The organism is Azonexus caeni (genome assembly GCF_048146105.1).
Lineage (GTDB): Bacteria > Pseudomonadota > Gammaproteobacteria > Burkholderiales > Rhodocyclaceae > Azonexus > Azonexus aromaticus_B.
Window position 1 is genome coordinate 54,188 of the sequence record NZ_JBKJAD010000015.1, and the last position, 52,038, is coordinate 106,225.

43 protein-coding genes and 1 tRNA gene (1 of these 44 running past the window's edge) are annotated in these 52,038 nt (G+C 66.3%); 20 read left to right on the top strand and 24 right to left on the bottom strand.

What is annotated here, in order from left to right; translation table 11 throughout:
- On the top strand, positions 1–47 hold the end of the coding sequence (gene phaR, locus ACLIIZ_RS14195) for a polyhydroxyalkanoate synthesis repressor PhaR (protein ID WP_416693176.1). The gene continues 505 nt to the left of window position 1, outside the view; 47 of the gene's 552 nt are visible here — the last part of the coding sequence; its start codon lies off the left edge, out of view; it ends in the stop codon at positions 45–47.
- A 75-nt stretch (positions 48–122) separates the two neighbouring features.
- Here the strand turns inward: phaR and ACLIIZ_RS14200 are convergent, their stop codons facing one another.
- The 6 genes from ACLIIZ_RS14200 to ACLIIZ_RS14225 form a co-directional block, all read right to left on the bottom strand.
- A complete protein-coding gene (locus ACLIIZ_RS14200; protein WP_416693178.1) occupies positions 123–638 on the bottom strand; it encodes a Spy/CpxP family protein refolding chaperone in 516 nt (171 codons plus the stop codon).
- A 96-nt stretch (positions 639–734) separates the two neighbouring features.
- On the bottom strand, positions 735–1,874 hold the full coding sequence (locus ACLIIZ_RS14205; protein ID WP_416693180.1) for a pyridoxal-phosphate-dependent aminotransferase family protein: 1,140 nt from the start codon (positions 1,872–1,874) through the stop codon (positions 735–737).
- A 58-nt stretch (positions 1,875–1,932) separates the two neighbouring features.
- Positions 1,933–2,640, bottom strand: coding sequence for an ABC transporter ATP-binding protein (locus ACLIIZ_RS14210; RefSeq protein WP_416693182.1), 708 nt, complete (start codon positions 2,638–2,640; stop codon positions 1,933–1,935).
- Positions 2,633–3,847, bottom strand: coding sequence for an ABC transporter permease (locus tag ACLIIZ_RS14215; RefSeq protein WP_416693184.1), 1,215 nt, complete (start codon positions 3,845–3,847; stop codon positions 2,633–2,635). The genes ACLIIZ_RS14210 and ACLIIZ_RS14215 overlap by 8 nt, the downstream gene beginning before the upstream one ends.
- Positions 3,848–3,850: 3 nt before the next feature.
- Complete coding sequence (locus tag ACLIIZ_RS14220) at positions 3,851–5,074, bottom strand: efflux RND transporter periplasmic adaptor subunit (RefSeq protein ID WP_416693186.1); 1,224 nt, start codon at positions 5,072–5,074, stop codon at positions 3,851–3,853.
- Between the two features lie 54 nt (positions 5,075–5,128).
- Complete coding sequence (locus tag ACLIIZ_RS14225) at positions 5,129–6,043, bottom strand: LysR family transcriptional regulator (RefSeq protein ID WP_416693190.1); 915 nt, start codon at positions 6,041–6,043, stop codon at positions 5,129–5,131.
- Positions 6,044–6,140: 97 nt separating this feature from the next.
- On the opposite strand from ACLIIZ_RS14225, the gene ACLIIZ_RS14230 reads away from it, so the two are divergent.
- From ACLIIZ_RS14230 to ACLIIZ_RS14240, 3 genes are all read left to right on the top strand, one after another.
- Positions 6,141–6,905 carry a sulfite exporter TauE/SafE family protein gene (locus ACLIIZ_RS14230; RefSeq protein WP_416693192.1) on the top strand — a complete coding sequence of 255 codons (765 nt, stop codon included), beginning with the start codon at positions 6,141–6,143 and terminating at the stop codon, positions 6,903–6,905.
- A 154-nt stretch (positions 6,906–7,059) separates the two neighbouring features.
- Positions 7,060–7,344: a type II toxin-antitoxin system HigB family toxin gene (locus ACLIIZ_RS14235; RefSeq protein ID WP_416693194.1), complete on the top strand. Its 285-nt coding sequence runs from the start codon at positions 7,060–7,062 to the stop codon at positions 7,342–7,344.
- Positions 7,341–7,751, top strand: a complete 411-nt coding sequence (locus ACLIIZ_RS14240) for a helix-turn-helix domain-containing protein (RefSeq protein ID WP_416693196.1) — start codon at positions 7,341–7,343, stop codon at positions 7,749–7,751. The genes ACLIIZ_RS14235 and ACLIIZ_RS14240 overlap by 4 nt, the downstream gene beginning before the upstream one ends.
- 19 nt (positions 7,752–7,770) lie before the next feature.
- Here the strand turns inward: ACLIIZ_RS14240 and ACLIIZ_RS14245 are convergent, their stop codons facing one another.
- From ACLIIZ_RS14245 to ACLIIZ_RS14255, 3 genes are read right to left on the bottom strand one after another with little or no spacing between them, the layout of a single operon-like run.
- Positions 7,771–8,529 (bottom strand): fumarate reductase iron-sulfur subunit, encoded by a 759-nt coding sequence (locus ACLIIZ_RS14245; protein ID WP_416693198.1) that lies wholly within the window; start codon positions 8,527–8,529, stop codon positions 7,771–7,773.
- Positions 8,526–10,505 carry a fumarate reductase flavoprotein subunit gene (locus ACLIIZ_RS14250; RefSeq protein ID WP_416693199.1) on the bottom strand — a complete coding sequence of 660 codons (1,980 nt, stop codon included), beginning with the start codon at positions 10,503–10,505 and terminating at the stop codon, positions 8,526–8,528. Before ACLIIZ_RS14250 ends, ACLIIZ_RS14245 begins: the two co-directional genes overlap by 4 nt.
- A gap of 2 nt (positions 10,506–10,507) precedes the next feature.
- Positions 10,508–11,335: a fumarate reductase cytochrome b subunit gene (locus ACLIIZ_RS14255; RefSeq protein WP_416693200.1), complete on the bottom strand. Its 828-nt coding sequence runs from the start codon at positions 11,333–11,335 to the stop codon at positions 10,508–10,510.
- Between the two features lie 248 nt (positions 11,336–11,583).
- Between ACLIIZ_RS14255 and ACLIIZ_RS14260 the strand changes: the two genes are divergently transcribed.
- The 10 genes from ACLIIZ_RS14260 (at position 11,584) to ACLIIZ_RS14305 (ending at position 20,218) form a co-directional block, all read left to right on the top strand.
- Complete coding sequence (locus ACLIIZ_RS14260; protein WP_416693202.1) at positions 11,584–13,509, top strand: ATP-dependent DNA helicase; 1,926 nt, start codon at positions 11,584–11,586, stop codon at positions 13,507–13,509.
- Positions 13,506–14,657 (top strand): ATP-grasp domain-containing protein, encoded by a 1,152-nt coding sequence (locus ACLIIZ_RS14265; RefSeq protein WP_416693203.1) that lies wholly within the window; start codon positions 13,506–13,508, stop codon positions 14,655–14,657. The genes ACLIIZ_RS14260 and ACLIIZ_RS14265 overlap by 4 nt, the downstream gene beginning before the upstream one ends.
- On the top strand, positions 14,650–15,216 hold the full coding sequence (locus ACLIIZ_RS14270) for a GNAT family N-acetyltransferase (RefSeq protein ID WP_416693205.1): 567 nt from the start codon (positions 14,650–14,652) through the stop codon (positions 15,214–15,216). Before ACLIIZ_RS14265 ends, ACLIIZ_RS14270 begins: the two co-directional genes overlap by 8 nt.
- Positions 15,213–15,572, top strand: a complete 360-nt coding sequence (locus tag ACLIIZ_RS14275; RefSeq protein WP_416693207.1) for an antibiotic biosynthesis monooxygenase family protein — start codon at positions 15,213–15,215, stop codon at positions 15,570–15,572. Before ACLIIZ_RS14270 ends, ACLIIZ_RS14275 begins: the two co-directional genes overlap by 4 nt.
- Complete coding sequence (mobB, locus tag ACLIIZ_RS14280) at positions 15,569–16,066, top strand: molybdopterin-guanine dinucleotide biosynthesis protein B (protein WP_416693209.1); 498 nt, start codon at positions 15,569–15,571, stop codon at positions 16,064–16,066. Before ACLIIZ_RS14275 ends, mobB begins: the two co-directional genes overlap by 4 nt.
- Positions 16,067–16,068: 2 nt before the next feature.
- Entirely contained in the window at positions 16,069–17,286 is a 1,218-nt protein-coding gene (locus ACLIIZ_RS14285; RefSeq protein ID WP_416693212.1) for a molybdopterin molybdotransferase MoeA, read from the top strand.
- Entirely contained in the window at positions 17,283–17,531 is a 249-nt protein-coding gene (gene moaD, locus ACLIIZ_RS14290; protein WP_416693214.1) for a molybdopterin converting factor subunit 1, read from the top strand. Before ACLIIZ_RS14285 ends, moaD begins: the two co-directional genes overlap by 4 nt.
- A gap of 12 nt (positions 17,532–17,543) precedes the next feature.
- Positions 17,544–19,115, top strand: coding sequence for an RNA-binding domain-containing protein (locus ACLIIZ_RS14295; RefSeq protein WP_416693216.1), 1,572 nt, complete (start codon positions 17,544–17,546; stop codon positions 19,113–19,115).
- Between the two features lie 30 nt (positions 19,116–19,145).
- Positions 19,146–20,087 (top strand): ribosome biogenesis GTPase YlqF, encoded by a 942-nt coding sequence (ylqF, locus tag ACLIIZ_RS14300; RefSeq protein ID WP_416693217.1) that lies wholly within the window; start codon positions 19,146–19,148, stop codon positions 20,085–20,087.
- A gap of 55 nt (positions 20,088–20,142) precedes the next feature.
- Positions 20,143–20,218 (top strand) — tRNA-Asn (locus tag ACLIIZ_RS14305).
- A 125-nt stretch (positions 20,219–20,343) separates the two neighbouring features.
- Here ACLIIZ_RS14305 and ACLIIZ_RS14310 read toward each other — a convergent pair.
- From ACLIIZ_RS14310 to ACLIIZ_RS14335, 6 genes are all read right to left on the bottom strand, one after another.
- Positions 20,344–20,877, bottom strand: coding sequence for a hypothetical protein (locus ACLIIZ_RS14310; protein ID WP_416693219.1), 534 nt, complete (start codon positions 20,875–20,877; stop codon positions 20,344–20,346).
- Positions 20,878–21,232: 355 nt separating this feature from the next.
- Positions 21,233–21,448 (bottom strand): hypothetical protein, encoded by a 216-nt coding sequence (locus ACLIIZ_RS14315; protein WP_416693221.1) that lies wholly within the window; start codon positions 21,446–21,448, stop codon positions 21,233–21,235.
- A gap of 274 nt (positions 21,449–21,722) precedes the next feature.
- Positions 21,723–22,763, bottom strand: a complete 1,041-nt coding sequence (locus tag ACLIIZ_RS14320; protein WP_416693222.1) for a phytanoyl-CoA dioxygenase family protein — start codon at positions 22,761–22,763, stop codon at positions 21,723–21,725.
- Positions 22,760–22,975 carry a hypothetical protein gene (locus tag ACLIIZ_RS14325; RefSeq protein WP_416693223.1) on the bottom strand — a complete coding sequence of 72 codons (216 nt, stop codon included), beginning with the start codon at positions 22,973–22,975 and terminating at the stop codon, positions 22,760–22,762. Before ACLIIZ_RS14325 ends, ACLIIZ_RS14320 begins: the two co-directional genes overlap by 4 nt.
- A gap of 89 nt (positions 22,976–23,064) precedes the next feature.
- A complete protein-coding gene (locus ACLIIZ_RS14330) occupies positions 23,065–23,991 on the bottom strand; it encodes a response regulator (protein ID WP_416693224.1) in 927 nt (308 codons plus the stop codon).
- Complete coding sequence (locus tag ACLIIZ_RS14335) at positions 23,978–27,355, bottom strand: hybrid sensor histidine kinase/response regulator (protein ID WP_416693226.1); 3,378 nt, start codon at positions 27,353–27,355, stop codon at positions 23,978–23,980. The genes ACLIIZ_RS14330 and ACLIIZ_RS14335 overlap by 14 nt, the downstream gene beginning before the upstream one ends.
- Positions 27,356–27,626: 271 nt before the next feature.
- On the opposite strand from ACLIIZ_RS14335, the gene ACLIIZ_RS14340 reads away from it, so the two are divergent.
- Positions 27,627–30,662 (top strand): CHASE domain-containing protein, encoded by a 3,036-nt coding sequence (locus tag ACLIIZ_RS14340; protein ID WP_416693227.1) that lies wholly within the window; start codon positions 27,627–27,629, stop codon positions 30,660–30,662.
- Positions 30,663–31,285: 623 nt separating this feature from the next.
- On the opposite strand, the gene ACLIIZ_RS14345 is transcribed toward ACLIIZ_RS14340, so the two are convergent.
- The gene (locus ACLIIZ_RS14345) at positions 31,286–31,528 is read right to left on the bottom strand and encodes a hypothetical protein (protein WP_416693228.1); all 243 of its coding nucleotides are present in this window, start codon (positions 31,526–31,528) and stop codon (positions 31,286–31,288) included.
- A gap of 53 nt (positions 31,529–31,581) precedes the next feature.
- On the opposite strand from ACLIIZ_RS14345, the gene ACLIIZ_RS14350 reads away from it, so the two are divergent.
- The 4 genes from ACLIIZ_RS14350 (at position 31,582) to ACLIIZ_RS14365 (ending at position 39,714) form a co-directional block, all read left to right on the top strand.
- The gene (locus ACLIIZ_RS14350) at positions 31,582–34,950 is read left to right on the top strand and encodes a transglutaminase family protein (protein WP_416693229.1); all 3,369 of its coding nucleotides are present in this window, start codon (positions 31,582–31,584) and stop codon (positions 34,948–34,950) included.
- A 72-nt stretch (positions 34,951–35,022) separates the two neighbouring features.
- Positions 35,023–37,545 carry a circularly permuted type 2 ATP-grasp protein gene (locus ACLIIZ_RS14355; RefSeq protein WP_416693231.1) on the top strand — a complete coding sequence of 841 codons (2,523 nt, stop codon included), beginning with the start codon at positions 35,023–35,025 and terminating at the stop codon, positions 37,543–37,545.
- A gap of 1 nt (position 37,546) precedes the next feature.
- A complete protein-coding gene (locus ACLIIZ_RS14360; RefSeq protein ID WP_416693233.1) occupies positions 37,547–38,509 on the top strand; it encodes a transglutaminase family protein in 963 nt (320 codons plus the stop codon).
- The gene (locus ACLIIZ_RS14365) at positions 38,509–39,714 is read left to right on the top strand and encodes a TIGR03862 family flavoprotein (protein WP_416693234.1); all 1,206 of its coding nucleotides are present in this window, start codon (positions 38,509–38,511) and stop codon (positions 39,712–39,714) included. The genes ACLIIZ_RS14360 and ACLIIZ_RS14365 overlap by 1 nt, the downstream gene beginning before the upstream one ends.
- A gap of 1 nt (position 39,715) precedes the next feature.
- Here the strand turns inward: ACLIIZ_RS14365 and ACLIIZ_RS14370 are convergent, their stop codons facing one another.
- Genes ACLIIZ_RS14370 through ACLIIZ_RS14395 form a run of 6 tightly spaced genes read right to left on the bottom strand, consistent with a single transcriptional unit; the run spans position 39,716 to position 49,016 of the window.
- Positions 39,716–43,075, bottom strand: a complete 3,360-nt coding sequence (locus ACLIIZ_RS14370; RefSeq protein WP_416693235.1) for a CBS domain-containing protein — start codon at positions 43,073–43,075, stop codon at positions 39,716–39,718.
- Entirely contained in the window at positions 43,072–45,432 is a 2,361-nt protein-coding gene (locus tag ACLIIZ_RS14375; protein WP_416693236.1) for a response regulator, read from the bottom strand. The genes ACLIIZ_RS14370 and ACLIIZ_RS14375 overlap by 4 nt, the downstream gene beginning before the upstream one ends.
- Before the next feature lie 5 nt (positions 45,433–45,437).
- Positions 45,438–46,538, bottom strand: coding sequence for an HD domain-containing phosphohydrolase (locus ACLIIZ_RS14380; protein ID WP_416693237.1), 1,101 nt, complete (start codon positions 46,536–46,538; stop codon positions 45,438–45,440).
- A gap of 44 nt (positions 46,539–46,582) precedes the next feature.
- Positions 46,583–47,458, bottom strand: a complete 876-nt coding sequence (gene rsgA / locus ACLIIZ_RS14385) for a ribosome small subunit-dependent GTPase A (RefSeq protein WP_416693238.1) — start codon at positions 47,456–47,458, stop codon at positions 46,583–46,585.
- Positions 47,458–47,769, bottom strand: coding sequence for a c-type cytochrome (locus ACLIIZ_RS14390; protein WP_416693239.1), 312 nt, complete (start codon positions 47,767–47,769; stop codon positions 47,458–47,460). The genes rsgA and ACLIIZ_RS14390 overlap by 1 nt, the downstream gene beginning before the upstream one ends.
- Positions 47,766–49,016: a M48 family metallopeptidase gene (locus ACLIIZ_RS14395; protein WP_416693241.1), complete on the bottom strand. Its 1,251-nt coding sequence runs from the start codon at positions 49,014–49,016 to the stop codon at positions 47,766–47,768. The genes ACLIIZ_RS14390 and ACLIIZ_RS14395 overlap by 4 nt, the downstream gene beginning before the upstream one ends.
- Before the next feature lie 56 nt (positions 49,017–49,072).
- Here ACLIIZ_RS14395 and orn point away from each other — a divergent pair, with 56 nt between their 5' ends.
- Positions 49,073–49,627 (top strand): oligoribonuclease, encoded by a 555-nt coding sequence (gene orn, locus ACLIIZ_RS14400; protein WP_416693243.1) that lies wholly within the window; start codon positions 49,073–49,075, stop codon positions 49,625–49,627.
- Between the two features lie 16 nt (positions 49,628–49,643).
- On the opposite strand, the gene ACLIIZ_RS14405 is transcribed toward orn, so the two are convergent.
- Positions 49,644–51,263 carry an ArnT family glycosyltransferase gene (locus ACLIIZ_RS14405; protein WP_416693244.1) on the bottom strand — a complete coding sequence of 540 codons (1,620 nt, stop codon included), beginning with the start codon at positions 51,261–51,263 and terminating at the stop codon, positions 49,644–49,646.
- 60 nt (positions 51,264–51,323) lie between these two features.
- Entirely contained in the window at positions 51,324–51,548 is a 225-nt protein-coding gene (gene rpmE / locus ACLIIZ_RS14410; protein ID WP_416693246.1) for a 50S ribosomal protein L31, read from the bottom strand.
- Between the last annotated feature and the right edge of the window lie 490 nt (positions 51,549–52,038).

Consider the following 52,038-nt stretch of genomic DNA (forward strand, 5'->3'; position numbering starts at 1 on the left):
CGATGTTCGGCGGTCTGGGAACGCCGGACGTGCCGGAAAAGAAATAGCCGGGAAGGTTTTCCCGGCGCCAGAAAAAAAACGGCCGCATTCGCGGCCGTTCTGCTGTCGGGGCTGGCTGACGCTCAGGAACGCGGCCCGCGGTCGTCGCGCTTGCCCGGTCCGCGCTGCTTCATGTCGGCGAGCTGCTTCTGCTGTTCCGGCGTCAGCAGGCCCATGATCTGCCGCTCGGTCTGCAGGCGCGCCATCTCCATGTCGGCGCGCTGGCCGGCGATGCGGTCGACCAACTGCTTGGCCTTGGCTTCGCTGAAGTCGGGGGCGGCCTTGAGGGCGCGCAGCTCGTCTTCCGACTTGCGCAGCGACTTCATCTGCTCGCGCATCTTCGGCGCCTGGGCGTGCATGATCTCGAAGATCTTGTCGTCCTGGGCTTCGCTCAGGTTGAGCCGGTGCAGGCCGCGCATCGCCATCATGCCGCCGCCGTGCATCATCGCTCCCTGTTTCATCGACGCGCCGCGCATGCCGTCGCGGGCATCGCAGCCGCCTTTGCCGCCCTGGAAGGCCATTGCGCTCAACGGAACGGCGAGGGCAAGGGCACTGGCGGCGAGGAAGCGTTTGCTGGTGATGTCGAAAAGGTTCTTCATGATGTTCTCCTGTCGGTGAGCCGGAAACGTTCCGGCGACAGGAGCAGGTTACGGAGATTGGCGTTAGCTGTCGTTTTCCAGATGTAAGGATTCATTTCAGTCGGCGAGCGGCGGGAAGGCATCGAGCGCGCTGGCCAGGCTGGCCACCGTGCGCGTCGGCGCCTGCAGCTTGTCGAGACCGAAGAGGCCGAGGCGAAACGTTCTGAAACCCTCCGGCTCGTCGCACATCAGCGGCACGCCGGTGGCGCTCTGGATGCCCTGGGCGAGGAACTTGCGGCCGTTCTGGATATCCGGGTCGGTGGTGTAGCTGACGACGACGCCCGGTGCCTCGAAGCCCTCGGCGGCGACGCTAGGGAAACCGCGTTCGACGAGCAGGGCGCGCGCCTGGCGGCCGAGTTCCCACTGTTCGGCGCAGACCTGCGCGAAGCCGCGCGCCTCGGTCGCCTGCATCGCCTGGCAGACGGCGGCCAGGGCGTCGGTCGGCATCGTCGCGTGATAGGCGTGGCCGCCGTTCTCGTAGGTTTCCATGATCTGCAGCCATTTCTTCAGGTCGCAGGCGAAGCTGCTGCTGGTCGTCGCGTCGATGCGCGCCCGGGCGCGTTCGCCGAGGGCGATCAGGGCGCAGCACGAGGGGCCGCTCCAGCCCTTCTGCGGGGCGCTGATCAGGACGTCGACGTTGTTCGCCGCAATGTCCACCCAGACCGTGCCGGAGGCAATGCAGTCGAGCACGAACAGGCCGTCGACGGCGCGCACCGCGGCGCCGACGGCGCGCAGGTAATCGTCGGGCAGGATCATGCCCGACGAGGTTTCGACGTGCGGCGCGAACACCACTTCGGGGCGCTCGCGTTCGATGGTGGCGAGAACCTCAGCGAGCGGCGGCGGCGCGAACGGCGCCTGCGCCCCGCTGCCCAGCGGGCGCGCCTTGAGGACGATGCTTTCGGAAGGAATGCGGCCCATGTCGAAGATCTGCGACCAGCGGAAGCTGAAGAAGCCGTTGCGGATCACCAGCACCTTGCGCTGCGTCGCGAACTGGCGGGCCACCGCTTCCATGCCGTAGGTGCCGCCGCCCGGGACGAGGACGCTGGCCTGGGCGTTGTAGGCTTTCTTGAGGATGCGCGAGATTTCCCGCATGACGCCCTGAAAACGCTGCGACATGTGGTTCAGCGCGCGGTCGGTGTAGACCACGGAGTATTCGAGCAGGCCGTCGGGATCGGGCTGGGGGAGCAGGGCGGGCACGGTGTTCTCCTGTAAGCGTTGAGCAGTTGGCGAGGATAACGCCGGCCGGCCGCGCCGGCTAGCCCGGCGTTTCCGCGTGCGGCCGGTCGCTGACGATGCTGCCGTCGACCAGTTCGACGATGCGGTCGCAGCGCGCGGCCAGTCGCGGGTCGTGGGTGACGATCAGGAAGCTGGTGCCTTCGCGCTGGTTCACCTCGCGCAGCAGCGCGAAGATGTCGTCGGCGGTATGCGTGTCGAGGTTGCCGGTCGGCTCGTCGGCGAGCAACAACGCCGGCCGCATGGCCAGCGCGCGGGCGATTGCCACGCGCTGCTGCTGGCCGCCGGAGAGTTTGCTGGCCGGGTGGTTGGCGCGATCGGCGAGGCCGACGCCGGCGAGCAGCGCGGCCGCCCGCTCGCGCATCGCCGCGTCGGGGCGGCCGCGATCGACGAGCAGCGGCATCATCACGTTCTCCAGCGCGGTGAACGCCGGGATCAGCAGGTGGTGCTGGAAGACGAAGCCGATGCGCTGGCCGCGCAGGCGGGTGATCTCGCCTTCGGCGAGGGTGCTGGTTTCGTCGCCGTCGATGAACAGGTGGCCGCCGCTCGGCCGGTCGAGCAGGCCGATCAGGTTGAGCAGGGTGCTCTTGCCGGAACCGGAGGGGCCGATCAGGGCGGCGAATTCGCCGCGCTGCAGCGTGAGGTCGATGCCGTGCAGGACTTCCAGCTCGCTGTCGCCGCTCTGGTAGGACTTGCGGATGCCGCTCAGGCGGAGGACGGGGTCAGCCACGGATCGCCACCACCGGATCGAGCGCGGCGGCGCGCCGCGCCGGCATCAGCGCCGCCAGCACGCCGACCAGCGTGGCGCCGCCGGCGGCGATCAGCACCAGGCTGCCCGGCACCTCGATCATGAACATCGGCGTGCCGTCGGCATTGACCGCCAGCGTCCGCCACAGCGCGAGGAACAGGCTGGCCAGCAGCGAACCGAGCAGCGAGCCGAGCAGGCCGACGATGCCGCCCTGCAGCAGGAAGGTGCGCAGCAACTGGCCGCGCGTCGCGCCCATCGCGCGCAGGATGCCGATCTCGCGGGCGCGCTGGACGACCGAGACGACCAGCACGCTGGCGATGCCGAAAGCGGCCGAGAGGGCGACGAAAAAACGGATCACGTTGCTCGACACGCGCTGCGAGGTGAGCGCGGTGAAGAACTGGGCGTTGGTCTTGATCCAGCTGTCGGCGACCAGCCCGGTCTCGGCGGCGATGCGCTGGGCGAGCGCCTCGGCGCCGTACATGTCGTACACCGCGAGGTCGATGCTGGAAACGCCGCCGACCAGGTCGAGCAGGCTCTGCGCGGTGCGCAGGCCGACATAGACGTTGCGCCCGTTGGCGGTCTTGTTGCCAAGATCGAAGAGGCCGGTGATGGTCAGCGTGTCGCCGGCGCCGCTGGCGGTGCTGATGCGCAGCTTGTCGCCGAGCGTGGCGCCGAGGTCGCGCGCCAGTTCGGTGCCGATCACCGCCTCGCCGGCGCGCACGCGTAAGGCGCCGGCGACGATCTTCTGGTCGAGTTCGATGACGCGGGTGTAATGCTCGGGTTCGATGCCGATCAGCGTGATCGACTTGTTGGCGTCGCCGCGCACGGCGAAGGCCGGGCCGGAGGCGACCGGCGAGACGGCGGCGACTTCCGGCAGCTTTTCCAGGTGGCCGCGCAGCGCCTGCCACTGGTCGATCGAGCGCAGCCGCTGCGCCTGGATCTGCACCAGCGCCTGCGCAGGGTCGCGCTGCGGGCGGGCGACTTCCTCCGCCGGCAGGATCACCAGATGCGCCTGCGAACTCAGCGTGCGCTTGACCAGATTGGCCTGCAGACCGGAGAGCAAGGCCGACATGAAGACGATGACGGCGACGCCGACTCCTACGCCGACGATGATCAGCAGGCTCTGCGTCCGCCCCTCGCGCAGGAAGCGCGTGGCGGCGATCCACTCGAAAGGCAGCCAGGGATGCATCGCTCAGCCCGGCAGTCTGGCCCGCACCCGGTCGCCGGCGGCGACGCGCGGATTGGTTGCCGGCACCACCAGGTCGCCGGCGGCCAGTCCGGACCGCACCTCGACTTCGCCGGCACTGCGCAGACCGGGCTGCAGCGGCTGGCGCACGGCGCGGCCGTCGCGCACGACCAGCGCCCAGGCGTCGCCGGCATTGCCGCGCAGGCCTTCGAGCGGCAGCAGGACGGCCTGCGGGCGGCTGCCGGTGGCGATGTCGATCGATACCGTCATGTCCTGCTTCAGGTAGTCCGGCGGGTTGTCCACGCGCAGCCGGACTTCGACCGAGCCGCGCTGGGCGTCGACCACCGGGCCGATGAACGAGACGCGGGCCGGGAAATTGCGGTCCGGCCAGGCATCGGCGGAAACCGTTGCGGTCTGGTCGAGCGCCAGCAGGCGCAGGTTCTTCTCGTCGATCTGCACGATCAGTTCGGTGGCGCCGGCCGGCGACAGGCTGAGCAGGGTCTTGCCCGGCTGCACGCTGTCGCCCGGTTCGACCTGGCGGGCGAGGATGGTGCCGGCGCGCGGGGCGACGATGCGGCTGTAGGCGAGCTTCGCTTCGGCGACGGCGAGGGCGGCGCGCGCCTGGTCGACGGCGGCTTCGGCGAGCTTGAAGTCGGCGCCGCCGCTGGCGTTGCTCTGCGCCTGCAGGCGGCTCGATTGCGCCTGGCTTTCGGCGACGGCCAGCGCGCGGCGCGCGTCGTCGAGCTGGTTGGGGCTGTAGAAACCCTTGGCGACCAGCGCCTCGACCCGCTCGAACTGGCGTTTCGCCTGGGTCAGGTTGGCTTCCGCCTGGCGGATCGCCTCGCGGGCCAGCGGTTCGCCCAGCAACTGCAACTGGCGCACGCGCAGCTCGGCCTGCGCCAGCTGGGCGCGCGCCTGGGCGGCGGCGGCCTGCAGCTCGCGCTGATCGAGTTCGATCAGCAACTCGCCGGCGGCAACCGGCTGGCCTTCGACGACATGCACGGCACGCACCTGAGCGCTGACCTGGGCGGCCAGTTCGCTGCGCTGCGGCGAACGGACGCGGCCGCTGGCGACCACCGACTGGCGCATCTCGCCCTGGCGGACGACGACGACATCGACCGCGCTGCCGAACAGCGGGCGCAGCAGGAAGACGGCGAGCAGCCCGAACAGCAGCAACAGCGGCACGAGGATCAGCGGGCGGCGCAACGAGGCAAGGGAAAGGCGGGGCATGGCCGGAATCAGTGAAAGCTTATATGGCAGTCGCGCATGGTAACCGCAAACCGCTCACCATGGGCCGGGGTTGTCGTCGCCGTAGCCGGCGAAACGCCGTTCGAGGAAGTCGATGAAGACGCGTACCTTGGCTGAGAGCAGGTGGCGCTGCGGGTAAACGGCGTGGATGTCGGCGGCGCTGCCCGCCCATTCCGGCAGGACGCGCACCAGGCGGCCGCTGCGCAGGTCGGCGGCGATGTCCCATTCCGATCGGAGGACGATGCCGTGCCCGGCCAGCGCCCAGTCGACGGCGATCTCGCCGTGGTTGACGGCAAGCGGGCTGCGCACCTTGACCGTCACCTGCGTGCTGCCGTCGGTCAGCTGCCAGTTGTTGAAGGCGCGCTCGTGTTCGCGGATGACGATGCAGTCGTGTTCGGCCAGTTCGCGCGGGGTCTGCGGCGTGCCGCGGGCGGCGAGATAGGCGGGCGCGGCACAGAGCAGGCGCCGGTTGGCGGCGATGCGGCGGGCCAGGATGCGGGCGTCGGGCGGCGGCCCGAAGCGGATGCCGATGTCGAGCGCGTGCTCGGTCAGGTCGAGGGCGCGGTCGGCGAGATGGAGGATGACCTCGACGTCCGGCCAGTCGCGGACGAAATCGGAGATCGCCGGGCCGAGATGGCGGCGGCCGAAGCCGAAGCCGGCGCCGATCCGTAGCAGGCCCTGCGGCTGTTCGCGGCTGGCCGAGAGCGAGCGTTCGAGGCGTTCGATGTCGCGCAGGATGGCTTCGCCGTCTTCCAGATAGCGTTCGCCTTCCGGCGTCAGGCTCAGGCGCCGCGTCGTCCGGTTGAGCAGGCGCACGCCAAGCCGGCGTTCCAGCGCCGCCAGGCGGCGACTGACCGCCGGCGGCGTCACGCCGAGCGCCTGCGCCGCCGCCGCTAGGCTGGGCTGGCGGGCGAGCAGACTGAAGAAGGCGAGGTCGGGGATGTCGGTCATTCGTTACCTGTGCGCAATAATCAATTGATCGATGCGCCATTGTATCGATGATGTGGATGAATATCATGGGTCGTCCCGTCACCCGCTCCTGCCCCAAATGCACCTGCTACCGTTCGCCGACCTCTTTCTCGCCCTCTGTCTCGGCGCCGCGCTCGGCTTCTTCGGCGGCCTGTTCGGCATCGGCGGCGGCATCGTCGCCATTCCGCTGTTCGTGCTGGCCTTCGCGATGGATCAGGCGACCGCGCAGGGGACGGCGCTGGTGCTGATGGTGCCCAATCTGCTGATCGGCTGGTGGCGTTACAGCCAGAAGCACCCGGTCGGCTGGCGCGCGGCGCTGGCGATCGCCGCACCGGCAACGCTGACCACCTGGGCCTTGGCGCGCTTTGCGACACGTCTCGACGGGCACTTGCTCGGTCAGATGTTCAGTGTCTTCCTCGGCCTGCTTGCGCTGCGCCTGCTGTGGCAGGGGCGGGGTGGCCGCCAGCCGGTCAGCGGGGCGCCGCTGCGGGCAGCCGCGTTGCCGCTGGTCGGCGTTGCCGGTGGCAGCAGCATGGGCCTGCTCGGCATCGGCGGCGGCCTCGTCGCCACGCCGCTGCTTGCCGGCTGGCTCGGCCAGCGCCAGACGGTGGCGCAGAGCCTGGCGCTGGCGCTGGTCGCACCGAGTTCGCTGGTGGCGCTCGGCGCCTACGCCGGCGCCCAGCGCGTGGACTGGAGCCTCGGTCTGCCGATGGCGCTCGGTGGCACGCTCACCGTCGCCGCCGGCGTCGCGCTCGCCCACAAACTGCCGGAACGGCGGATGCGCGCCGCCTTCGCCTGGATGCTGCTGGCCACTGCGCTGTGGTTGGCGCTGGCGCCGCGTTGAGGCAGGCGAGCCTGTCATGGGATGGAAGGGGCTATCATGTTACTGCGCAATGACGAATGGGTTATCGGGGCGGGCGGCAGGTGAGCACTGGCAAGAAGGGCTGAATGTCGGCCATCGCAATTTGCAATAAATCGCAGTTTGCTATAAATTGAGCATGAAGCTGATATCGAACAAGGCACTGCGGGATTTCGCGATCAGGCATCCGGACGCCGATGCCCCGCTGCAGAATTTCCGTGGCTTGGTGGAAAAAGGCCGTTTTGCCAGCTACGCCGAGCTGAAACTGACGTTCGGCAGTGTGGATAAGGTCGGCGAACGTTACGTGTTCAATATCGGTGGCAACAAATATCGCTTGATCGCCGCCATTGCCTTCGCACCGCAACTGTTCTGGATCAAGGCTGTGCTGACCCATGCCGAGTACGACAAAGGAGGCTGGAAATGAGTGTTGATGAGTTGCTGGCCCCCTGGCAGACAGTCAATGCCGCTCTCGGTTTGTCCGGTCCGGTGCGCGACGAAGCGCATCATGCGCAGTTGCTGGCATTTGTGGACGAGGCGTTTGCACGGTTTGGTAATGACGATCAACACCCGATTTTCACGCTGGTTGCCCTGGTTGCCGACCGCATCCGTGAATACGAAGACCGCGTGCATCCTTGGCCGGATAACTCCACACCGGCCAGCCGTCTGGCTTTCCTGATGGAAAGCCATGGGCTGAATCAGAAGGACCTGCCCGAGGTGGCAACGCAGTCGGTGATTTCCGAAATCCTGTCGGGCAAGCGTCGGATCAATCTTCGTCAGGCCGCTGCTTTGGCCAAACGCTTCGGTATTCCGCTCGACCTGTTTGTCGACTGAAAGTCGGTAGGGCTGGCGCTCAGCGCCAGCCTTCAACCGCCATCTTGCGGCGCAGGAAGGCGATCTGCGTCTGCAGCGGCAACTGCTTGGGACAGAAGTCGTGGCAGCCGAGCAGGCTCATGCAGCCGAAGACGCCGTTGTCGTCGCCGATCAACTCGTAGAAATCGGCGTCGCTGCGCGTGTCGCGCGGGTCGAGGCGGAAGCGGGCGATCTTGTTGAGGCCGACGGCGCCGACGAAGTCCTCGCGCATCTGCGCCGTGCCGCAGGCGGCGATGCAGCAGCCGCATTCGATGCAGCGGTCGAGTTCGTAGATCGCCTCGGCAAGCGCCGGTTCCATGCGCGCTTCGAGGGCGTCGAGGTCGACCGGCTGTGTCTGGGCGATCCAGGTCTGCAGACGTTCGGCGGTGCCGCGCATCCACTTGCCGGTGTTTACCGAAAGATCGCCGATCAGTTCGAAAAAGGGCAGCGGCGCCAGCACGATGCGCGGGCCGCAGTCGCGGGTCAGGGTGCGGCAGGCGAGCGCCGGCCGGCCGTCGACCAGCATCGCGCAGCTACCGCAGATGCCGGCGCGGCAGACGAAGTCGAACTGCAGCGAGGGGTCCTGGCTGGCGCGGATTTCGTTGAGCGCGATGAACAGCGTCATGCCGTCGCTTTCGTCGATCGCGAAGTCCTGCAGGTAGGGCGCGATTTCCGGCGTCGCCGGGTTATAGCGCAGGATCTGCAGGGTCAGGCGGCGCGGCCGCGGCGGCCTGACGGACTTGCGCAGCAGCGGGATCATGCGGGGTCTCCGAGGCGGGCGTTGGCGCCGCGCAGGTGTGGCGGCAGCAGGTCGCGGAAGGGCAGCAGGGCATCCTGCACGGTGTGGCGGTCGGCGCCGGCGAGGCGGGCGCGGATGGCCTCGACTTCGGCCTGGCGGACGGCGGTCAGCGGATGCTCGATGGCGTCGCGGGCGCCGTAGCCGCGCCAGCCGGGCGGCAATTCCATGCGCGTGACGTCGAGCGCCTCGTAGGACAGCGTCGGCAGCGTCAGCTCGGGGTCGGGCCAGGTGGCCAGCGTGCGTTTCAGCCAGTCGGCGTCGTTGCGCTGCGGGAAGTCCTCGCGGTAGTGGGCGCCGCGACTTTCGGTGCGCTGCAGCGCGCCCCAGGCGACGCACAGCGCCAGCTTGAGCATCTTCCGCAGGCGCCAGGCCTGCGTCAGTTCCGGATTGGCGCCCGGCCGGCTGCTGCGCAGGCCGAGGTCCAGGCTGCGCCGCAGCAGGCCCTGCAGGGCGTCGACCGCGGTGTGCAGCGTATCGCCGTGACGGACGATGCCGACGCGGGCGGTCATCGTCGCCTGCATCTCGCGCAGCAGCAGGGCGGCGTTTTCCTTGCCGCGGCTTTCGGCGATGCCGGCGAATTCGGCCTGCGCCCGCTCGAAACAGCGGCGGATCAGGGCGGTCGAGACGGTCAGCTCGCCGGCCGGCGTGGCGCAGAAATCGGCGATCGCCTCGCCGACGATCATCCCGGAAACCACCGTTTCGGCGACCGAATTGCCGCCCAGCCGATTGAAGCCGTGCAGGTCCCAGCAGGCCGCCTCGCCGCAGGCGAACAGGCCCTTGAGGCCGCGCGCCGCGCCGTGCGCGTCGGTGCGGATGCCGCCCATCGAGTAATGCTGGGCCGGGCGCACCGGTATCCACTGCTTTGCCGGGTCGATGCCGAGGAAGTACTGGCAGATTTCCTTCACTTCGCGCAGCTTGCGCTCGATGTGGGCAGCGCCGAGCAGCGTGATGTCGAGCCAGAGATGTTCGCCGTACTGGTGGGCGACCCCCTTGCCGGCGCGGATGTGCGCTTCCATGCGCCGCGAGACGACGTCGCGCGACGCCAGCTCCTTCTTTTCCGGCTCGTAGCCGGGCATGAAGCGGTGGCCGTCGACATCGCGCAGCAGTCCGCCGTCGCCGCGACAACCCTCGGTGACCAGGATGCCGGCGGGAAAGATGGCGGTCGGGTGGAACTGCACCGCCTCCATGTTGGCGAGCGGCACGACGCCGGTGTCGAGGGCGATGGCGGCGCCGATCCCTTCGTTGATCACGGCGTTGGTGGTGACCTGGTAGAGACGGCCGAAACCGCCGCTGGCGATGCAGGTGGCGCGGGCGACGTAGGCGCTCAGGCGGCCGTTGCTCAGGTCGCGGACGATGGCGCCGTGGCAGCGCTCGCCGTCGTGGATCAGCGCCACCGCCTCGCGCCGTTCATGGACCGGGATGCCGGCGGCGATGCTCTGATCGCTGACCGTGTACAGCATGGCGTGGCCGGTGCCGTCGGCGACGTAGCAGGTGCGCCACTGGCGGGTACCGCCGAAATCGCGGGCGGTGATCAGGCCGTGGGCGGCGGAGTTTTCCTCGATCACGACCGGCTTGCCGTCGACGATCGCGGTCCGTGCGCCGGCCTCGACGCGGTTCCACGGCACGCCCCAGGCGGCCAGTTCGCGCACCGCCTTGGGCGCGACATGGGCAAACAGGCGCGCCACTTCCTGGTCGCAGCCCCAGTCGCTGCCGCGCACGGTGTCCTCGAAATGCACGTCCTCGTTGTCGCCGGCACCGCGCGCCGCGTTCGCCAGGCTGGCCTGCATGCCGCCCTGGGCAGCGGCCGAGTGCGAGCGCTTGGGCGGCACCAGGCTGAGGACGATCACCTCGCGGCCGCGTTTCCTCGCCGCCAGCGCGGCGCGCAGTCCGGCCAGTCCGCCGCCGATGACGAGGACGTCGCTATGGATGATTTCCATCGTCAGCTCCGCGCCGGCTCGGCGCTGGGCGGCGGCTGGTAGCGTTCGCCGGCGTGCGCGGCGTGGTTGCGGCCGAGGTCGACGTAGGCGAGCAGGGTGACCAGGCCGAGGCTGACGAAAAAGGCGGTGAATGCGTGGCGTACCCGGCGCAGGCGCAGTCGGCCACGGTTCGGCTCGCTGCCGACGAACCAGCCCCATTTCAGCGCCAGCCGGTAGAGGCCGATGCCGCCGTGGACTTCGGCGGTGAACAGCAGGGCCAGGTAGATCGGCCACATGCGCCCGCTCCAGACGCGGTCCGCCGATTCGTAGGGGCCGATCAGCGCCGGCTGGCTGAGCATGTCGTAGAGGTGGATGGTGGTCAGGAAGAAGAGGATGAAACCGCTCACCACCTGCAGCCACCACAGGCTGGTATCGACGTGGCGCAGGCGTCGGCGGTGGGCACTAAAGGCGCTGTGCTGGCGGTAGCTGGCGGGAAACTTGCGCAGCGCCAGCCAGGCGTGGACGATCAGCAAGCCGGTGACGCCGGCGGCGACCAGCGAAACCAGCCACGGATGCGGCGTGCCGAACAGCCATTCGCCTTCGAAGAAGCGGGCGACGCGGTAGAACATTTCCTCGCTGACCAGGATGCTGGCGACGAAAGCCATGTGGGCAACCAGAAAGAGCGCCAGGGCGAGGCCGGAAATCCCCTGCAGCAGGTCGAGCCGGGCCGGCCAGCGGCTGGCGGTCAGAGCTTGGCTCTGGCCCTGGTGTTGCAGCCTGGCGCTGGGCGGGGCGAGGCCGTCCGGTTCGACCGGCAGCGGCGGTAAGGTGGGCTTGGCGTATTGGCGCATGGCTGACTTCCTCTCGTTGGGCTCGCGCTGCTTGTCGTTATGAGCCAAATCTAGCATGAAAAAGCGTGAGTTTCGCCAAAATATTGTGCGCTGCAGCAAGTGCAATAATCTGGATTATCGAATGTTTGCGGATTGTTTCGCGAAACATTGCTGCAATGCACCACAGCGGGGCGAAGTCGCCGGCTGTGGCTTCTGTTAAGATGCCGCGGGCCGCAGCCGCTTCTTTTTTCGTTCGCCCGACCATCGCCTTGTCTACCCTCCAGGAAATCTTCGCCCCCGACGGCCCGTTCGCCCGCGCCATCGACGGTTATCGCGTGCGCCCGCAGCAGGTCGAGATGGCCGAGCGCATCGCGGCGGCGATCAAGGAGAACGCGGTGTTCATCGCCGAGGCCGGCACCGGCACCGGCAAGACCTTCGCCTACCTGGTGCCGGCGCTCAAATCGCACGGCAAGGTGATCGTCTCGACCGGCACCAAGACGCTGCAGGACCAGCTCTACAACAAGGATCTGCCGATGGTGCGCGAGATCCTCAAGGCGCCGGTGCGCACTGCGCTGTTGAAGGGGCGGGCCAACTACGTCTGTCCCTACCACCTCAACCGTTCGCTCGCCGACGGCCGCTTCCTGAGCCGCGAGGACGCCGCCGACGCGCGCCGCATCGCCGCCTTCGCCAAAATCACGCAGACCGGCGACAAGGCCGAATGCAACGAGGTCAACGAGAACTCGCCGGTGTGGAACCACGCCACCTCGACGCGCGACAACTGCCTCGGCCAGGAATGCCCGGACTACAAGACCTGCTTTGTCATGCAGGCGCGCAAGGAGGCGATGGCCGCCGACCTGGTCGTGGTCAATCACCATCTCTTCTTCGCCGACGTGATGCTGCGCGACGAAGGCATGGCCGAACTGCTCCCCGCCTGCAACACGGTGATCTTCGACGAGGCGCACCAGTTGCCGGAAGTGGCGACGCTGTTCTTCGGCGACAGCCTGTCCACCGCGCAGGTGCTCGACCTCTGCCGCGACGCCCGCGCCGAAGGCCTGACCCACGCTCGCGACTGCCTCGACCTGACGCCACTGTCCAAAGCGGTGGAAAAGGCGGCGCGCGACTTGCGGCTGGCGGTCGGCGTCGATGCCGGCCGCTTCGCCGCCGCCCAGTTGCAGGAGAAGGCGGAATTCGCGCCGGCGCTGGCGGCGCTCGAAAGCGAACTCGAAAAATTCGTCGCCCTGCTCGAAACCCAGGCCAGCCGCGCCGAAGGCCTGGAAAAATGCTGGCAGCGGGCGAGCGAGCTGCGCGAGCGGGTCAGCCGCTGGCGCAAGCCGGTCGACGCCGGTTTTGTTTACTGGGCCGAAGCCTTCACCCAGTCGCTGCAACTCAACGCGACGCCGCTTGACGTCGCTGGCATCTTCCGCAAGCAGATGGGCGGCCACCCGCGTGCCTGGATCTTCACCTCGGCAACGCTCGCCGTGCAGGGCAAGTTCCACCATTACTGCGCCGAACTCGGCCTCGGCGAGCCGGAATCCGCCTGCTGGCACAGTCCCTTCGACTACGGCGAGCAGGCGGTGCTTTATGCGCCGCTCGGCATGCCCGACCCGAACGCCTTCCACTACACCGAAACGGTGGTCGACGCCGCTTGGCCGGCGGTCAAGGCCGCCAACGGCGGCGCCTTCTTCCTGTGCACCAGCCTGCGCGCGATGCGCCGCACGCACGAACTGCTCAAGGCGAAGATCGACGACGAGGGCCTCGACCTGCCGCTGCTGGTTCAGGGCGAGGCGAGCAAGAACGAACTGCTGCAGCGCTTTCGCTTCCTCGGCAACGCCATCTTGGTCGGCAGCCAGAGCTTCTGGGAAGGCGTCGACGTGCGCGGCGAGGCCTTGTCGCTGGTCGTCATCGACAAGATTCCCTTCGCGCCGCCCGACGACCCGGTGCTCTCGGCGCGCATCGACGAGATGAAGAAGCAGGGCCGCAACGCCTTCATCGAATACCAGTTGCCGCGCGCCGTGATCAACGTCAAGCAGGGCGCCGGCCGGCTGATCCGCGACGAATCCGACAAGGGCGTGCTGATGATCTGCGATCCACGACTGATATCAAAGCCGTACGGGCGCAAGGTCTGGCAAAGTCTGCCGGCGATGAAGCGGACCCGCGAACTGCAGGTCGTCCTCGATTTTTTCGCCAACCGATGAAAACCACTTTCGACCAGCTCGCGGCGCGCCAGCCGCAACTCTTCTCCGCCGCCGACATCCGTGTCGACAAGGCGCAGCTCGAAGCCATGGCCGAGCTGGTCGGCGCCATCGAAACGGTGCTGGCCTTGCCCGCCTTTCGTGCCGAAGCGCTCGCCAGAGCGCCGGCCAGCGCCCGCCTGCCGACCGCCGCGCGCGGCGTCTTCATGGGCTACGACTTCCACCTGACGGCGGCTGGCCCGAAGCTGATCGAGATCAACACCAACGCCGGCGGCGGTCTGCTCAACGCCTATCTGCTCGCCGCCCACGGCCGCGCCGACGAAGGTGCCGCACTGCTCGCCGCCATCCTCGACATGTTCCTCGCCGAATGGCGGCTGGCCCGGGGCGACGCGCCGCTGCGCCGCATCGCCATCGTCGACGAGGCGCCGGCCGGGCAGTTCCTGGCGCCGGAATTCGAACTCTGCCGCGACCTCTTTGCCGTCAACGGCATCGCCGCCGTCATCGCCGATCCGAACGATTTCCTCTACGCCGACGGCGAACTCCGGCTGGCCGGCGAACCGGTCGACCTGATCTACAACCGGCTGACCGATTTCTACCTCGAAGGCGAGTCCTGCCGCGCCATCCGCGCCGCCTGCCTGGCCGGCGCCGTAGTCCTGACGCCACACCCGGCGGCGCATGCGACGCACGCCGACAAGCGCCACCTGATGACCTTGTCCGACCCGGAAAAACTCGCCGCGCTCAGCGTCGACGCTGAAACGCAGCGCATCCTGCTGGCCGGCGTGCCGCGCACCGTGACGGTCGATCCGGCCGACGCCGATGCCTTGTGGGCCGGGCGCAAGCGCTGGTTCTTCAAGCCGCCGGCCGGTTTCGGCAGCCGCGCCGCCTATCGCGGCGACAAGCTGACCCGCCGCGTCTTCGACGAAATCCTCGCCGGCCACTATCTTGCCCAGGAAATCGCCCCGCCGTCCGAACACGCGGTGATGGTCGACGGTCAGCCGCAGACGATGAAGGCCGATTTCCGCTGCTTCGTGTACGACGGCCATGTCCAGTGCGTCGCGGCCCGCCTCTACCAGGGGCAGACGACCAACTTCCGCACGCCGGGCGGCGGCTTCGCGCCGGTGTTTGCGGCCGCGGCGGCGCTCGATGGCTGAACCGGTGGTCCTCGAAACCGCTCGCCTGCGCCTGCGCCAGTGGCGGGCCGACGACCGCCAGCCGTTCGCCGCCATGTCGGCCGATCCGGCGGTCATGGCATGGTTTCCGGCGCCGCTCTCGGCAGCGGAAAGCGCGCAACTGGCGGAGCGTTGCGCGGCGTTGATCGACGAGCGCGGCTGGGGATTCTGGGCGGTCGAGGACAAGTCAGCTGCAGCGTTCATCGGCTGCGTCGGTCTGCACGTGCCGGCGCCGGAACTGCCGTTCTCGCCCTGCGTCGAGATCGGCTGGCGTCTGGACCGCCCGTACTGGGGGCGCGGCCTTGCCCACGAAGCGGCGCAGGCGGCGCTGGAATTCGGCTTCCAGCGGCTTGGCCTGACCGAGATCGTCGCGTTCACGACGCTCGGCAACCGGCGTTCGCAGTCGCTGATGCAGCGTCTGGGCATGCGTCCGGCGGGCGAGTTCGATCATCCGCAGTTGCCGGCCGGGCACCCGCTGTTGCGGCACTGTCTCTACCGTCTGGCGCGCGCGGATTTCCTGACCCGGGAGAAGTTGGCATGAGCGCCCCGGTTTTTGCCTGCACTCCGGAACCACCGTATCATGCGGTGATTTTCAGTTCCCGGCGCGCCGGGGGCGACGCTGGTTACGCCGCCATGGCCGACCGCATGCTCGAACTGGCGGCGCGTCAGCCCGGCTTTCTCGGCGTCGAGAGCGTGCGCGACGCGGACGGTTTCGGCATCACGGTTTCCTACTGGAGCGACGAGGCGGCGATCGCCGCCTGGCGCGAAAACGTCGACCATCTGGCAGCGCGCCAGGGCGGCCGCGCCGGTTGGTACGAAGCTTTCGCGGTCCGCGTCGCTCGCGTCGAGCGCGCCTATGGCTGGAATAACAAGGACAACAAGGAAATGGCGCGGTGAAGGTTTTTGGCATTGCCGGCTGGTCCGGCTCCGGCAAGACGACGCTGCTGGAAAAGCTGATTCCGGCGCTGCTGGCGCGCGGCCTCAAGGTCTCGGTGATCAAGCACGCGCACCACGGCTTCGATATCGACAAGCCGGGCAAGGACTCGTACCGCCACCGCGCGGCCGGCGCTGCCGAAGTCATGCTGGCCAGCGGTTCGCGCTGGGCATTGATGCACGAATGCCGGGACGAGCCGGAACCGGCGCTGTCTACGCTGCTCGCCCGGTTGACGCCGTGCGACCTGGTGCTGGTCGAGGGCTTCAAGCAGGAACCGGTGCCCAAGCTGGAGGTCCACCGTCCGGCCAACGGCAAGCCGCCGCTCTTTGCCGAGCGCGACGACATCGTCGCCGTCGCCTGCGACGAGGCGATCGCCGCGCCGATACCGGTGCTGCCGCTCAACGACATTGCCACGGTGGCCGATTTCATCATCCGTCACTGCCAACTCAAGGTATGACCATGCTCAGCTACGAACAAGCGCTCGAACAACTGCTCGCCGCCGCCCGGCCGGTCGAGGAAATCCGGCATGTGCCGCTGACTGCCGCGGCCGGCCGCGTGCTGGCAAAGGCGCAGGTGTCCGCGGTCGACGTGCCACCGCTCGACAATTCGGCGATGGACGGCTACGCCGTGCGCGTTGCCGATCTCGCCGGCCTGGGCGAGGAGGGCATCACGCTGCCGGTCAGCCAGCGCATTCCGGCCGGCACGGTCGGCAGCGAACTGCAGCCCGGCAGCGCCGCCCGCATCTTCACCGGCGCCCCGGTGCCGGCCGGCGCCGACGCAGTGATCATGCAGGAGCGCTGCGTTGCCGGCGACGGCGTCGTCACCCTCAACCACCTGCCGCGCCTCGGCGAGAACATCCGCCGGCGCGGCGAGGACATCGCCACCGGCGGTCAGATCCTGGCGGCCGGCGTCCGCCTGCGCGCCCAGGAAATCGGTCTGGCCGCCTCGGCCGGCCTGCCCGAACTGCCGGTGTATCGGCGCGTCCGCGTCGGCATCTTCTTCACCGGCGACGAGCTGGTGCAGCCGGGCGAGCCGCTGCCGCCCGGCGCCATCTACAACTCCAACCGCTATCTGTTGCGCACCCTGCTCGAAGGGCTGGGCTGCGAAGTGCGCGACCTGGGCAGCGTGCCCGACTGCCTCGACGCCACCCGCGACGCGCTGCGCCGCGCCGCCGCCGACAACGACCTGATCGTCACCAGCGGCGGCGTCTCGGTCGGCGAGGAAGATCATGTCAAGCCGGCGGTCGAGGCCGAAGGTCGGCTCGACATGTGGAAGATCGCGATCAAGCCGGGCAAGCCGCTGGCCTTCGGCGAAGTGCGCAAGCCGGAGGGCGGCAGCGCCTGGTTCATCGGCCTGCCGGGCAACCCGGTCGCCGCCTTCGTCACCTGCGCGATGCTGGTGCGCCCCTTCATCCTGCGCCTGCAGGGCGTTGCCGACGTGCTGCCGAAGACCATGCCGCTGACCGCCGATTACACCTGGAGCCGGCCGGACGGTCGCCTCGAATTCCTGCGCGGGCGGATCAACGCCGCCGGCCGCGTCGAGCTTTACCCGAACCAGGGTTCCGCCGTCGTCACCTCGCTGTGCTGGAGCGACGGCCTGGTCCTCAACCCGCCGGGACAGGCGGTTCAAACGGGCGACAGCGTCCGTTTCGTCACTTTTGCGGAGTTGCTGGCATGAGCGTGAACATTCTTTACTTCGCCAGCCTGCGCGAAGCCTTCGGCACTGCCGGCGAAACCGTCGAGCTGCCGGCCGGCGTCACCAGCGTCGGCCAGTTGCGCGACTGGCTGGTCGGGCAAGGCCGGGCCGAACTGGCTACCGCCAAGAACCTGCGCTGCGCAGTCAATCAGGAAATGGCCAAGGCCGACGCCGCGCTCCGCGATGGCGACGAAATCGCCTTCTTCCCGCCCGTGACCGGCGGCTGAACCGGGCTGGCCGTGCGCAATCAAGCTGCGACGATCCTGGATCATCTTCCCGACCGGCTTGCTGCGCTGCGGGAATCGGCTGTCGTCGAATGCAAGCTGGCCGGCGGACAGGATGGCAAGGGGCGTTTGCCGAAGGATTTCTGGTCGACCTACAGCGCCTTTGCCAACACCGAAGGCGGCATCATCCTGCTGGGCCTTCGTGAGCGGCGGGAGGGTTTTGAACTGGCCGGAATCGAAAGCCCGGCCAAGGTGCGCAGCGAATTGTTCAACAATTTGAACAATCGGCAAAAGGTCAGTAGCAACCTGCTGACTGACGCCGATGTCGAGGAAATCGACATCGCCGGCAAGACCCTGTTGGCGATCCGTGTGCCACGGGCCAGCCGGCAGCAGCGGCCGATTCATCTGACGACCAATCCTTTCGGCAACACCTGGCGCCGCCTGAACGACGGCGACCGCGCGCTGGCCGATGAAGACATCAAGCGGATGCTCGCCGAGCAGCTCGAAGACAGCCGCGATACGCGCATCCTGCCGAATTTTGGCCTAAGCGACCTGAATGCGGACAGCCTCAAGGCCTACCGCAATATTTTTCGCGCCGACAAACCGGATCATCCCTGGCTGGCGCTCGACGATCAGGCTTTCCTGCAAAGGCTCGGCGGCTGGCGCGAAGACCGTACCAGCGGAGAAACCGGGCTGACTCAAGCCGGGCTGCTGATGTTCGGGCAGTGGCCGGCGATTGCTGAAGCGCTGCCGCTGTACTTTGTCGATTACCAGGAACGCCCGCGTGACTACGCCGAAAGCGTGCAATGGCTGGATCGGCTGGTGCCGGACGGTTCCTGGTCGGGTAACCTGTTCGACTTTTATCGACGAGTGGTCATCAAACTGACTGCCGAGTTGAAAGTGCCCTTCGTCCTGCAGGGCGACCTGCGACAGGACGATACACCCACGCACAAGGCGCTGCGCGAGGCACTGGTCAATGCGTTGGTGCATGCCGATTACAGCGGCCGCGTTTCCGTCCAGGTGGTCAAGGAGCCGGCCGGTTTCACCTTCCGCAATCCGGGCACCTTGCGTATTTCGCCCAGTCAGGCTTTGCAGGGTGGTATCAGTGATTGCCGCAATCGCACCCTGCAGCAGATGTTCCTGATGATCGGCTTGGGCGAACGCGCCGGGTCGGGCATGTCGCGTATCGTTCACGGCTGGCAAGCGCTGGGCCACGGTCTGCAATTGCGTGAGTATTTCGATCCGCAGGAATACACCGTATTGGAAATGCGTTGGTCTGATGAACTTCTGCAGGACGGTTCACCGAAAAGTTCGGTAGAAAGTTCGGTAGAAAGTTCGGTAGAAAGTTCGGTAGAAAGTTCGGTAGAAAGTTCGGTAGAAAGTTCGGTAGAAAGTTCGGTAGAAACTGCCGACAAGATTCTGGGTCTTTTGGCGGAACATTCGACGCTGACGCTTGCGGAACTGGCAAAGTGCCTTAACCTCAGCGTGCGCGCAGTCGAAAAACAGGTTGCCCGACTCAAGGCGCAAGGACGTTTGCGCCGCATCGGCCCGAACAAGGGTGGCCGCTGGGAAGTCTCCGGTGCCTGAAAAACAGTCAAGATAGAACAGAGAGCAAACATGTCCATCCAATGGTATCCCGGTCACATGACCCAGGCCCGCAAGAAAGCGGGCGAGACGCTGGCCATGGCCGATGTCGTCGTCGAAGTGCTCGACGCCCGCCTGCCGCAGGCTTCCAGCAACCCGATGATCCACGAGCTGCGCACCTTCCGCCAGCGCCCCTGCCTGAAACTGCTGAACAAGGCCGACATCGCCGACCCGGCAGTGACCAAGGCCTGGCTCGATTACTTCGGCAAGCAACCGGGCGTGATGGCGGTCGCCATCTCCTGCAAGAAACCCGGCGACGTCGCCAAGATCCCCGGTCTGGCACAGAAGCTGGCGCCGCATCGCAACGACGCGGTCAAGCCGCTGCGGCTGATGATCATGGGTATCCCCAACGTCGGCAAATCGACGCTGATGAACGCGCTGGTCAAGAAGAAGGTCGCCGCCGTCGGCGACCAGCCGGCGGTGACCAAGAGCCAGCAGCGCATCGACCTCAGTTCGCGGCTGACCATCTACGACACGCCGGGCATGCTGTGGCCGAAGATCGACCACCCGATCGACGGCCTGATGATGGCGGCCAGCCATTCGGTCGGCGTCAACGCCTACATCGACGACGAAGTCGCCACCTGGCTCGCCGGCTACCTGCTCGAACACTACCCGGCGCTGCTCCAGGCCCGCTACGGCTTCGAGTTGCCGGGCATGGACGCGGTCGCCGTGCTCGAAGGCATCGCCAAAAAGCGCGGCTGCATCATCAAGGGCCGGGGCGGCGAACTCGACCTCGAAAAGGCCGCCGGCATCCTGCTCAACGACTACCGCACCGGCACCCTCGGCCGCATCAGCCTGGAAACCCCGAACCTGCGCGCCAGCCGCCAGGCCGAACTGGAAAAGGCCGCCAAGTCGTCGGCGGTCGCCGAAGCCTCGCCGGAAACCGCATCGACCGACGAAGACGCAGAGCACTAGGCCTTTTCGGAAAAGCTGGTTATAATCCGCGCCTCTCGCCAGACGGCGGGACTTTTCCTCGATAGCTCAGTCGGTAGAGCGCCGGACTGTTAATCCGTAGGTCCCTGGTTCGAGCCCAGGTCGAGGAGCCAAGGATTCAAGCACTTAGCCCGCCTTTTGGCGGGCTTTTTGCTGTCGGTAGGGATTGTTGCTGCAATCGTCTTGCGTTTTCGCGCGGGAAATTCCGGCGAAGCCAAAAATTGAGTCGGGGAATAAGTCAGCGCCGAGCAATCCATAGGCCAATCGTCCAGCCATCAAACTCTTCCCGATTCAGGAAAAGCATCAAATGCCCGCTTTGGGCACGCCACTGAACGGATGGCTCGCGATCACTCGACGATCTTTGTACGATCCCCGGGCCGTACTGCTTTTCCAATGCGCTCTTGATTTTCAGAAATGTCTGGTGAAGACGATTTCGATCATCTTTGCGACATCCTTTGATTGGCGCTTCATCATCCCAGCATCTGGAATCCAGGTCCGTTGTATTGATTCGAATCCCGATATGTCTTCCTTCAAACCGCTCAAGAGTAATTTGCGCCTCGCCGAATAGGGGCATTCCTGACTCGGTAAAGATTTGGGCATCGACGCGGATCAGCTTCCCGAAGTATTCGGCACTGTAGTTGTTGTTCTCAATTCTGGAACCGCCGCTCTGTGCCAACACTTCGTCACGGCTCGGCGCCCATTTGAGAGGCGCTACGAAGCTGGGCAGATCATCGGGTTCGAACGTAGGCGCCGCAGCGAGAGGTGTCTGCAAAAAAAGGACTGCGAGAAAAGCGAGTATTGGTCGATTCATCTGCTGCCTGATGCCACATTTTGAGATTAGGCTTCGATTTGAAGCCCCAAGGGGGGAGAGGCAATCAGGAGGTCATGCACTCCGGTTTGGCTCGACTGCCAATCTGACGGTCACGGTGGGCAGGCTGGCGGGGGGATTGTCGCTGACCTCGGCCAAGCTTTCCAGCGTCATGTAACGGCGCTGCTGCGGCGACTCGTATTGTGTTCTAGCAAACCCAAAAGCTTCCGCTCTTGCAACGCGCGGCGGCAATCCGCCCCGGTGCGATCCATCGGCCTCAATGCCTGCCGATATCTTGTTGTCGCACCGGGTGTCTTGATCAAGCTGCCGGTGGGCGCTCGGCCGGGCTGAGCGCATTGGCCTTGGTGAAGATATCCCATTCATCGGGGTCGAGTTCAAGGTTTTCCGTTTCACCGGCGATGTCGACTGCTGCGAGAAAATATCCTTCAGCGTCGACAAATTCCTTGACGGTATGAACGGTGACTTCAGGAAGACCTCTGCCGGATTTCCAAATGCCTGTTGCGGGTTTTGCCATGATGTGGACTCCAAGGTTAGGGGGCTGGCGCGTGGTGGTGTTGCAGCAGATTGCCAGCCATAAAAGTGACTGTCTTGGGGCCGGGAAGTTCCGCAGACCATTGGCGTAGTCGTTCAACGCATAAAGATCAATCTCCCGGCATTACGTCATGATGACCTTGTTACATCGGGCTTCCTTGGCGCGATAGGGCGCCAGATCCTCTCTTGCGCCAGACATGCGCCGGAATCTTGATATTCCATGAAGTGCAAAGCGTCGCGATTTTCGTCCCCACCCTTCATTTCCAGACAGGGTTTATCGGAAAGTCGGGGGGATACATCTTGAGGTACTGCGCGACCCTTGGGTAGCGACCGAGATTCCGGCTGCTCCCATGAGGTAAATCGTGACGCCAGATGATCAGGTCGCCTGCGCCGGCAGCGATTGGGGTGGCATCCAGGACCTGCGCCGCTTCGCGCGGATCCTCGCCGGGAGGCAGTCCTTCCAGCCATTCTTTGATCTGATGGTGGAAGCCGGGGACGCATTGGAAAGCCCCTTGGTCCGCCGCGACATCGTTCAGATACAGGATCCCTTGTACGCCAAACGGCATGGGCTGATGGATGCTCGTATCCCAATGTAGCTTGCTCGGGCCGGAGATAGGGCAGGCCTCGTCCTGCTCGGGGCGGTTCAGGCTTGTCTGGTCGATGGTCATCAACAGGTTTTCCGTACCCCAGAGCTGGGCAAACGCTTTGTGGATGCGCGTTGATTGTCGATTCCGGGCAAGCGCGGGGTGGTAAAAAAGAGAGGCCCAGAAGATGTGCTCGCGCTCATACCAGGTCTCGGGCCGCTGCGGGTCCATGCCGAGGAACGCCCATACAGCCAGTTCTGCGGCGCGAGCGTCTTCTTTGTGGATCGCATTGCGCAGCACCACATAACCATTCTCTTCCCAAAAGGCCAGGTCATCGGCGGTCAAGACCGGCTCGGCGATCGTGTTGCGCAAGGGGTAGTCGTTGCGTTGATCCGCGAGACAATCGGCAACTGCCTGGTTAACACGGGCTACTGTTTCCTTGGCGATCTCGCCGCCGAGTGTGTCGACGATCCAGCGTTCGAATTTCTCGAAGCTCGGCTGCGTCTGGAAGAGAAATTTGTCAGGTTCAACGATCCCCAGGCCCAATCCGTCCAGCACGATGCGGTCCAGGTTTTCTTCCTTGGGGTGCAAGGTTCGTTGCCCGCGATTTTCCAATGCTTCGAGACGCCTGTGCCAAAGGGATTTGAGATGGCGCACGCCGAGTCGGCCAATATTCTCGACGTCCATTTCCGTTGCCTGCGCATCAATACTCATCTCGCCTCCTTGTTCAGCTCGAGAAGTTCAATGGCATATTTTATTTCTTGTTTGCCGGATTGATCTCCAATTTTGATTCGCAAAGAATAGCTGTCTGTTTCCGGCAAGCGGGTTGTGCGGTGTCTTCGCTTCTTGGTGATCGTTTGTGTGGCGATCTGGTTTTTTTCGGTGGCAAATATGCGACGCCGAACGGCGCGGGGCTTCGATGTCACTCGAATTTCCTGGGGGCGTTTCGTCAAACGCAAAAATCATCTGGTTTTCGCGGTCGACCGCAGTATTCGGCTAAAAACCGTCGGTGCGCTCAACTCCCCCGCATCTTCCCCAGCGCCAGGTTTGCCGCCGCCGTGCGCGTTTCCACGCCGAGCTTTTCGTAAATGTGCTCCAGGTGTTTGTTGACGGTGCGCGGGCTGCTGCCGAGGATGTCGCCGATGTCCTTGCTGGTTTTGCCCTGGACCACCCAGTAGAGCACTTCGGCTTCGCGCTGGGTGAGGCGGAAGGCGGCGATCAGGGATTCGACGGCGGAGGCGTCGTTTTCCTCGCGCAGGACGACCAGCCATTCATCGTCGCCGGTCTGGTCGTGGAAGGAGGCGAGCAGGCGCTTGTTGCCCTGGGCGGTGAGTAGCGGCGCCGGTTCGCGCTGGTCGCGGCGGGCGGCGTTGGCGGCGGCGATCCAGGCGAGCAGTTCTTCCGGGGCGACGGTTTCCGGGTTGGCGAAATAGGCGTTGAGCAGGTCGCGGGCCAGCGGCGTCTGCCAGACGATGCGGCTGTCGGCGGCGCGCACGGCGACGGTGGCCTGGCCGAAGGCGTCGAGCGCGCTGCGCGCCTGCTTCATCTGGCGGGCGTTCTGCATGTGGGCGGCGATGCGCGCCAGGACTTCGGCCGGGCGGATCGGCTTGGTCACGTAGTCGGCGCCGCCGGCGGCAAAGGCGGCGACGACGTGCTCGGTTTCGGTGAGGCCGGTCATGAAGACGATGGGGATTTGCTGCGTCGCGAAGTCGGCTTTCAGCCGGCGGGCGACTTCGAAGCCGTCGATGCCGGGCATCAGCGCGTCGAGCAGGATGACGTCGGGCAGGCTCTGGCGCGCCCGCTGCAGCGCCGATTCGCCATTGGTGGCGACGAGCACGGTGTAGCCGGCTTCATCCAGTGCGTCGTGCAGCAGCGAGAGGTTCTCGGGGACGTCGTCGACGATCAGGACAATGTCGGAGATGGCGCGGTCAACGGGGTTCATGGGCCGATTTTCGCAGGATTTCCTTCATCGCGTCGAACTGGAACTGGCGCGCCAGTTCGCGCAGGACGCGGACGAACTCGCCGTGGCGGGCGTCGAGCTTTTCGATCTCGGCAAGCTGGTTGAGGATGCCGCGCAGGTAGCCGAGGTTGATCGCTTCTTCCAGCGCATTCACGTGCCCGGCGTCCGGGGCGACCAGCGGCAGCGGCTCGGCCGGTGCCGGGGCGGGCGGCGGCGTGTCGGCGGTGACCCATTCGAGGTCGAGTTTCCTGCCCAGCCAGTCGAGCAGTTGATTGACCTTGAGCGGCTTGACGATGAAGTCCTCGGGGGCGATGCCGACATCGTTGTCCAGCCCCTTGTCGAAGGCGTTGGCGGAAAGGATGGCGAGCTGGGCGTCGGTGAGTTGCTGCTGGCGGATGCGGCGGATCGTCTCCCAGCCGTCGATGCCGGGCATGCCGAGGTCCATGAAGACGAGGTGCGGCTTGACCCGCGGAATGACCTGCAGCGCCTCGTAGCCGCTGGCCGCCTGGTCGACGATGAAGCCGAGCGGTTCGAGCACGCTCTGCAGCATGTCGCGGTCGACTTTCTCGTTGTCGACGACGAGGATGCGCCGGCGCACGCCGACGTAGCCGATGCGGTTGAGCTTCGGCAGTTCGCGCGCCGCCTGCGCCGAATGCACCTGCGGCAGGAAGAGGCGGATGCGGAACAGCGTGCCTTCGCCGGGCGTGCTCGACACCTGCATCTCGCCGCCCATCAGGTCGGTGAGCATGCGGGCGATGGTCAGGCCGACGCCGCTGCCGCCGGCCTGTACCGTGCTGCCGCGGACGAAGGGTTCGAAGATGCGTTCCATGTCCTCGGCCGGGATGCCGGGGCCGGAGTCGCGGATTTCGAAGATGGCCATCTCGCGCCGGCATTCGACCTTGAATTCGACGCCGCCGCGCACCGTGAATTTGACCGCATTGCCGAGGATGTTGATCAGGATCTGGCGCAGCCGCTTCTCGTCGGCGCGGACCACGGCGGGTAGTTCGCCGGCCGGCCGGTAGTCGAAGGAGAGCCCCTTGTTGCGCGCCTGCAGCTCGAACATGCCGACGATCTGCTGCATGAAGTCGGGGAAGTCCATCGCCTTGACCTCCAGCGTCAGCTTGCCGCCTTCGATGCGGGCGATGTCGAGGGTGCCCTCGATCACCGACAGCAGGTGGTCGCCGGACTTGCGGATGACGCTGACCGCCTGCTTGCGCTTGGGCGGCACGTCGGGGTCGGCGTCGAGGATCTGGGCGTAGCCGAGGATGCTGTTCAAGGGGGTGCGCAGTTCGTGGCTGATCGCCGTGATGTAGCGGCTCTTCGCCTGGTTGGCGGCATCCGCCACCTGCTTGGCCTTCTGCAGCGCCTCGTCGGTGCGCTGGTGCGATTCGATTTCCTGCAGCAGCAACTGCGTCTGGCGGTTCGATTCCTCCTGCGCGACGCGCCGGCTTTCCTGGGTCAGCACCATCCACCAGGCGCCGACGCCGGAGAGCAGCAGCAGCGCGGCGAAGGTCTTGACGAAGGTTTCCTGCAGCGCGGCGCCCATGGCCGGATTGCCGTCGCCGAGCATCAGCAGTTCGTGGGTGTACAGCACGCCGAGGACCAGCGCCAGGATCGGCACGATGCCGAGCATCAGCAGCAGGTAGTGGCCGAGGCCGGTTTCCAGGTAGGGCAGGGCGGCTTTCGGCAGCAGCCGGGCGAGCAGCGCGTGCCACTGCGCGGCGAGGCTGGCCTGCGGCTTGCAGAGATCGTGGCAGCGGGCGTCGAGCGAGCAGCACAGCGAACAGATCGGCCCCTGGTAGGCCGGGCAGTGGGCCATGTCCTCGGGTTCGTAGTCGCGCTCGCAAATTGCGCATTTGTGCGAGTCGACCGCGACATTCGCCGGTCGCGCCAGGTAGTAGCGGCCGCCGGTGCGCCAGGCGATCAGCGGCGAGATGACGAAGGCCGTCGCCATCGCCACGAAGGGCGCGTAGGGCTGGATGCCGACACCGAACAGGCCGGTGAAGGTGGCCACCGAGAGCAGCGAGGCGGCGGCCATGGCGCCGACGCCGACCGGGTTGATGTCGTAGAGGTTGCTGCGCTTGAACTCCATGCCTTTCGGCGACAGGCCGAGCGGCTTGTTGATCACGAGGTCGGCGACCACCGCCGCCATCCACGAGATGGCGATGTTCGAGTACAGGCCGAGCACCTGGCCGAGCGCCTGGAAGACGTTGAGTTCCATCAAGAGCAGCGCGATCGCCGTGTTGAACACGACCCAGACGACGCGCCCCGGATGGCTGTGCGTCAGCCGGGCAAAGAAGTTGGACCAGGCGAGCGAGCCGGCGTAGGCGTTGGTGACGTTGATCTTGAGCTGCGAGACGATGACGAAGATCGCGGTGACGGCAATCGCCAGCGTCGTGTTGTCGAAGACGTGGGAAAAACCGATCAAATACATCTGGTTGGGGTCGACCGCCTTGTCCGGCGCAAAACCGTTGCGCAGCACCAGCCAGGCGAGCAGCGCGCCGCCCAGCATCTTGAGGATGCCGGGCAGCACCCAGCCCGGCCCGCCGACGATCACCCCCAACCACCAACGGCCCCGGTTGGCGGGCGTCTTCTCGGGCATGAAGCGCAGGTAATCGACCTGTTCCCCCATCTGGGTCACCATGGCAATGCCGACGGTCAGTGCTGCACCAAATAGGTGCGGGTTGAAACTGCCGCCGTTGCCTTTCTCGCCGGCATAGGCGAGCAGCCCGGCGAAGGCGTCGGGTTCCTCGATCAGCACGAAGACGTAGGGCAGCACCAGCAGGAAGAGCCACAGCGGCTGCGTCCACGCCTGGAAGCGGCTGATCGCGGTGACGCCGTGGGTGACCATGGGGATCACCACCAGCGCGCAGACCAGGTAGCCCCAGGCCGGCGGCAAGCCGAAGGCAAGCTCCAGCGCATAGGCCATGATCGCTGCTTCGAGGGCGAAGAAGATGAAGGTGAACGAGGCGTAGATCAGCGAGGTGATGGTCGAGCCGATGTAGCCGAAACCGGCGCCGCGCGTCAGCAGGTCCATGTCCAGGCCGTGCTTGGCGGCGGTGTGCGAGATCGGCAGGCCGAGCAGGAAGATGATCAGCCCGGTCGCCAGGATCGCCCAGAAGGCGTTGATGAAGCCGGCGTTGACCAGCATCGTCGCGCCGACCGCTTCGAGCACCAGGAAAGAGGCCGCGCCGAAGGCGGTGTTGGCGACGCGCAGCTCCGACCACTTGCGGAAACTGCGCGGCGTGAAGCGCAGCGCGTAGTCTTCGAGCGTCTCGTTGGCGACCCAGGTGTTGTAGTCGCGGCGGATCTTGATGATGCGTTGGGCGGGGGCGTTCTGGTTCATGCACCAGATTGAAGCAGGTTCTGTGCCGTCGATTTTCCGCCGTCTGTTCGGGGCGTCTATCCCATTCGTGATACTGGACGAGAGCCCTTTGGCGTAAGACACTTGCGTCGTTGGCTGGCGTATCGCGGCAGTCGTCGCCACTCCGTTTCTGGTGCTTTAGAAGTCTTTTTGAATCAGTGTCTTGGCGTTTTACTGGCGTGCTTCCGAAACGGCCCGCCTAGTGACTGGAGCAAATTTGCCCATCCATTCCGTCAGTTCGCGAGAGTCATCGTTGCCGGGCCTGCCGCGGCGGGGTTTCCTGCATCCCGATGTTCTGCCCTGGATCGTCCTCGGCTTGCTCCTGGCGCTGACCTTCGGCGCCTGGTATCTGGCGCAGGAAACAGCCAACCGCCGCGCCAGCGAACGCTTCCTCTACCGCGCCGAGAAGGAGCGCGATTACATCGTGCAGCGGATGTCCGCGCATCTGCAGGTGCTGCGCGGAGCAGCCGCTTTTTTTGAAGCGAGCGATCAGGTCAGCCGCGATGAATGGCGGCGCTATGTCGACCGCCTGCAACTGGGCGGGAATCTGCACGGCGCGCAAGGGCTTGGTCTGGCGCTGCTGGTGGCGTCCGGGGACAAGACTGCGTTCGAGGAGAGGCTAAGGGAGGACGGCATCTCGCCCCATGAAATCCGGCCGCCGGGGGGGCGCGAGCAATACAGTGTCGTCACCTATCTCGAACCGCAGAACGAACGCAACCGGCGGGGGATAGGCTACGACATGCTGATCGATGCCGCGCGGCGCGCGGCCATGGAGCGGGCGCGCGACAGCGGGCTGCCGGCGCTGACCGACAAAGTGATCCTCAAGCAGGAACCGAGCGGCCCGCAGCGGCAACCGGGCTTCATGATCTACCTGCCGGTGTATCGCACCGATCTGCCACGCAATACCGTCGAGCAGCGGCGAGCCGCTCTGGTCGGCTTTGTTTTCAGTCCCTTCCGGGCGGGCGATCTGCTGCGCGAGATCATGGCCAGTCGGGAAAGGGATATCGATCTGGCCTTGTTCGACGTGACGGTGGCGCCGGATAACCTGCTCTACGACACCCGGGCCGACGGCGAGGCAGGGCTGGCTGGCCGCCATGTCGTCGAATTGCCGCTGGAACTGGGCGGTCACCGCTGGGTTGCACGCTTGCAGAGTCACCACGAGTTCGATGTCGCATCAACCAGCCGCTTGCCGGAGAGCATCGCCGGTTACGGGGTGTTGCTGGGCTTGATGATCTTCGGCGTGCTCTTCGGCAATTCCCGCTACAGCCGCCGGATCGAAGCGATCGCCGAGCGCTTGCGCGAAAGCGAGCAGTCATTGCGCAGCGTTCTCGACAACTCGCCGGATGCGGTTTTCATCGCCCGCCCGGACGGCCATTACGAGTACGTCAACCAGAAGGCCAGTGAATTCGTCGGCTACACGAGCGCCGAGCTGTTGGCCATGGATATCGGCGGGCTCTCCCCGAATGGCCTGATCGAGGCGCACCACCGCATCTTCCAGCGTATCGTCGGCGAAGGGCACTGTTTTACCGAGATCGAACTGCGGCGCAAGGATGGTACGAGCGCCTTCGCCGAAATGAGCGCGGTCCTGCTGCCGAACGGCAACGTCCTCGGCCTGTGCCGCGACATCGCCCGGCGCCGACAGGCGGAGCAGGCGCTGCTCGCCGCCGAGCGCAAGTTCCGTGGCCTGATCGAGCAATCGCTGGTCGGCGTCTACATCATCCAGGACGGGCGTTTTCCCTACGTCAATCCGCGCTTTGCCCAGATGTTCGGCTTTGCCAGCCCGGAGGAGGTGATTGACCGCGTTGCCGTCAGCGATCTGGTCGCCCCGGAAGCCCGGGAAACCGTCACCGAAAACCTGCGCCGGCGGGTCAGCGGCGAAGTCGAAGCGATCAATTATTCCTTCGTCGGCCAGCGCCGGGACGGTAGCAGGCTGGATGTCGACGTCTATGGCCGGGTCATGGTGCACGAGGGCCGGCCGGCCGTCATCGGCGTTCTGCTCGACGTTTCCGAACGCAAGCGGGTGGAGGCGGAACTCGAGCAGAACCGCCTGCATCTGGAAGAGCTGGTTGCCGCCCGCACCAGCGAACTGTCGGTGGCGAAGGAGGTCGCCGAAGCCGCCAACCGGGCAAAAAGCAGTTTCCTCGCCAACATGAGCCACGAACTGCGCACGCCGATGAATGCCATCATCGGTCTGGCCGGCATCCTGCAGCGCCGCTACGACGACCCGGCGCTGACCGACAAACTGGACAAGATTGCCGCTGCGGCGAAGCATCTGCTGCATCTGCTCAACGACATTCTCGATCTTTCCAAGATCGACGCCGAACGGCTGACGCTGGAGCAGCTACCTTTCCGCTTCGGCAGCATCCTCGCCGATGTCGAGAGCCTGATCCATGAGCGAGTGGAGGCGCGGCAACTGACTTTCGAGCGTCGCATCGATTCCCGCCTCGCCAGTCTGGAACTGCTGGGCGACCCGCTGCGCCTGCAGCAGATCCTGCTGAACCTGGTAACCAATGCCGTGAAGTTCACCGAGCAGGGCGGCGTGGCCATCGCGGTCCGCTGCGAGGCGGAAACTCCTGCCGACATCGTGTTGCGCTTGAGTGTCGAGGATACTGGCATCGGCATTCCGCCCGATGCCCAGCGGCGTATTTTCGAACCCTTCGAGCAGGCCGACAGTTCGACCACCCGCCGCCATGGCGGCACCGGCCTCGGTCTCGCCATCTGCAAGCGGCTGGTCGAGTTGATGGGCGGCGGGATTGCGGTGGAAAGCACGCCGGGCGTTGGCAGCCGCTTCAGCTTCGTGCTGCGCTTCGCCAAGGTCGACGCCGCAACGCCGCGAAGTGCGTCGGCAACTATCGGCGGCAGCGAAGCCGAAGTCGTCATTCGACAGCATTATCGGGATCGGCGTGTCCTGCTGGTCGAGGACGACCCGATCAACCAGGAAGTTGCCCGCGAGCTGCTCGGGGAATCGCTCGGACTTGCCGTCGATGTCGCCTCGGACGGCGCCGAGGCGGTGAGCAAGGCAGGCGCCTCGTCCTATGACCTGATCCTGATGGACGTCCAGATGCCGGTCATGGACGGTCTGACCGCGACACAGGCGATCCGCCAGCTTTCCGGGCATGCGGCAACGCCGATTCTGGCGATGACCGCCAATGCCTTCGTCGATGACCGTCGGCGTTGCCTGGCCGCCGGGATGAACGATTTCATCACCAAGCCGGTTGATCCGGATGTGCTTTTTCTGGTGTTGATGCGGTGGTTTGAGCGAAGCGGGGAGGATGGAGGGGGGCGTTGAGGCTTGCCCTATTGCGCTGCGCGTGCGGGCGGTTTTGGGTTCTGAACCGCCGTTTTCCCTTGAGCTTCAGCGGGTGGCTTTGGTTTTTGAAGCGCTGTTTTCCGCCGCTGACCGGCGGGCGTACTTTCTTTTTTGTGGAAAAAAGAAAGTAGCCAAAGGCGGGGTGTATCGCTGCCGCAGGCAAAAAGCCACCCCAGGTTACGCGGTCGGCTGCGCCGACTCCCCTGCGCTACTCGAAGGGCCGGGCGGCTGCGCAACTCGCCGCTGCGCGGCTCAGACAGTGCTCGCCGACTGCCCCCGGCCCTTCTCCGTTGCTCGGCGCTCCACATGGGGGCCCCAAAAAGCGTCTCTGCTGAATGGCCAAGGTATAAATCATGACTCTCTCAGCAGCGCTCGGTTTGCCGGGCCCCTTGGGAGGCGCCGAGCAACGCAGGCGTTGGCGGAAAAAGGGCGAGCACTGTCTGAGGGGCAAAGCCCCGAGTTGCGCAGCCCCCGCCAACGACGAGTAGCGCAGGGTACCCGCGCAGCGGGTGCCGACCTAGGGTCGCCTTCTTCTTTGGCTACTTTCTGCTTGGCGAAACAAGAAGAAAGTACGCCCGCCGGTCAACGGCGGAACCCAGCGGTTAATCAACCAAACACGCCCGCCCGTCAGGCGCGGAAAACAGCACCGAACAAAAACCAAATCCACTCGCCACCAGCAGCAAAATGCCAACACTTTCAGCAAGTGACGACCTCAATGAACCAATATCGCCCATCAGCTTCCCAACCTGGATCATCGATGCACTATTGCGGTGCATTACCTCCGACATCAAGCCTTCATCAAGTGCGCCGCACAATTCCGCTTGATAAAAATCAACGCCTTGCAAGCTGGTTCGCCTCTTGCTTTTAAGCTGCCAAACAAACTCCCCGGAGCCTACCCGTGTCCAAACACGTCGCACTGAGCCACGTCACCAAGTACAAATACGACCGTCTGATCAATCTTGGTCCGCAGGTCATCCGCCTGCGGCCGTGTCCGCATTCGCGCACGCGCATCCTCTCCTATTCGCTGAAGGTCGGTCCGGACAAGCATTTCATCAACTGGCAGCAGGACCCGCAGGGCAATTACCTGGCGCGCCTGGTGTTCCCGGAGAAGACCCGCGAGTTCAGCTTCGAGGTCGATCTGGTCGCCGAGATGTCGGTGATCAACCCCTTCGACTTCTTCCTCGAGCCGCATGCCGAGGAATTTCCGTTCGATTACGAGGCCTGGCAGCGTCATGAGCTGACGCCCTACCTGTACAAGGTGGCCGGCGGCGAGCTGTTCGACAAGTACGTGGCGGCGATTCCGCGCGAGAAGAAGCGCAGCGTCGATTTCCTGGTCGGGTTGAATGCCCGCCTGCAGCAGGAGATCGGCTACACGATCCGGATGGAACCCGGGGTGCAGACGCCGGAAGAGACGCTGACCAAGAAGACCGGTTCGTGCCGCGATTCGGCCTGGCTGCTGGTGCAGATCCTGCGCCATCTGGGCCTGGCGGCGCGCTTCGTTTCCGGTTACCTGATCCAGCTCACCGCCGACGTCAAGTCGCTCGACGGCCCGTCCGGGCCGGACGCCGATTTCACCGACCTGCACGCCTGGGCCGAGGTCTATCTGCCGGGCGCCGGCTGGATTGGTCTGGACCCGACGTCCGGGCTGTTCGCCGGCGAAGGCCACATTCCTCTCGCCTGCACGCCGGAACCCGCTTCCGCCGCGCCGGTGACCGGCGGCCTGGACGAGTGCGAGACCGAGTTCGAGCACCACATGTCGGTCACCCGCATCTGGGAAGCGCCGCGCGTTACTAAGCCTTACACCGACGAGCAATGGGTCGAGATCGAGGGCCTCGGCCACCAGATCGACGACGAACTGCTGCGCATGGACGTCCGCCTGACCCAGGGCGGCGAGCCGACCTTCGTTTCGGCAGACGATCCCGACGGCGCTGAATGGAACACGGCGGCGATGGGGCCGACCAAGCGCCTGCTGGCCGCCGATCTTTTCCACCGCCTGCGCGAAAAATACGCGCCCAACGGCCTGATGCATTTCGGCCAGGGCAAGTGGTATCCCGGCGAACAGTTGCCGCGCTGGTCGCTGAACTGCTTCTGGCGCAAGGACGGCGAGCCGGTCTGGAACAATCCGGCGCTGTACGCCGACGAGCGCAAGGATTACGGCGTCACCGCCGAGCAGGCCGGGCAATTCCTCAAGCGCGTCGCCGAGCGCCTGGGCGTCACGCCGGACTACGTCTTCCCGGCCTACGAGGACGTCTATTACTACATGTGGCGCGAGCGCCGCCTGCCGGGCAACGTCGATCCCTTCGATTCGCGGGTCGATGACGCGCTCGAACGCGCCCGCCTGATGAAGGTGTTCACCCAGGGCATGACCCATGTCGTCGGCCACACGCTGCCGATCATGAAGAACGTCCGCAACGAATGGCAGACCGGGCCGTGGTTCCTGCGCGCCGAGCGTTGCTACCTGTTCCCTGGCGATTCGGCGATGGGTTACCGGCTGCCGATCGACTCGCAGCCGTGGACGGCGCAGAGCGACTACCCCTACGTCAATGTGCCGGACGCCGAAACAGCGACCGATCCGCTGGCCAGTTACGCCGCGCTGCGCGCCCGCGTCAGCGGCGAAGCCGGCGCCCGCGTGCCGCAGATGCAGGCCCGACGCAGTGCCGCGGCTGGCGTTGCCGGCGCTCCGGACGGCGAGGGCCGGACCCGGCCGTGGGAGAAGCCGACCGATACCGTTCCCGGCTTCAAGGAATCCGCCGCCTGGATCACCCGCCTGGCGATGTGCGCCGAACCGCGCGACGGCAAGCTTTACATCTTCATGCCGCCGACCCAGACGCTCGACGACTACCTCGAAATCGTCACCGCCGTCGAAGCGACCGCCGAGGAAATGCACCTGCCGGTCATCCTCGAAGGCTACGAGCCGCCGTCCGACCCGCGCCTGACGCATTTCCGCGTGACGCCGGACCCCGGCGTGATCGAGGTCAACATCCATCCGGCAAAGAGCTGGGACCAACTGGTCGACCAGACCACGCACCTCTACGAGTCGGCCTACTACTCGCGCCTGACCACCGAGAAGTTCATGCTCGACGGTCGCCACACCGGCACCGGCGGCGGCAACCACTTCGTGCTGGGCGGTGCGACGCCGAACGATTCGCCCTTCCTGCGCCGGCCGGACCTGTTGAAGAGCCTGATCGCCTACTGGCACAACCATCCCAGCCTGTCCTACCTGTTCTCCGGCCTGTTCATCGGCCCGACCAGTCAGGCGCCACGCGTCGACGAGGCGCGCAACGACTCGCTGTACGAGATGGAAATCGCCTTCAAGCAGATTCCCAATCCTGGCGGCGTCGTCCAGCCCTGGCTGATCGACCGCATCCTGCGCAACCTGCTGATCGACGTCACCGGCAACACGCACCGCGCCGAGTTCTGCATCGACAAGCTGTACTCGCCGGACGGCCCGACCGGCCGCCTTGGCCTGCTTGAACTGCGCGCCTTCGAGATGCCGCCGCACGCGCGCATGTCGCTCGCCCAGCAACTGCTGCTGCGCGCCCTGATCGCCCGCTTCTGGCAGGCACCGTACAGCCCGCCCAAGCTGGCCCGCTGGGGCACCGAGCTGCACGACCGCTTCATGCTGCCGCACTTCGTCGAGCAGGATTTCGCCGACGTGATGGAAGACATGAACCTTGCCGGCTTCGCCTTCAAGACGGAGTGGTTCGCCCCGCACTTCGAATTCCGTTTCCCGAAGTACGGCGATTTCGCCGTCAAGGGCATCGAGTTCGAACTGCGCCACGCGCTCGAACCCTGGCATGTCATGGGCGAGGAGGGCTCGGCCGGGAGCACGGTGCGCTTCGTCGATTCCTCGGTCGAGCGCGTCCAGGTCAAGGTCACCGGCATGGCGCCGGACCGCTACGTGCTGACCTGTAACGGCGTCGCCGTGCCGCTGCAGAACACTGGCAGGAACGGCGAGTTCGTCGCCGGCGTGCGCTACCGCGCCTGGCAGCCGGCGTCCTGCCTGCACCCGACGATCGGCGTCCATGCGCCGCTGGTCTTCGACATCGTCGATACCTGGATGCAGCGTTCGCTGGGCGGCTGCCAGTACCACGTCGCCCACCCGGGTGGGCGCAATTACGACGTCTTCCCGGTCAATTCCTTCGAGGCCGAGAGCCGTCGGCTGGCGCGTTTCTTCCGCTTCGGCCATACGCCGGGGCGGATGGTCGCGGCGGCGCCGGAAGTCAGCGCCGAGCACCCGTTTACGCTAGACTTGCGGCGTTTTTAACCGGTCAGGCCGCGGCTTTCCGCGGCCAACCGCGTGACAGGCCGGGATCCGGCCTGTTTCTTTTCCTTCTCCATGGCCCGCACCCTTCTCGCCATCTATCCGCACAGTGGTCGCCGCTACGACGAAATGTTGATGGCGGACGGTAACGTGCGTCCGCACTGGCGGCGCTTCTTCGATCACCTCGACGCGGTGTCGCCCGAGGACATGCACCAGCGCCTCGACTTCGCCGACCGCCGGATCCTGGAAAACGGCGTCACCTACAACGTCTACGCCGATCCCAACGGCGCCGACCGGCCGTGGGTGCTCGATCCGGTGCCGCTGATCATTCCGCCCGACGAATGGGCCGAAGTGTCGTCTGCCGTCGCGCAGCGGGCGAAGCTGCTCAACGCCATCCTGGCCGACCTCTACGGCCCGCAGACGCTGCTCGCCAAGGGCCTGCTGCCGCCGGCGCTGGTCTATGGGCAGCACGGCTACCTGTGGCCCTGTCAGGGCGTCAAACCGCCGGGCGGGGTGTGGCTGCATCACTACGCGGTCGACCTGGCGCGCTCGCCGAACGGCCGCTGGTGGGTGATCGCCGACCGCATGCAGGCGCCGTCCGGCGCCGGCTACGCGCTGGAAAACCGGCTGGTCGTCTCGCGCGTCTTCCCGGAAATGTTCCGCGACCTGCACGTCCAGCATCTGGCCGATTTCTTCCGCGACCAGCAGAGCGGGCTGACCGCGCTGGCGCCGCTCGATCCGGGCGAGCAGCCGCACATCGTGCTGCTGACGCCGGGGCCGTACAACGAGACCTACTTCGAGCACGCCTACCTGGCGCGCTACCTCGGTTTCCCGCTGGTCGAGGGGCAGGACCTGACGGTGCGCGGGGACACCGTGTACCTGAAGACGCTGCGCGGCCTCAAGCGCGTGCATGTGATCCTGCGCCGCCAGGACGACGACTATTGCGACCCGCTCGAACTGCGCGGCGATTCGGCGCTCGGCATTCCGGGCCTGCTCAATGTCGCCCGCGCCGGCCGCGTCGCCATCGCCAACGCGCTCGGTAGCGGCCTGCTCGCTTCCGGCGCGCTGATGGGCTTCCTGCCGGCGTTGTGCCGCGAACTGCTGGGCGAGAAACTGGCCATGCCGTCGGTGGCGACCTGGTGGTGCGGCGAGAAGCCGGCGCTCGAGTTCGTCAAGGAAAATTTCGACGACCTGGTGATCAAGCCGGCTTATCCGACCCAACGCATGGAACCGGTCTTCGGCCACGAGCTGGAAGGCGAGGAGCGCGAGGAAATGCTGCGCCGCATCGAGGCCCGGCCGCACGCCTACGTCGCCCAGGAAATGGTCAACCTGGCGCAGGCGCCGACCTGGAGCCGCGCCCACGAGCGCCGCCTGATCGCCCGCCCGGTCGGCCTGCGCGCCTACGCCGCGGTCAACGCGGCCGGCGAGTATTCGGTGATGCCGGGCGGCCTGACCCGCGTCGCGCAGGGCGCCGGCGCGCGCATCATCTCGATGCAGCGCGGCGGCGCCTCGAAGGACACCTGGGTGCTGACCGACGGCCCGGTCAGCGACTTCACGCTGCTCAAGACCTCGTTCGGCGTGCGCGACCTGGTGCGTTCCGGCGCCAACCTGTCGTCGCGCGTGGTCGAGAACCTGTTCTGGCTCGGCCGCTATTCCGAGCGCTTCGACGACAGCGCCCGCCTGTTGCGCGTCGCCCTGGCGCGGGTGGTCGATGCCGGCGGCGGCAAGACGCCGGCGGTGGCGGCGATCCTCGAACTGGCCGAACGCCTCGGCGTCCTGCCGGAACCGGAGGAAGACGTCGACAGCGGCGCCGGCAGCGAGCACGCCCTGCTCGAAGCGATTTACGATCCCAACCAGCCGGGCAGCCTGGCCGGCGGCATCCGCAGCCTGATGTGGTCGGCGACGCATGTCCGCGAGCGCCTTTCGCTCGATCACTGGCATTCGCTGAACAGCCTGCAGCGCGAGCAGCAGGCGGCGCAGAAGAAGCACCCGACGCTGACCGAGGCGATCGCCTTCCTCGACCGCGTGCTGCTAGTTTCGGCGTCGCTCAACGGTTTCGCGATGGACAACATGACGCGCGACGACGGCTGGCGTTTCCTCATCGTCGGCCGCCGCCTCGAGCGTCTAACCTTCCTCGCGCTGGCCATCGCCCACTTCCTGCGCATGCCGTCCAGCCGGGCGCCCGGCTGTCTCGACTGGCTGCTCGAACTGGCCGACTCGATCATCACCTATCGCTCGCGTTATTCGCGCCAGGCCGAACTGCTGCCGGTGATTGACCTGCTGGTGTTCGACGAGAGCAACCCGCACGGCGTCCTTTTCCAGGTCGAAGCGCTCGGTCGCTACGTCGAACGGATGGCCGAGGAAATCGGCTCCGAACCGATCGAACGCCTGCAGCGCGCCGCCCGCCGCCTTCAGCGTTTCCCGCTGGAACCGCTGGAGCGCCTGCAGTTCAGCCAGTGCAGCTGCAGCGCGCCGTGCGAGGACCTGGCGCTCCTGCTCGACGACCTGGTCGCCGCCGCCGCCGCGCTCTCCGATGCGCTGGCCATGCGCTACTTCACCCACGTCGGCGACATCAGCCGGCAGACCATGGCGCTGTAACATGACCGCCGTCCGCTACCACGTCCTGCACGAGACCCGCTACGACTACGGCAGCGTGGTCTCGCTGTCGCAGCAGCAACTGCACCTGTCGCCGCGCTTTCTGCCCTGGCAGGAAGTGTTCGAGCAGCGCCTCGACATCGAGCCGGCGCCGACCTGGCGCACCGACGGCGAGGACGCCTTCGGCAACCCGGTGACCTGGATTTCCTTCCACGCGCCGCACGACAGCCTGCGCATCCGTTCGGCGATGAATGTCGCGGTGCTGCCGCATCCGATCGACGCCGAGACGCTGGCCGCCTCGCTGCCCTGGGAAACAGTGCGCGAGTGCCTGGCCTACGACGCCCACCCGCCGCAGCCGGAAGACCTCGACGCCGTCCGTTTCCTGTTCGAAAGTCCGCACGTCCGGGTCAAGCACGAACTGGCCGACTACGCGGCCGACTGCTTCACTCCCGGCACGCCGGTGCTGGTCGGGGCGCAGCGGCTGATGGCGAAGATCTTCGAGGAATTCGAGTTCGACCCCGAGGCGACCACGGTGTCGACGCCGGTGCTCGAGGTGCTGGAAAACAAGCGCGGCGTCTGCCAGGATTTCGCCCACCTGATGATCGCCTGCCTGCGTGCGCTCGGTCTTGCCGCCCGCTACGTCAGCGGCTACCTGCTGACCCGGCCGCCGCCGGGCAAGCCGCGGCTGATCGGCGCCGACGCCTCGCACGCCTGGGTCTCGGTGTATGCCCCGGGGACCGCCGACAACTGGGTCGATTTCGACCCGACCAACAACCTGCTGCCCGATACCGAGCACATCACGCTGGCGATCGGCCGCGATTTCTCGGACATCTCGCCCCTGCGCGGCATCATTCTCGGCGGCGGCGGCGCCGAACCGGAAGTGGCGGTCACCGTCGTGCCGCTCGACGAAGAGGATATCCCCGAGGGGCTCCTCGACGACTCGCCGGTCGTTGCCGACAAGGCCTGATGCGGCGCGTCGCCATCGTCGGCGGCGGGCCGGCCGGCCTGATGGCCGCCGAGCGCCTGGCCGGCCAGCCGGGACTGCAGGTCGACCTCTACGACGCGATGCCGTCGCCCGGTCGCAAGTTCCTGATCGCCGGCGTCGGCGGCATGAACATCACCCATGCCGAAGCGCTGCCTGCCTTCATCGCCCGCTACGGCGCGCGCGCCGCGCAGATCGCGCCGCTGCTCGACGCCTTCGGCCCGGCGGCGCTGCGCGAGTGGATACATGGCCTGGGCATCGAAACCTTCGTCGGCAGTTCGGGCCGCGTCTTCCCCAGGGAAATGAAGGCGGCGCCGCTGCTGCGCGCCTGGCTGCATCGCCTGCGCGGGCAAGGCCTGCGCTTGCATGTCCGGCACCGCTGGCTGGGCTGGAACGCCGCTGGCGCCCTGCGCTTCGCGACGCCGGACGGCGAGATCGCGCTGGCCGCCGACGCCACGCTGCTGGCCCTGGGCGGCGGCAGTTGGGCGAAGCTTGGTTCGGACGGCGCCTGGGTGCCGCTGCTCGCTGCCACCGGCATTCCGGTGGCGCCGTTGCAGCCGGCCAATTGCGGCTTCGACGTCGACTGGAGCGCGCATTTTAGCGAGCGCTTCGCCGGCGCCCCGGTCAAGTCGGTGGTCGCCGGCTGCGGCACGCTGCGCCAGGCGGGTGAGTTCAACATCACCGCCGGCGGGATCGAAGGCGGCCTGGTCTATGCGCTGGCGGCGCCGCTGCGCGACGCGCTGCAGGCCGGCGGCCCGGCGCAACTGCTGCTCGACCTGGCGCCCGGGCGCAGCGTCGAGCGCCTGCGCGCCGATCTCGGTATGCCGCGCGGCCGCGATTCGCTGGCCAACCACCTGCGCCGCCGCGCCGGCATCGAAGGCGTCAAGGCGGCGCTGCTGCGCGAACTCTGTCCGCCGTCGACGCTGACCGACAACGCCGCGCTGGCCGCCGCGATCAAGGCGCTGGCTTTGCCGGTGACGGCGCCGCGGCCGCTCGACGAGGCGATCAGCAGCGCCGGCGGTGTGCGCTTCGAAGCGCTCGATGCCGCGCTGATGGTGCGGGCGCGGCCCGGCCTTTTCATCGCTGGCGAGATGCTCGACTGGGAAGCGCCGACCGGCGGCTACCTGCTTACCGCCTGCCTGGCCAGCGGCCACGTCGCCGGCGACGGCATGCGCGTCTGGCTGGGCTGACTCAGCCGAGCTTCTGCAGCGCCTGTTCGAGCAGTTCCGCGGCGGCCGGGAAGTCGTATTCGGCGATCTTGCGTTCGAAGGCCGGATGCATGCCGCCGAGCGCCTGGCGCAGCACCTCGGCGTCGCGCTGCAGGCGTGACTGGACGGCGAAATCGCCGTCGATGAGCTGGCGCACCAGGCCGTCGAGGCGGCTGCGGATCTGCTCGGCGCCCAGCACTTCGGTGGCGACGGCGGCCGGTTCGGTATTCGCCGCGAGGCGGGCGAGCGCGTCGTGCAGCACGTGGTAGGCGCCGTCGAGGACATCGACCAAGTCGAGCACTTCGTTGGCCGGGCGCTGCTGGCGGATGGCGTGGTCGACGGCGGCGGCGGCTTCGAACACCCGGGTCGCGCCGAGCGTGCCGGCGGCGCCCTTGATCGAGTGGGCGAGCCGGCGGGCTTCTTCTTCCTCGCCACAGAGCAGCAGCTCGCGGATTTTTTCGAAGTCGTCGAGGTGACTGCCGGCAAAGGTGTTGAGCAGGCGCTCGTAGACCGCCTGCTTGCCGCGCACGGCGTGCAGGCCTAGCTTGTAGTCGAGGCCCGGGATGCGCTCGAGCGGGTCGCCGGCAGCGGCCGGGTCGGCATCCGGCGGGCGCGTGGCGAGGTCGGGCTGACGGCTGTCTACGGCCCGCAGCGGCAGGGTGAACCAGAATTCGCTACCGAGGCCGGGGGCACTGTTGACGCCGATTTCGCCACCGAGCAGTTCGACCAGGCGGCGGCTGATCACCAGGCCAAGGCCGACCCCGCCGTGGCGGCGGGTGGTCGAATCGTCACCCTGCTCGAAGGGATGGAAGAGGCGGGCGCTGACCTCGTCGGCGATGCCGATGCCGGTATCGCTGACCGAGAAGCGCAGCAGCAGATGCTCGCCGTCGCGGTCCGGGTTGCTGACGGCGATGGTGATGCGGCCGGAGTCGGTGAACTTGACGGCATTCGACAGTAGCTGCTGCAGGATCTGGCGGATGTGCGGCGCGTCGCCGCGCAGCTTTTCCGGAATGCCGGCGGCGAACTGGCGATCGATGATGATGTTCTTGCTGCCGGCTTTTTCGGCAAACTGTTGACTGACCTCGGCGATCAGTTCGGGGAGCGGGAACTCGTTGTCGGCCGGCGTCAGGTTGCCGGCTTCCAGTCGCGACAGGTCGAGGATGTCGTTGAACAGTTGCATCAACTGGTTGGCGGCGTCGGCAATGCGGGCCAGACGCTCGCTGGCGACGCTATCGCCGATGTCGCGCTGGAGCAGGTGGGTGAGGCCGAGGATGGCGTTCATCGGGGTGCGGATTTCATGCCCCATGTTGGCCAGGAAGCGGCTCTTCGAGCGGCTGGCCGCTTCGGCATCCTCCTTCGCCTGTAGCAACTGACGGGTACGCTGGGCGACCAGCGATTCGAGCTGTTCGCGGTAGCGGGCGAGTTCGGCCAGGTTGCGCTTGCGCTCGGTGATGTCTTCGATGATCGCCAGGTAGTGGGTGACTTCGCCATCCGCCTGACGAACCGGCGTGATGATGGCGCGGATGTCGTAGAAATAGCCATCGCGGCGTCGGCTCAGCAGTTCGCCGCGCCAGATTTCGCCGCGCCGGATGCAGGCGTCGATTTCGGCGAAGACGTTCTGCGCGGTCAGGCCTTCGGCCAGGATGGCCGGTGGTTTGCCGATCACCTCGGCGGCCGGGTAGCCGGTGATGGCGATGAAGGCCTGGTTGACGTACTCGATGCCGTGCTCGCGGTTGGTGATGATGACGCCGTGCGGACTCTGCTCAATGGCCAGCGACAACTGGCGCAGGCTGGCCTCGCTGCTGGCGAGCCGTTGCCGCGCCCGCATCTTGCCGATGCCGAGACCGAGTTCGACGCCAATGTCTTCACGCAGCAGCCTTTCTTCGTCGTCGTCGCTGACGTCCGGCGCCAGTGCCAGGTGGAGCCAGCCGCAGAGGACAGCATCGTGCTCGATGGCGAGGGAGATTTCGCCACTGCCGACGGCCGGCGGCCTGGTATCGGCGGGGTGGAAACTGCAGCGGCGATAGTTGCCGTCGGCTTCGATCTGCTGGCAGACGCTGGCGATCAGTTCGCTTTCGTCGTTGCTGCGCACAGCGCAGCGGGCGAGGCTGCCGAGCAGGTGGAGGGCGCGGTTCTGACGCTCGATGCGGTGCCGGCTGGCGTGGCGGATGCCGATATCGGCCAGAATGCCGGCGCAAGCGACAGGCGTGCCGTCACTGTCGTGTTCGCTGACGTAGCCACGATCTTCGACCCAGAGCCAGCGACCGTCGGCATGCCGGACGCGGTATTCGGCCTGCAATTGACCGCCGGTGAGCAGGGTGGCAAGGGCGCTGTCATAACTGGCCAGGTCGCCGGGGTGGATGCGCGCGCGCCAGTCGGCGAGAGAAGCATGGCCGCTTCCGGCGTCGCCGAGCATGGCGCGCAGCCCGTCGCTGTGCTGGCGCTGCTCGTGCTCCCGTTGATATTCCCAGAGTCCGGCCCCGGCCGAGGCGAGGGCGAGGTCGAGCTGGGCCAGCAGGCGCAGGCGTTCGCGTTCTTCGCGCAGGCGCTTGAAGGCGCTTTCCATGTCGTGCAGCGCCAGTTGTTCGAACAGGCGCTGCTGGCTGATGATGCCGACGCTGCGCCCGTCGCTGCTACGGACCCCGAGGTGGCGGACGCCGTGGCTGGCCATCGCCGTCAAGGCTTCGCTGACCGGGCAGTCGATGGCGATGTCGCGCAGCGGGCGGCTCATTGTTTCGCCGAGGGTGAGGTCGGCGGCGTCGTGGTGCAGGGCGAGGAAACGCGGGATGTCGCGTTCGGTGATGATGCCGAGCGGCGCGCCGAGGTCGCCGACCAGCACGTAGTCGCTCGCCAGTTGCAGCATCTGCGCCAGCGCCTCGGCGAGTTTCGCGCTCGGCGGCAGGCGCGGCATGTCGTGATCCATCACGCCTTCCAGGGTGCGCAGATGGTTGAAGGCCAGCGCGCCAAGGTGGCGGCGGAAATCGGTTTCGCTGACGATACCGACGGTGTGGCCATCGTCGGCGACGACCACGAGGTGGCGGATGCGGTGCGTCTCGAGCAGCTTGCGCGCGGCCAGCAACTCGAGGTCGGGCGGCGCGCTGACCAGCGGTTGCGACATCAGCTCGGCGATCGGTGTGGTGCCGGGGAGTCGCCAGTGCATGGCGCGCAACAGGCTGCTTTCGGTGACGATGCCGAGTGTCGCTTCCGGGGTGCCGACCAGTAGACTGGATATTCCGGCCTCGCTCATGCGTCGGGCGACGGCCTGCAGCGGCTGAGTCGGAGCCACGTAGTGCACCTCGCGGGTCATGATGTCGGCGAGGCTGGTCGGGAAATTCGCGGTCATTGCGGATCCGGGGTGTTCAGCAGGTAGCCGGTGATGCCGTCAGCGGTTTCGCGCAGGGCGGCAATCAGCGCGGCGAAGGCCGCTTCTTCATCGGCGGCCGGGCGTTCGGATTTGAGCAGGAGATCGTTGAGGGCGACCGCCGCCAGGTGGATGTCGCGCAGCCCGAGCGTGCCGGCAACGCCCTTGAGGTTGTGGGCGAGAAGGCGGGCATCCTCGATCCGTCCTTCCCGGCGCGCCGCTTCTAGGATGGCCGGGTCGTCGCCGTGTCCCTTGAGGAAGGTGGTGAGCAGGCGCCGGAAGCTGGCGACGTTGTTGCGCACCGAGAGCATCGCCCGTTCGATGTCGAGCCAGGGCTGGATCGCCAGTTCGGCGCGTGGGTCGCGTACCGGCGCCGGGGGCGGCGCCTCGCTGCCGCTGGCGTGGTCGGGGCCGGGCAGCCACTTGACCATCGCCGCGTAAAGATTTTCCGGATTGACCGGTTTGGCGATGTGGTCGTTCATGCCGGCTTCCAGGCAACGCCGCCGGTCTTCGCCGAAGGCGTTGGCGGTCATCGCCAGGATCGGCGCGCTGCAGCCCTCGTCGCGCAGCTTGCGGGTGGCGGTCAGACCGTCCATGACCGGCATCTGCATGTCCATCAGGATCAGGTCGTAATGCGTGTTGAGCACGCATTCGATGGCTTCCGCGCCGTTGGCGGCGACATCGATGACGAAGCCGACGGCTTCGAGGAGGTCGCGGGCGACTTCCTGGTTGATCGGGTTGTCTTCGACGAGCAGGATGTGCGGTGCTTCGGGCAGCGCGCGCAGGCTGGCTTCGGCGTCGTCCGGATGGAAGGCGAGATGGCTCGAGGCATGCTCGCTGCCGTTCTGCAGACGGGCGGTGAACCAGAAGGTGCTGCCGACGCCCGGCGTGCTGTCCACGCCGGTTTCGCCGCCCATCAGGCGCGCCAGGTGGCGGGCGATGGCGAGGCCCAGGCCGGTGCCGCCGAAGCGCCGGGTGGTCGAACTGTCGGCCTGCTCGAAGGCCTCGAACAGGCGCGCCTGCTGTGCCGGGGCGATGCCGATCCCGGTGTCGCGCACGGCGAAGCGGACCAGTTGGCCGTGGGCGTCGCTTTCCAGCCGCTCGACCTTGATCGAGATGCTGCCGTGCTCGGTGAACTTGGCGGCGTTGGTCAGGAAATTGAGCAGGATCTGGCCGAGGCGCAAGGGGTCGCCGTAAAGGACTTGCGGCAGCCGGGGGTCGATGTCGATGGAGAAATCGAGGCCGCGCGAGCGCAGCCGGTCGACGATCAGCATCGACGAATTGTCGATCATCTGTCGGAGCTGGAAGTCGCTCGGTGCCAGCACCAGCTTGCCGGCTTCGATCTTGGAGATGTCGAGGATCTGGTTGATGATCGCCAGCAGATGATGGGCGGCATCCTGCACCTTGCCGAGCCGGTCGAGCGTTGCCGGGTCATTGGTCTGACGCAGGGTCAGGTGGGTGAGGCCGATGATGGCGTTCATCGGCGTGCGGATCTCGTGGCTCATGTTGGCAAGGAAGGCGCTTTTCGCCTGGTTGGCTGCCTCGGCGGCGTCGCGGGCGCTGGCCAGTTGGCTGGTGCGTTCGGCGACGATGTCTTCCAGGTGCAGGCGGTAGCGTTCCAGTTCCTGGTTGGCCTGGCGCTGCCTTTCCTCGCGCTCGCGCAGGGTTCGCTCGGTGGCGACGCGCTGTGAGATGTCGGTGACGAAGACGACCAGGTAGGGCGTCTTCTCGACGTGGATGACTTCGGCCGACAGGCTGATCTCGCGGCGCCGACCGTCGCGGCCGACGCCGATGCACTCATGGTCGGTGATCCGGCCGTCGCTGGCGAGCACCGCCAGCATCGTCTGACGGTCTTCCGGAATGCCCCAGAGACCGGCCTCGACCGTTGTCCTGCCCAGCAGTTCCTCGCGCGTCCAGTTGTATTCCGCGAGCAGACGTTCGTTGACGTCGACCAGCTTGCCATCCTGCAGGCGGGTGATGCAGGCGGCGACCGGCGCCGCCTGGAAGGCGATGGCGTAGCGGGTGAGGACGGCGCCTTCTTCCTTCAGGGTCTGCAGGATCGCATGTTCGGCGGCGTTGGCCTGACAAAGTTGTTCATGCACCACCGCGATCTGCCGGAAGCGGTGGAGCAGGACGATGTAGAGCAGGAAGGCGGTGATGCCGACGAAGAACCAGCCCTTGAACAGATTGGCCCGATGGCGCAGGGCTTCGTCGGCGATCAGGGTGTGTACCGCCTGGTCGCTGAACAGGATCCAGAGCGCCGCGAAGGCCAGGTAGAGCAGGGCGATGCGCAGCGGGGTCCCGGTGTAGCCGATGTTCTGCGGGGGCGCCTCGGGCATGATGCTTACTCGGCGTAGGCGGCGGCGATGCGTTTGAAGGTCTCGAATTCGCGGACGAAGGCGGCGGCGACGTCGGGGTCGAAATGCTTGCCGCTGCCGTCAACAATGATCCGGTAGGCTTCTTCCATCGGCATCGCCGGTTTGTAGACGCGGGCGCAGATCAGCGCGTCGAAGACGTCGGCGAGCGCCATCAGGCGGGCCGAGATCGGAATCTGGTCGCCGGCGAGACCGGCCGGGTAGCCGCTGCCGTCCCACTTTTCGTGGTGGCTGCGGGCGATTTCCTGGGCGATGCGCAGGAACTCGACCGGTCGCGTCGAATCGGCTTCGGCCTGGGCGATCGCCTGGGCGCCAATTTCGGCGTGGGTTTTCATGATTTCCCACTCTTCCGGCGTCAGTTTGCCGGGCTTGAGCAGGATGTGATCGGGAATGCCGACCTTGCCGATGTCGTGCAGCGGTGCCGACTGGGCGAGCGCGTCGATGGTGCGGTCGTCGAGATAGTCGCTGAAGCGCGGGTGCTGCTTCAGGCTGCGCGCCAGCGTGCGCACGTATTCCTGGGTGCGGCGCAGGTGGTTGCCGGTTTCCGGGTCGCGTGTTTCGGCCAAGTGGGCCAGGGCGTGGATGCTGACTTCCTGGATCAGCTGGTTCTCGGCCATCCGCCGGGCAACTTCCTGTTCGAGGTAGGCGTTGTGGTCGCTCAGGATGTCGCGCGCCTTCTTCAGTTCGAGCTGGGTGCGCACGCGGGCGAGGACGATCGCCGGCCGGATCGGCTTGGTGATGTAGTCGACGGCGCCGCAGTCGAGCCCGCGCTCCTCGTCGTCGGTGCTGTCCATGGCGGTGACGAAGACCACCGGCACGTCGCGGGTGGCGGCTTCGGCGCGGAGTTCGGCGAGGACGTCGTAGCCGTCCATGCCGGGCATCATGACGTCGAGCAGGATGAGGTCGGGCGGCGGTGTGGTGCGCGCGATCTGCAGTGCACGCTGCCCGGAATTGGCGGCCAGCACCCGGTAGAAAGGCTGTAGCAACTCGCCGAGAACGCTCAGGTTCTCGGGGACGTCATCGACGATCAGGATGGTCGGTTGGGGCTGAATCGCGATACTCCCACGCAATGTATTAGCGGTTCCCGAATTATGGAGCGTCGGCGCGATTCTGGCTACGCCAAATTGGTCTCTGCGGCCAGCCCGACCAGCCGGCGGTAGCTGGCAAAGCGGCTTTTCTCGATTTTTCCGGCGCTGACCGCGGGGCGCAGCGCGCAGTCCGGTTCGCGGTCGTGGCGGCAGTCGCGGAAACGGCACTGGCCGAGGTAGGGACGGAATTCGCGGAAGGCGTACTCGATCTCGCCGCGGTCGAGGTGGCCGAGGCCGAATTCCTGCAGGCCGGGCGAGTCGATCAGGTGGCTGTCGGCGTCGAGGTGGTAGAGCGTGGCGTGCGTCGTCGTGTGCTTGCCGGAATCGAGTGCCTGCGATATTTCGCGGGTGGCGGCGCGGGCTTCCGGCAGCAGGGCGTTGACCAGCGTCGATTTGCCCATGCCCGACTGCCCGACCAGGACGCTGGTCCGGCCTTGCAGGTGCGGGCGCAGGTCTTCGGCGTGGTCGCGGGCGCTGAGTTCGAGGACGTGGTAGCCGAGCCCGGCGAAGACGTCGGTCTGGCGCCGGGCGGCGGGCAGGCGCTCGGCGAGGTCGCACTTGTTGAGGACGATCAGCACCTCGATCTCCTGGCTTTCGGCGGCAATCAGCGCGCGCGTCACCAGATCGTCGGAAAAGGCCGGTTCGCAGGCGACGACGACAACCAGCAGATCGACGTTGGCGGCGATCAGCTTGTGGCGGATGTCGTTCGAGCGGTAGAGCAGGTGACGGCGCGGCAGGATTGCGTCGATGACGCCCTGGTCGGGCGAACTCTGGGTGATTTCGACTTCGTCGCCACAGGCCACGTCGCTTTTCTTGCCGCGCGGAAAACAGGGCAGACGGACACCGGCTTCGGTTTCGACCACATATTGCCGGCCATGGGCGGCGACGACGCGGCCGCGCATCAGTTCTTGAAGTGGTAGTAGGTCTGGTTCAGATAAGCGGCAACTTCCGCCTCTTCGTCCGGGAACCAGCCGCTGTTCATCTGCGCGTTGCAGGCGGCGGTGCGCTGCAACAGCTCGAGTTGCGTCGACAGCATGCGGCCGTCGCGGGTGTAGATCTTGCTGCCGTCGCCACCGTACATGCGGGCGTGGCAGCTGACGCAGCTCTCGTTGTGCCTGGTCTTGCCGGCCTCCGGGTCGGCGTTGCCCCAGGGGGCTTCGGCCAGCGCGGGCAGCGAGATCAGGGAGGCGGCAAGCAGGGTCGTCGTTTTCATGCGAGTCTCTCCTTGAGTTTTAGCTGCGCGATGCGTTGCGCGGCCGGCGGGTGGGAATCGTGGAACAGCGAGTGCAGCGGGTCGGGCGTCAGCGTCGATGCGTTGTCGTCGTAGAGCTTGACCAGGGCCCGTATGAGTTCGCCGGCGTCGGCATGTTCGGCGGCGTAGGCGTCGGCTTCGAACTCGTGGCGCCGCGACCAGCGGCTGGACAGCGGCGTCAGCGGGAAGAGGAAGAGCGGTACGACCAGGAAGAAGAGGATCAATGCCAGCGCCGTGCCCTGCGCCGGGACGCCGAGGCCGGCGTAAAACCAGGGCGCGTCGATCAGTTGGCCAAGCAGCCAGAGGAAGGCGAGCGAGCCGGCGAACATCAGCGCGATGCGCTGGGCGATATGCTTCTTGCGGAAATGGCCGAGTTCGTGCGCGAGCACCGCTTCGATCTCGCTCGGTGTCAGGCGGGCGAGCAGGGTGTCGAAGAAGACGATGCGCTTGTTGTCGCCGAAGCCGGTGAAGTAGGCGTTGCCGTGCGCCGAACGCTTCGAGCCGTCCATCACGAAAAGGCCGTTGCTGCGGAAGCCGCAGCGTTCGAGCAGGGCTTCGATGCGGGTCTTGGCGTCGCCTTCGGGCAGCGGCGTGAATTTGTTGAAGAGCGGCGCGATCCAGGTCGGGAAGATGAACAGCATGAGCAGGTTGAAGCCACTCCAGAACAGCCACACCCACAACCACCAGTGCTCGCCCATGGCGTCCATCAGCCACAGCACGACGGCGATCACCGGGGCGCCGATGGCGACGCCGAGCAGGGTCTGCTTGACGAGGTCGGAGACGAACAGTGCCGGCGTCATCCGGTTGAAGCCGTGGCGCGCCTCGACGACGAACTGACTGTAGAACGACAGGGGCAGTTCGACCGCGCCGGAAATGAAGGCCACGCTGAAGATCATCGCCAGGCCGTAGGCGAGACCGCTGAATTGCGCCGACCAGAAACCGTGCAGCGCGGCGAGCCCGCCGCCGAGCGTGAACGCGAGCAGCAGTACGGCTTCGCTCAGCGTGCCAAGGATCGCCGTACGGCTGCGGTCGATCGTGTAGGCGGCGGCTTTCTGGTGCGAGGCGAGGCTGATGCGCTCGGCAAACTCTGTCGGTACGGTGCCCCGGTGCGCGGCGACGTGGCGGATTTGGCGCAGCTTGAGCCAGAGGCGGGCGGCCAGCGTGAGCGTGAAAGCGGCAAGGAAAAGCAGGGTGAAGTTCTCGGTCACGGGCGATGTCGGGGAAGCTGTGAGAAAATGGCGTTTTTAAAGTTTCGGGCAATTATATGGCAGGCAATGCAAACAACCTCGTCTGGCTGGACATGGAGATGACCGGTCTCAATCCGGACGGCGACCGCATCATCGAGATGGCGATGGTGGTGACCAATTCCGAACTCGAGATGGTCGCCGAGTCGCCGTCATGGGCGGTGCACCAGTCCGACGAAGTGCTCGCCGGCATGGACGATTGGAACCAGAAAACGCACGGACGTTCCGGTTTGATCGAGCGCGTGCGGACTTCGACGCTGGCCGAGGCCGATGTCGAGGCAGCGGCCCTGGAGTTCCTGCGCAAGTACTCGGGCAAGGGGCATTCGCCGATGTGCGGCAATTCGATCGGCCAGGATCGCCGCTTCATGGCCCGCTACATGCCGACGCTGGAAGCCTTCTTCCACTACCGCAACCTCGACGTCAGTACTCTGAAGGAGTTGTGCAAGCGCTGGCAGCCGGAGGTGTACCGCGGTTTCAAGAAGAAGAGCAAGCACACCGCGCTGGCCGATATCTATGAGTCGATCGACGAACTCAAGTACTACCGGGAGCATTTCCTGATCAAGTCCGGTAGCTGAGTTTCTCTGCCGGCGCTCAGCGCCGGTAGAGACGGAATTTCTCGCGCCGCTCGCCGGGGCGGCGACCTTCCCAGACCTGCGTCCAGCCGTCACCCGGCGCTGCCAGTTCGCTGCCGCTGCCGACCAGCAGCAGCCAGTGGCACTGGCGCCCGGCCGGACTGTCGTGCGCAATCGGCGCAATATCGACAAAATAGGCGAAGGAGGCCAGTTGCCCCTGGCTCAGGCCACGTTCGGCCAGGCAACGGCTGCCGTCGGGGAGTGCCCGGGCCACTGCTTCGGCGACCGGTCGGTAACTCTTGCCGTAATCGAACCAGGGCAGCAGCAGTGCGTTGGCGATCAGCCACAGCGTGGTGAAACCGAGGGTCCAGTGCGTCAGGCTGCGGTACGGCGAGCGTGGCGCGGTGGCGATCAACCACAGCCAGAACAGGGTGGCGACGCCGCCGATGCACAAGCCGAGCCAGTGGATTTCACCGACGAAGCCGGGGCGCAGGACGACCACGCGTTCCGCCAGGCGGGCCGGAAAACCGAGCGCCATCGCCGACCAGGCGACCCAGATCAGCAGCGCGAAGAGGCTGAAAACGCTCATTGCGAACCAGTCGAAGGCGTTGGCCGCACCGCGCCGCAGGCTCAAGGCGCCCGGTGTGGCAAGCAGGGCGAGCGGCGGCAGCAACAGCAGGGCCGGGATCTCGCGCGGCCGGTAGGCCCAGGCGAGCAGGAGCAGGGTCAGCAGCAGGAAGGCCAGTGGCAGTAGCTGGGCCGGGAAATACCACTGGCTGCGCCGCGTCCACAGGGTCCAGAGCGCCAGCGGCAGGGCCGGGAAGGCGAACAGCGGCAACATTGCCGCGAAACGGCCAAGCGAAACGAAGGAGAACGGCGTTTGCAGCGGCGCCAGTTCGGTCGCCAGCCAGGCGGTAAAGCGCGCCGGTTGCAGCAGGTGGAGCGTCAGCGGCCAGGGCAGGGCAATGAGGGTGCCGATCAATAGCCCGATCAGCAAGGTCTGCAAAGCCTTGGCACGGTCCGGCGACAGCCACCAGGCAAGCGGAGCGATCGCCAGCAGGGGCAGGGTCGGCGCGATACCGGCACCAAGCAGGCAGGCGGCCAGCGCCAGACCATAAAAAACGCCGGTCAGGCGCGGTTTGCGACCGATCGTGGCCAGCGCGCCGAGACCGCCGGCGTAAGCGGCGAGCGCGATCAGCATCGGCTGGGCGTCGTGGGCGTGGATCAGCAGGCCGGCGCAACCGGCCAGCAGCATCGGACTGGCCGCCGCGCTGTCGGTGCCGTACAACTCGCGCCCGGCGTAGTAGAGACCGACCAGCGCCAGCGCGATCCAGATGCCGCTGGCCAGGCGCATGGCCTCGTGCGCCGGCAGCAGCCAGTCGAAGAGCATGCCGGTCAGCGCCGCCGTCCAGTAATACAGCGGCGGCTCATGGAAAGGCCGGCCGGCCAGCGCTGGCGCCAGCCAGTCGCCGGACGACAGCATTTGCCAGGCGGTGCCGATATGGATCGCGTCCTCGCCCTTCCACGGATCGCGACCGAAGAGGCCGGCGAGGACGTAGAAGGCGAGCATGCCGGCGAGCACCCAGCCACCCGGAGGCAGGCGGATGCCGCGGCGGATCAGCGTGGCAAAATCAGGCATCGGTGGCAGAAATGAAAAAGGCAGCCCACGGGCTGCCCTTTACGGAGTGCCGCAAGCCGATCAGGCAGCAGCCTTGCCGCGCATGGCGCCGAATTTCTGGTTGAACTTCTCGACGCGACCGGCGGTGTCGACGATCTTCTGCTTGCCGGTGTAGAACGGGTGGCAGGCAGCGCAGACTTCGATATGGAAGTCGTTCTTGGGCATCGTGGACTTGGTGGTGAAGACGTTGCCGCAGGAGCAGGTCACTTGCACGTCGTGGTAATTCGGGTGAATGTCGGCTTTCATTTCATATCCTTTAGTCAAGCGATCGGCGGTATTGGCCGATCTGGGAAGCGCGTGATTATCGTTGATTCGGGGGGAAGGAGCAATTGTTTTTTGGGTTTTGTTTGGGGTTTTCGATTGTGTTTTTCTGAGCCGCTGTTTTTCGCTGTTGTCCGGCGGGCGGTTTTGTTTTCTGAGCCGCTGTTTTCCGCGCCTGACGCGCGGGCGTACTTTCTTCTTGTTTCGCCAAGAAGAAAGTAGCCAAAGAAGAAGGCGACCCTAGGTCAGCGCCCGCTGCGCGGGTTCCCTGCGCTACTCGCCGTTGGCGGGGGCTGCGCAACTCGGGGCTGCGCCCCTCAGACAGTGCTCGCCCTTTTTCCGCCAACGCCTGCGTTGCTCGGCGCCTCCCAAGGGGCCCGGAAAACCAAACGTTGCTGGAAGCACCGCGGATTTTTCAACCGCCAGTTTTCGTGAACCGCTGGTTTTCGGGGTCCCCCTGAGAGGCGCTGAGCAA

Bases quoted from the DNA above. Each gene is read 5' to 3' on its own strand.
- ACLIIZ_RS14255 (WP_416693200.1), bottom strand. From the start codon at position 11,335: ATGCGCCAATACGCCAAGCCCACCTTACCGCCGCTGCCGGTCGAACCG.
- ACLIIZ_RS14360 (WP_416693233.1), top strand. From the start codon at position 37,547: ATGACCGCCGTCCGCTACCACGTCCTGCACGAGACCCGCTACGACTAC.
- ACLIIZ_RS14245 (WP_416693198.1), bottom strand. From the start codon at position 8,529: ATGATCCCGCTGCTGCGCAAGTCCGTCAGGCCGCCGCGGCCGCGCCGC.
- ACLIIZ_RS14320 (WP_416693222.1), bottom strand. From the start codon at position 22,763: ATGAGTATTGATGCGCAGGCAACGGAAATGGACGTCGAGAATATTGGC.
- ACLIIZ_RS14240 (WP_416693196.1), top strand. From the start codon at position 7,341: ATGAGTGTTGATGAGTTGCTGGCCCCCTGGCAGACAGTCAATGCCGCT.
- rpmE (WP_416693246.1), bottom strand. From the start codon at position 51,548: ATGAAAGCCGACATTCACCCGAATTACCACGACGTGCAAGTGACCTGC.
- ACLIIZ_RS14405 (WP_416693244.1), bottom strand. From the start codon at position 51,263: ATGCCTGATTTTGCCACGCTGATCCGCCGCGGCATCCGCCTGCCTCCG.
- ACLIIZ_RS14265 (WP_416693203.1), top strand. From the start codon at position 13,506: ATGAAAACCACTTTCGACCAGCTCGCGGCGCGCCAGCCGCAACTCTTC.
- ACLIIZ_RS14370 (WP_416693235.1), bottom strand. From the start codon at position 43,075: ATGACCGCGAATTTCCCGACCAGCCTCGCCGACATCATGACCCGCGAG.
- ACLIIZ_RS14355 (WP_416693231.1), top strand. From the start codon at position 35,023: ATGGCCCGCACCCTTCTCGCCATCTATCCGCACAGTGGTCGCCGCTAC.
- ACLIIZ_RS14330 (WP_416693224.1), bottom strand. From the start codon at position 23,991: ATGAACCCCGTTGACCGCGCCATCTCCGACATTGTCCTGATCGTCGAC.
- ACLIIZ_RS14375 (WP_416693236.1), bottom strand. From the start codon at position 45,432: ATGCCCGAGGCGCCCCCGCAGAACATCGGCTACACCGGGACCCCGCTG.
- ACLIIZ_RS14335 (WP_416693226.1), bottom strand. From the start codon at position 27,355: ATGAACCAGAACGCCCCCGCCCAACGCATCATCAAGATCCGCCGCGAC.
- ACLIIZ_RS14390 (WP_416693239.1), bottom strand. From the start codon at position 47,769: ATGAAAACGACGACCCTGCTTGCCGCCTCCCTGATCTCGCTGCCCGCG.
- rsgA (WP_416693238.1), bottom strand. From the start codon at position 47,458: ATGCGCGGCCGCGTCGTCGCCGCCCATGGCCGGCAATATGTGGTCGAA.
- ACLIIZ_RS14220 (WP_416693186.1), bottom strand. From the start codon at position 5,074: ATGCCCCGCCTTTCCCTTGCCTCGTTGCGCCGCCCGCTGATCCTCGTG.
- orn (WP_416693243.1), top strand. From the start codon at position 49,073: ATGGCAGGCAATGCAAACAACCTCGTCTGGCTGGACATGGAGATGACC.
- ACLIIZ_RS14315 (WP_416693221.1), bottom strand. From the start codon at position 21,448: ATGGCAAAACCCGCAACAGGCATTTGGAAATCCGGCAGAGGTCTTCCT.
- ACLIIZ_RS14270 (WP_416693205.1), top strand. From the start codon at position 14,650: ATGGCTGAACCGGTGGTCCTCGAAACCGCTCGCCTGCGCCTGCGCCAG.
- ACLIIZ_RS14230 (WP_416693192.1), top strand. From the start codon at position 6,141: ATGCACCTGCTACCGTTCGCCGACCTCTTTCTCGCCCTCTGTCTCGGC.
- ACLIIZ_RS14365 (WP_416693234.1), top strand. From the start codon at position 38,509: ATGCGGCGCGTCGCCATCGTCGGCGGCGGGCCGGCCGGCCTGATGGCC.
- ACLIIZ_RS14235 (WP_416693194.1), top strand. From the start codon at position 7,060: ATGAAGCTGATATCGAACAAGGCACTGCGGGATTTCGCGATCAGGCAT.
- ACLIIZ_RS14200 (WP_416693178.1), bottom strand. From the start codon at position 638: ATGAAGAACCTTTTCGACATCACCAGCAAACGCTTCCTCGCCGCCAGT.
- ylqF (WP_416693217.1), top strand. From the start codon at position 19,146: ATGTCCATCCAATGGTATCCCGGTCACATGACCCAGGCCCGCAAGAAA.
- ACLIIZ_RS14225 (WP_416693190.1), bottom strand. From the start codon at position 6,043: ATGACCGACATCCCCGACCTCGCCTTCTTCAGTCTGCTCGCCCGCCAG.
- ACLIIZ_RS14215 (WP_416693184.1), bottom strand. From the start codon at position 3,847: ATGCATCCCTGGCTGCCTTTCGAGTGGATCGCCGCCACGCGCTTCCTG.
- moaD (WP_416693214.1), top strand. From the start codon at position 17,283: ATGAGCGTGAACATTCTTTACTTCGCCAGCCTGCGCGAAGCCTTCGGC.
- ACLIIZ_RS14285 (WP_416693212.1), top strand. From the start codon at position 16,069: ATGCTCAGCTACGAACAAGCGCTCGAACAACTGCTCGCCGCCGCCCGG.
- ACLIIZ_RS14275 (WP_416693207.1), top strand. From the start codon at position 15,213: ATGAGCGCCCCGGTTTTTGCCTGCACTCCGGAACCACCGTATCATGCG.
- ACLIIZ_RS14250 (WP_416693199.1), bottom strand. From the start codon at position 10,505: ATGGAAATCATCCATAGCGACGTCCTCGTCATCGGCGGCGGACTGGCC.